This window comes from Pseudomonas sp. NPDC087598 (assembly GCF_044743525.1).
Classification (GTDB): Bacteria; Pseudomonadota; Gammaproteobacteria; order Pseudomonadales; family Pseudomonadaceae; genus Aquipseudomonas.
This window is the reverse complement of record NZ_JBIUWQ010000059.1, coordinates 1-40,679: the sequence shown is the minus strand read 5'-3', so window position 1 is coordinate 40,679 and position 40,679 is coordinate 1. Positions and strand designations below refer to the sequence as shown.

Genomic DNA, 40,679 nt, shown 5'->3' with positions numbered 1-40,679 from the left:
CATCAACTGATCTCCACGATATGGAAGCTGAACAGTACACGTCGGACGCAGGCGAATGGCTTGGCAGGACGCTTTTTCGTCGATGCTGACGCCAATCCACCCGGCACACCCGCCAACGCGATAGTCGGGATTCTGTAGGAGCGGTCTGTAAGACAAACGCTCAATTCATACGCCCGTTTGATTTGGGTACGTCACCTTCACGGAATTTCCGACAATTGTCAATCGCCCAAAATACGGGTTGAAATGCGACTTTGCGGTCATTTCCGTACCACGAAGACCCGCAACACGCGTCTGCAGGTGAGGCCATTCATAGAATCAATAGTTAGAAAATTCGCCCTAATTCGCAACGAGCCCTGTTTAAAAGGCTACGCTGACGGGACAATAGGTAATTGCGCTACCCGTGTGAAGCCGGGTCAGCGGTAAAACAGTTTCCGGCCTGCCTGGCCAACCCCGCCCGATGAACCCTGTCGGGCTTTTTAATTTCGGCTCAAGTCGAATGACCTGCAAACTTCTGGATCAGATGGGTCGGACCGGAAACGATTAGCAGATCGCCCGGCAAGATCAGAGTGCTGGGGGTGGCATGCTGAAAATCCAGACTGGCGCGCTTCAACCCTACAATCGTCACACCAAATTTTTCCCGGATATCACTGTCGGCCAAGGTGTTGTTTTGGCTCGCCAGGGGCGCGTGAATCTTGGCAATGGCAAAGCCGTCATCGAACTCGATGAAGTCGATCATCCGCCCGGTAATGAGGTGAGCAACACGTTCCCCCATATCCTTCTCAGGGTAGACAACATGATGGGCGCCAATCCGCTGGGCTATCTGACCATGCTCGGTAGTCCTGGCCTTGACCCAGATATCCCCGATACCCAACTCCGTCAGCGTCATGATGGTCAGCAAGCTAGCTGACAGATCTGTTCCTATCCCCACAATGGCATGAGCAAAATCGGCTACACCCAGTTGGCGCAAGACCATCAGGTTGGTGGAGTCCGCCTGGACAGCATGAGTCAAGAGATCGGCCCACTCATGGACTGGCGCGGCATCCTGGTCGATGCCCATCACATCGTGACCGAGCCGCATCAACGATTGAGCCACGGAGCCACCGAAACGACCAAGGCCGATCACTACCACGCTATCGCCCTTGGAAAAGGAGAACTGCTCGGTAAAAAGAAATTTAGCCAACAATAGGATGTTCCTCTGGGTAGCGGTAAGGCATCCGGCGTTCGCCCAGAGCCAGTGACGCCGCGAGCGTAATGGTGCCGACCCGCCCGACATACATCAGCAGCGTGAGCATGAGTTGAGCTGACGCGGGGAGATCAGCGGTAATGCCAGTGGACAAGCCGACCGTACCAAACGCGGAGATGACTTCGAATATGACCTGATCTGTGGGCAGGTCTGTTTCACGCATGATAAATAGCGTCGCCAGCACGATCATGGCGCTGCCTAGCACAAGCACTGTAATCACTTGGCGCTGGGCCGGGGCACCGATTCGACGACCAAATGCGTCGCTGTCGCTGTGTCCACGAATTTCCGCGATCACCAGTAAAACCAGAATGGCTACAGTGCCGACTTTTACACCACCTGCGGTGCCCGCACTGCCACCCCCGATGAACATCAGGAGATAGTGAATTGCCCAGCTTTCATGAGTTAACGCGCCGATATCAATAGAGTTGAATCCGGCTGTACGCGCAGAAACGGAAGCAAAAGCCGCCGAGAGAACTTTATCGATCACTGGCATCGGGCCAAGGGTAGCCGGGTTAAACCACTCAAACAGTAGCAGCGTTAAAAAACCGACTAGAAGCAGGATTGCCGTTCCGACCAAGGTGAGCTTGGTATGCAGCGACCAGCGACGCGGTTCACTGAATCTGCTGCGCAAGTCATACAAGACGGGAAAGCCAATGCCCCCGATAATGATCGCAGCCATGATTGGCAACAGGATCCCGGCATCGAATGCGTAACGCGTCAGGCTGTCGGGATGGATGGAGAAACCCGCATTGTTGAATGCTGATACCGCATGAAACAGGCCGCTCCACGCCGCACTAGCCCATGGCAGATCATAGGTCAGGTGCAACCTGAGGGTGAGCCACAGGGTCAGGATGAGTTCCAAGGCGAACGTCACCACCAGGACCAGTTTGGCAACGCTGGCGATGTCGCCCAACCCCAACGAGCGTGACTCCAACTGTGCGACCATTTTTGTGCGTAGACGCAAGCCTCGGTTGACCATCAAGCCGAGCAAGGTCGCCACCGTCATAATGCCGAAGCCGCCGATCTGGAACAGCAGCAGGATCACTGACTGGCCGAAGGTCGACCAGTAAGTACCGGTGTCCACCACTACCAGCCCAGTAACGCAGACAGCCGAAACTGCGGTAAAGAAGGCCGTCACCCAAGTGGAGGAAATACCCTCGGCCTGGGACATCGGCAGCATCAAGATAGCGGTACCGACCAGTATCACAGCCAGGAAAACCAGGGAGACAACCCTGGCAGGATGAAGCAGCAATTTCATTTGGTAGCAGATCTCATGTAGTGACATGGGAATCTAAAGCACCTGAAAAAACGTGAGGGCTTCAAATCTTGACGGTGGCCATGATCAATGCTGCCGTGACCGGTTCGATGAGGTATATCTCGTTCACCACATCAACCCTTCGACTCTCCTATCCTGCAAAGCTGTCCTATTCTCGAAAAAATTGCGATATCTAATTGAGGCCCTCGCCCTTCTCGCATTGGGTCGAGCTGCGAGGATCGACGAAAATTCATCCATCAGCAGACGTCGCGAATGCACCTCCGGCAGTTTTTATTGCTCGTATGCCGGACGCTTCGCACCGTTGCAGCGCGAAACATCCGCAAGTCACGCCAGCGCTTTCAGTGTCGCGTCGATATCTTGCAATACCGTTGCTTCGCCTTTCTCGCCCCAATACAAGGCAATCATCTGTTTATCCGCCTCGACCTTGTAGACGTTACCCGGCAACTTTTCGAAATGATTGAGCAGCGCCTGATCCTCGCAGATTTCCTGCCATTGATTGACCCAAACGCCCGGCGATTTCTGCCAATACGTCCAGCACGCCGGCTGACTGCCACGGCGCGGACGATGGTACTGCGCGCAGGGGTTTGGCGGCTCTTGCGACAGCCAGTGCGGCCACTCCTGAGGAGCCAGCTGCATGGCCAGACCCATGCGCCGCGCCTCCATGCGCAGGCCGATGCGCCCGCTCTGCGCGCGCGATGGGCGCAACCACGCCAGCGGACTCAATACCACCAGCAGGATTGACACCACTATCCAGACCGTCATATCTGTACTCCCGAATCTTTATGAGCCCATTGCGTCACTTTGGAACCAATGCGCTTGAAACCAGCCATACTTAACAATATTGAACCCTTACGAGGAGCGCCTCATGCCCTACCACCACATCCTGGTCGCCGTAGACTTGACCGAAGAGTGCGACCCAGTGATCCACCGCGCCCGAGAGCTGTCGGTGAGCAACGGCGCCAAGCTGTCGCTGGTGCACATTGTCGAACCGATGGCCATGGCGTTCGGCGGCGACGTGCCAATGGACCTGTCACAACTGCAACAACAGCAATTCGACCAGGCCAAAGAACGGCTTGAGCGCTTGAAACTCAAGTATTCCGAACTCGAAGGCGCTAACTGCCACTTGACCTACGGCCAGCCACGCCAGGAAATCCATCATTTCGCCAAGGAACAAGCGTGCGATCTGATCGTGGTCGGCAGTCATGGCCGTCACGGTTTGGCATTGCTGCTCGGCTCGACCGCCAACGACGTGCTGCACGGTGCGCCTTGTGATGTGCTGGCGGTGCACCTGGTCAAACGCTGAAAAGCACTGATCATTGTGGGAGCGAGCCTGCTCGCGAAGGCGACGACACATTCAGCATTAATGCTGCCTGATACACCGCATTCGCGAGCAGGCTCGCTCCCACATTTGACCAGTATCAGCTTGCAGATCGCGTGACATATGAAAAGCCCGGCGCTCATTACTGAACGCCGGGCTTTTTCACATCAGAGGCAATCAGGCATCCAGCTCGGCCCAACGCTCCACCAGAGCATCCAGCTCAGCCTGCAACTGCTCCAGCGAAGCAATCACCTTGGCCGTTTCTGCCGGCGGACGCTGATAGAAACCCGCGTCAGCCATTTCAGCTTCAACGGCAGCGATCTGCTGTTCCTTGGCATCGATATCGCCCGGCAGCGCTTCCAGCTCGCGCTGCAGCTTGTAGCTGAGCTTCTTCTTGGCAGCCGGGATGGCAGCGGCAGGCGCAGCCACCGGAGCCGGCTCGGCAGTGACCACCGCCGAATTCAAGTCAGCCTTGCCCGACTTGCTCTCGGTCACGCCCAACAGGCGCGGCGAGCCGCCCTGACGGATCCAGTCCTGATAGCCGCCGACGTATTCACGCACCTTGCCTTCACCTTCGAAGACCAGCGTACTGGTGACCACGTTGTCGAGGAATGCCCGGTCGTGGCTGACCATCAGCACAGTGCCGTTGAAGGTCAGCAGCACCTCTTCGAGCAGTTCGAGGGTTTCCACGTCGAGGTCGTTGGTCGGTTCGTCGAGGACCAGCAGGTTGGCCGGCTTGCTGAACAGTTTGGCCAGCAACAGACGCGCACGCTCGCCACCCGACAGCGCCTTGACCGGCGTGCGGGCACGCTGCGGGCTGAACAGGAAGTCGCCGAGGTAGCTCAGCACGTGGCGGCTCTGACCGTCGATATCGATGAAGTCGCGACCTTCGGCAACGTTATCGATAACGGTTTTTTCCAGATCCAGTTGATGACGCAACTGGTCAAAGTACGCCACGTCGATGCGCGTGCCCTCTTCCACTTTGCCACTGGTCGGTTGCAGACCGCTGAGCATCAGCTTCAGCAGGGTTGTCTTGCCGGTACCGTTGGCGCCGAGCAGACCGATACGGTCGCCGCGCGTCAGCACCATCGAGAAATCCTTGATCAGGAACGGGCCACCCGGGTGAGCAAAGCTCACATTCTCGAGCACCATCACCTGCTTGCCGGACTTGTCGGCAGTTTCCAGCTGGATATTGGCCTTGCCGGTACGCTCGCGACGTTCGCTGCGCTCAACACGCAGGGCTTTCAGGGCGCGGACGCGGCCTTCGTTACGGGTGCGACGCGCCTTGATGCCCTGGCGGATCCAGACTTCTTCCTGGGCCAGTTTTTTGTCGAACAGCGCGTTGGCGGTCTCTTCAGCGGCCAGCGCGGCTTCTTTGTGCACGAGGAAACTGGCGTAGTCGCCGTTCCAGTCGATCAGGCCGCCGCGATCCAGTTCGAGGATGCGCGTGGCAAGGTTTTGCAGGAAGGAACGGTCGTGCGTGATGAACAGCACAGCGCCCTGGAAATCTTTCAGCGCTTCTTCGAGCCAGGCAATCGCACCGATATCCAGGTGGTTGGTCGGTTCGTCGAGCAGCAACAGATCCGGCTCGGACACCAGCGCCTGCGCCAGCAGCACGCGACGACGCCAGCCGCCGGACAACTGGGCGAGGGTCTTGTCGGCCGGCAGTTGCAGGCGGCTCAGGGTGCTGTCGACCAGGGTCTGCAAGCGCCAGCCATCACGGGCTTCGAGGTCTTGCTGAACGTGCATCAGTTTGTTCAGGTCTTCTTCAGTGACGCAGTTCTGCGCAAGGTGATGGTACTCGGCGAGCAACGCGCCCACGCCATCGAGGCCTTCGGCAACCACGTCGAACACAGTCCGGTCGTCGGCCACTGGCAATTCTTGCGGCAGTTCGCCGATTTTCAGACCGGGGGCACGCCACACGGAGCCGTCGTCAGGCTTTTGATCGCCCTTGACCAGCTTCATCATGCTGGACTTGCCTGTGCCGTTGCGGCCGATGATGCACACCCGCTCACCACGGGCGATCTGCCAGGACACCTTGTCCAACAACGGCATCGCGCCGAATGCAAGGGACACATCGCTGAATTTGAGCAGGGTCATGAGCTTCTCCAAAAACCGGGCGCGCATTCTACCTGACTTAGGGCTTCAGCAGGCCGGCAATTTGTCTGTCGAAGCACTCTGCACAACATTTGTTGCGAACTTGTGCTGCGAGGTCCGCAAAGCTTTCGCCGCTTGCTGGCAAAAGGCTAAGCTACAGACAATTCAGTGCTGACCGAGGTCGGCACTTGTCATGATTTCTCTGCCCGGATGTCTCATGCGCAGTCGCCTTCTCAGTGTTTTGTCCTGTTTGCTACTTACCGCCGCTGCCGCTCAATCCGCCCAGGCGGTGGACCTGTCAACCCAACGCCAGTATTACGATGAAGCCAAGCGCGCCCTCGCCAAGGGCGATACCGGTCCGTATTTCCGCTACAGCCAGGCCTTGGCCGACTATCCGCTGGAGCCGTATCTGGCCTACGACGAGCTGACCGCGCGCCTGAAAAGCGCGAGCAACGCCGAAATCGAGAAATTCCTCGCCGAACACGGCGACCTGCCCCAGGCCAACTGGATGAAGTTGCGCTGGTTGCGCTGGCTCGCTGACCGCGGTGACTGGGCGACCTTCGTCAAATATTACGACCCGAAACTCAACTTCACTGAACTCGACTGCCTGAATGCGCAGTACCAGATCAGCAGCGGTCACAAGGTCGAGGGCTATGCCAACGCAGACAAGCTGTGGCTGACCGGAAAATCGCAACCGGCGGCGTGCGACGCGCTGTTTGGTATCTGGGCCGCCGACGGCCAACTGACCGAACAGAAACGCTGGGAGCGCACCAAACTCGCCGCTCAGGCGCGCAACTATCCGCTCGCCAACAGCCTGACCAACGGCCTGACCACTCTCGCCCCGCGCGGTCGCTTGCTGGTCGATGTGGCGCAGAAACCCGAGTTGCTCAATCAGCCCTCGCGCTTCACGCCGGCTGATGAGCCGATGTCCGATGTGGTCAGCCTCGGCTTGCGTCGTCTGGCCCGTCAGGATCCGGACAAAGCCATGGCCCTGCTCGACGGTTACGCCAGCAGCATGCATTTCTCCCGCGATGAAAAAGTCGCCATCGCCCGGGAAATCGGCCTGACCCTGGCCCGTCGTTTCGACAGCCGCGCGCTGGACGTGATGACCAAATACGACCCGGAGCTGCGTGACAATACCGTTTCCGAATGGCGCCTGCGCCTGCTGCTGCGCCTGGCCCGGTGGGACGATGCTTATCAACTGACTCGCCGTCTGCCGCAGGATCTGGCGACCACCAATCGCTGGCGCTACTGGCAGGCCCGCAGCCTGGAACTGGCGCAACCGCAGAACCCGGAAGCGCAGACGTTGTACAAAAGCCTCGCCCGCGAACGTGATTTCTACGGTTTCCTTGCTGCCGACCGTTCGCAGTCGCCGTACTCGCTGGTCAACAAACCGCTGGTACTCAGCCAGGCGACCATCAACAAAGTGCGCAACACGCCAGGTGTCCGCCGCGCTCTGGAGTTCCATGCCCGCGGGCAGATCGTAGACGGTCGCCGCGAGTGGTATCACGTCAGCCGCCACTTCAACCGCGACGAAATGGTCGCCCAAGCCAAACTCGCCTACGACCTGAAATGGTACTTCCCGGCGATCCGCACGATCAGTCAGGCGCAATACTGGGACGATCTGGACATCCGTTTCCCGATGGCCCACCGCGAAACCCTCGTGCGTGAAGCCAAGGTGCGGGGCCTGCATTCGAGCTGGGTGTTCGCGATCACCCGTCAGGAAAGTGCTTTTATGGACGATGCTCGCTCCGGCGTCGGCGCCAGTGGCCTGATGCAACTGATGCCCGGCACCGCCAAGGAAACCGCACGCAAGTTCAGCATCCCGCTGGCTTCACCGCAGCAAGTGCTCGATCCAGACAAGAACATCCAGCTCGGCGCCGCCTACCTGAGTCAGGTCCACAGCCAGTTCAACGGCAACCGCGTCCTCGCCTCCGCCGCCTACAACGCCGGCCCCGGCCGCGTACGCCAATGGCTGCGCGGCGCCGATCACCTGAGTTTCGATGTATGGGTGGAAAGCATTCCGTTCGACGAAACCCGTCAGTACGTGCAGAACGTGCTGTCTTATTCGGTGATCTACGGCCAGAAGCTCAACTCACCACAGCCGCTGGTGGATTGGCACGAGCGCTACTTCGACGATCAGTGAGTTCGTGACGAACACCGAATAACAAAAAAATGCCTGTATCCGGAGATACGGGCATTTTTTATTCTTGGTGAAATCACTACTTACGCCTAATCCGCGCAACTGCCAACTCGCCAAGCTCAGTCAGGCGATATTTCTGAGTCGGATTCGTCGGGGTCTCAGGATCAGACATTTCAATCACTCCTGAGGCGAGTGCCGGCTTCAGGTAGTTGGCCCTGAAAGACGGTTTGTGTGCCAAGCCCAGCTCTGCCATCAGCTCGCTGACCTTCAAAGCCCTTTGCCCGAGGGTTAGCAAAAGCTTTTCTACTAGGTCGGTTACTGGGTCGATTACTAGGTCGTTCGCCGTTTCACTGCCAATCGCTTCACGCAGTGAAACACTCAGAGCATGCAGCATGTATTCAACAAACGGCGTCGACTCCGCCATTTGGTCCGCAGCCGATAATGCCGAATAATAAGCATCCTGCTCCTCTCGAATGACCGCTTCGACCGGAAGGTAAGCCAGCACAGATCGCCATTGGCTGAGAATCACGGTCTGCCATAGACGGCCCATCCGCCCGTTTCCATCAGCAAAAGGATGGATAAACTCGAACTCGTAATGAAAGACACAGCTGATAATCAAAGGGTGCCAGTCAGAAGTAGCGAGCCACGCCAGCAAATCATCCATCAACGCGGACAGACGACTCGGCGGTGGCGCCATATGGACCAATTGATCAGCGCGATAAATGCCTACGCCAGTTCGGCGAAAGTGCCCGCATTCATCGATCAGTCCATGCATCAACAACTCATGCGCCTGAAGCAAGTCAGCCCTGTTGCCTGGTTGCCACTTCGGCATGGATTCATAGGCCGCAAAGGCATTGCGTACTTCCTGAATTTCCTTGGGCAACCCCAACACACGCTGACCGGCGAGCACGGCCGTCACCTGTTCAACACTCAACGTATTGTTTTCAATTGCCAGAGAAGCCTGAATCGTACGAATCCGGTTACTTCGGCGGAGTCGTGGCGTTTGCCGACTATCATCCATGGCCGATAGTTGGCCGATTTGCTCACTGATTTCGGCGATTAAAGCAATCATTCGATTGGTCAGCGTCAACGGCGGTTGGTAGCGACTCATGTCCTCATCCTGGCATTCCATACAGGTCGCCATAATGCCCGATGCAGGCATCACTCATCAGAGTTGTTTAGAGGTTTGCTTTCCTTCATTGAACTGCAATGACGCCAGCCGCGCATACAGCGGATTGCTGACTATGAGCTCCTGATGGGTGCCAATGGCCACAAGTTTGCCTTGATCCATCACTGCGATCCGGTCAGCGTTTTTCACGGTTGCCAGTCGATGCGCGATCACCAGCGTGGTGCGGTTCTGCATCAGGTTGGGCAGCGCTTCCTGTATCAGGTGCTCGCTTTGCGCATCGAGGGCGCTGGTGGCTTCGTCCAGCAGCAGGATCGGCGCGTCGACCAGCAACGCCCGGGCAATCGCCAGACGTTGCCGCTGGCCACCCGAAAGGCCGAGGCCACCATCGCCGAGATGGGTCTGGTAACCATTGGGCATTTTTTCGATGAAGTCATGGGCATGGGCAATTCTTGCCGCGTCCTTGACTTGCTCCAGTGTCGCCCGCGGATTGCCGTAACGAATGTTCTCTTCAACGCTGCCGAAAAACAGCGCCGGCGACTGTGACACCAAGGCGAAGTGGCGGCGCAGATCCAGCGGGTCGAGACTTGTCAGCGGCACGCCATCGATGAGGATCTGTCCTTCCAGCGGGTCATAAAAGCGCAACAGCAAGTCATACACCGTCGACTTGCCGGCGCCGGACGGCCCCACCAGCGCCAGCGTCTCACCGGCACGAACTGTCAGATTCAAGCCGTTGACGGCGTAGCTTTCAGGGCGCGAAGGGTAGGAAAAACGCACGTCCTGCAATCGCAACTCGCCCCGCACGCGCGCCGGCAAAGTCACCAGCCCGGTGGTTGGCGGCTGAATGATGTTCTGCGAACCGAGCAATTCAGCGATGCGCTCGGCGGCACCTGCCGCGCGCTGCAGTTCGCCAATCACTTCGCTCAAGGTGCCGATCGCACTGCCCACGATCAGGCTGTAAAAAACAAACGCTGCCAGTTCGCCACCAGTGATTCGCCCGGCGATCACGTCCATGCCGCCGACCCACAACATCACCGCCACGGCGCCCAGCACCAGCACGATCACCAGGGTGATCATCCACGAGCGCTGGAAAATGCGTTTGCGCGCCGTGTCGAACGCCTCTTCGACAGTCGCCGAGAAGCGCTGCTCATCCTGGACCTGATGGTTGTAAGCCTGCACGGTTTTGATCTGGCCGAGGGTTTCGGAAACGTAGCTGCCGATGTCGGCAACCCGGTCCTGACTCAACCGCGAAAGATTGCGTACACGCCGACCGAAAATCAGAATCGGCGCTACCACGAACGGCAAGGCAATCACCACAATGCTGGTGAGTTTTGCGTTGGTCACAAATAGCAGTACGACGCCGCCGATGACCATCAACAAGTTGCGCAGGAACATCGACAGCGACGAACCGATCACTGACTGCAATAACGTCGTGTCGGCGGTCAACCGCGATTGAATCTCCGAACTGCGGTTGTTCTCGTAAAAGCCGGGGTGCAGATAAACCAGATGGTTGAACACCTCGCGCCGAATATCGGCGACGACGCGTTCGCCGATCCACGACACCCAGTAAAACCGCGCGAACGTACCGACAGCCAGACCCAGCACCATCAACATGAAAATGCCTATGCTCTGGTTGAGCTGATGCGGCGACTGGGTCATGAAGCCCCGATCGACCAGCAACTTGATGCCTTGCCCCATCGACAAGGTGACGGCGGCGGTGACGATCAACGCCAGCAGCGCACCGATGACTTGCCAGCGGTAAGGAGCCAGAAATCGACTGGTCAGACGCAGCGCGCGACGGTGCCTTGAAGAAAGCTTCGGGGTCATTCAGGTACGCATCCATGTTGATGAAAGGGCTAGCGTAAACCTTCTTTGGGGTGGAACTCTGTAAATCACAATGAGTCAGGTTAAATATGCCCCCAAAGACTAGGCCATAGTTGCTATTGGTCTAACGTCGCAGTTGAGACGAACGGTCATTTCTGTTGGACTGGAATGGCCGCTCATGACGGACCGAAAGGAGTTGTCACAGCCTGGTCATGTGGCGGTTTTAATCTGATAACACAACCTGATGAGGAGACAGGCCATGTCCTTGCAACACAGCAGCGATGACAAGATTGAAGTGATCCGCACCAAGCCCGGCCAGACTCTGGGTTGCTCGATTATCGATAAGGATGGGCGTGAAGTACCGATCACTGAAGACATGATCCAGGATGCGTGCCGCGAACTGGACAAGCGATTGGTCAAGCCTGCCAAACAAAAGTGATATAGCCACCGTCTTCCTGACCCGGCCCCTTTGGCCGGGTTTTTTCTGTCTGAACAGTTGAGCCTTGTATTGAAACAATCGCTGGCAAGCCAGCTCCCACAGATTTTCGTCGTACTCAAAATCAGAGTGCTCCGCGAAACCTGTGGGAGCTGGCTTGCCAGCGATGAAGACACCCCGGTTTTTAAACAGCAATCGCTCCCAGCGCCGCGACTATCTTCGCCAAGGCCGGCGAATCACCATCGATCCGCACTTTCAGCCCTTCGATCTCGCGCCGCACCGGATACTGCTTGCGCAACACATCGAACGCCGCACGCTGCTCGCCGACATTGCCTACAAGGCTGCGGCGGAAATCCGCGTCATCCCGGCGCGGGTCGTACACGCCTCGGCACAACATCGCCAGCGCCCAGGCCGGATCGCTGTCGGCATGCAGGGTAATTTCGGACAGCCACGGTGCTGGCAAAAGGTCGCTGAGCTGGATGCTTGCGGGCTGGCCGATGAATTCGCAATACGCCTGATAAATCTGCGCCGTTCCGCGCTGTTTACCGTCGAGGCTGTAACCGGCAATGTGTGGCGTGGCCAGTACGCACAGTTCGGCCAGCGCCACATCGACTTCCGGCTCGGCTTCCCAGACATCCAGCACCGCTTGCAGGTCTTCGCGCGCCAACAGCACTTTGCGCAGCGCGGCATTATCAACAACCGGGCCACGCGCCGCGTTGATCAACCACGCGCCGGGCTTGAGCTGTTGCAAACGCTGCTGGTCGAACAGATGCCAGGTCGCGCCTGCGCCGCTGCGAGTCAGCGGGGTGTGCAGACTGATCACGTCGCACTGCTCAATGATCTGCTCCAGGCTGACATAATCGCCCCCCTCGGCGGCCTGACGCGGTGGATCGCAAACCTTCACGTTCCAGCCCAAGCCCTTCAGGACCTTGATCAGTCGCCCACCCACCTCACCGGCGCCGACGACACCGTAGGTCCGTTGAGTCAGATCGACACCTTCGATTTCGGCGAGCGTCATCAGGCTGCCCAGCACGTAATCGACCACACCACGGGCATTACAGCCGGGCGCGCTCGACCAAGTGATGCCGGCCTCGGCGAAATACTCAAGATCCAGATGATCAGTACCAATGGTGCAGGTGCCGACAAAGCGAACCTTGCTGCCTTCCAGCAACGCGCGATTGACGTTGGTCACCGAACGCACCAGCAAGACGTCGGCCTGTTCCACCGTTGCACGGTCTATGGAACGGCCAGGGACCCGGCGGATCTCGCCGAAACCGGCAAAAAAGGCATCGAGCAGCGGGATATTTTCGTCGGCAACAATCAGCATGGCGGGCTCCTTTGGCGGATCGGCAGTTTAGGTGCAGATCGGTTGATGAGCCAGCAGGCTTTGATTGCACACGCAAGAACAACACGTCTCCTGTGGCGAGGGAGCTTGCTCCCGCTCGGCTGCGGGCAGTCGCAAAGTCTGTTACCGAGACCTTTCTGATTCGCTGCGCGGTTTGGTTTTGGGGCCGCTGCGCACCCCAGCGGGAGCAAGCTCCCTCGCCACAGGACAATCGCCTTTCGAGCGAAGGTGATTTACAAATCCGTAACAGAGGATTTTTCCTGACCAAGGCGTCAGCGGCGTAGAATGCGGCGCCCTGCGCATCAACATCTGTGGACGCTTTGCCTGTGAATTCTGTAACTGACCAACCTGTCGCCGTCTCCCTGACCCGCCCCGCGCGGATTCGTCTGGAGTTCAAGAACCTGCTCGCCCTGGCGGTGCCGATCATCATCGCGCAACTGGCGACCACGGCCATGGGCTTCGTCGATGCGGTGATGGCCGGGCGCGTCGGGCCAAACGATCTGGCGGCTGTGGCCCTGGGCAACTCGATCTGGGTGCCGGTGTTTCTGCTGATGACCGGCACCCTGCTGGCCACTACGCCGAAAGTCGCCCAGCGCTTTGGTGCTGGCACCCACAGCGAAATCGGTCCGATCGTCCGTCAGGCGTTGTGGCTGGCGCTGGTGGTCGGGTTGATCGCGACGGCGATGCTGGTTGCCGCCGAGCCGGTGTTGCACCTGATGAAGGTCGATCCGGAACTGATCGGCCCATGCATGCAATACCTGCACGGCATCGCCAGCGGCTTGCCGGCGGTGGCGTTCTACCATGTGCTGCGCTGCACCAGTGACGGCATTGGCCGTACCCGCCCCGCGATGGTGTTGGGCCTGTGCGGTCTGGCACTGAACATTCCGCTGAACTACATCTTCATTTATGGCCACTTCGGCGTGCCGGCCATGGGTGGCGTGGGTTGCGGTTGGGCCACGGCGATCGTGATGTGGGTGATGGCGCTGGGTCTGGCGGGTTATGAGCGCTGGGCTCCGGCCTATCGTTCGAGCGAACTGTTCAGCCGTTTCGACTGGCCGCAATGGGCGGTGATCAAACGTCTGCTGGCTATCGGTCTGCCAATCGGCATCGCGGTGTTTGCCGAATCGAGCATTTTTGCGGTGATCGCGCTGCTGATCGGCAGCCTCGGCGCCACCGTAGTGGCCGGGCACCAGATTGCGCTGAACGTCAGCTCGCTGGTGTTCATGATTCCGTATTCGTTGGGGATGGCCGTGACCGTGCGCGTCGGTCAGGCGCTGGGCCGTGAAGAGCCGCGTGAAGCGCGGTTTGCTGCTGGCGTCGGCATGGGCACCGCGCTGGCTTACGCTTGCCTGTCGGCGAGCATGATGTTGCTGTTACGTGAGCCGATTGCGGCGATCTACACCGCTGACCCGACGGTGATTCACATCGCGGCGATGCTGATCGTGTACTCGGCGCTGTTCCAGTTTTCCGATGCGATTCAGGTCACTGCGGCTGGCGCCCTGCGCGGTTATCAGGACACCCGCGTGACGATGATCCTGACCCTGTTCGCCTATTGGGGCATTGGCTTGCCGGTGGGCTATGCCCTCGGTCTGACCGACTGGCTCGGCGAGCCACGCGGTCCGAGCGGTTTGTGGCAGGGTCTGATCGTCGGCTTGAGCTGTGCGGCGCTGATGCTGTCGATCCGCCTGACGCGCAGCGCGCGCAAGCGCATCCGGATTAGTCGCTCGATGGGCTAAACCCCTTACGCGGGACGAAAAAAAGTGGGAGCGAGCCTGCTCGCGAATGCGGTGTGTCAGTCGCCATTGTTAGTGACTGATGTACCGTATTCGCGAGCAGGCTCGCTCCCACATTTGGTTTTGTGTCTGCCTGGGACTCAGGCGTTTTTCTTGCGAATCCAGTACAGGTAAGTACCGGCCTCTTCGTGCTGGCTGACCAGTTCATGGTCGAGAAACACGCAGAACTTGGGAATGTCGCGACGGGTCGAGGGATCGGTGGCGATCACCTTGAGCAGGCCGCCGGGCACCAGGTCACGGATGTGCTGGTGCAACATCATCACCGGCTCAGGGCAATTGAGACCGGTTGCGTCGAGGGTGCCGTCGACCGGCGTATCAATCATTTCACTCATGATTCACTCCTGAAACTGGCCGGCATTGTCGCGCATTGCCGGGTTTGTGGCGAGGGAGCTTGCTCCCGCTCGGCGGCGTAGCCGTCGTAAGATCTGTTTGCCCGGTATGTCTGAAGGAACAACGGCGCCGAATCCGGGGCCGCTTCGCAGCCCAGCGGGAGCAAGCTCCCTCGCCACACAAGCAGTTCACGTCAATCAGCGGGATTTGGCTTTCCTGGTGTCGTGACGGCGCAGGTGGCAGGTCACTTCCTCGCGGTCGTGATACAGCTGTTTGCAGCCGATATCGACCTTTATCCCGCGTGCCTTGAAACCATCGGCGATGCGTTCGAGCAAGCGCTTCACCTCGGCATAACGCTGCTTCATCGGCAGTTTCAGGTTGACCACCGCCTCGCGGCAATGCCCCTCGCCGATCCACTCTTCGAGCATCGCGGCGTTGCGGGCCGGTTTCTCGACGATGTCGCAGACCATCCAGTCCACCGGTTGCTTGGGCTTGAAGGTAAAACCATCAGCCATCAAGTGCTGCACCAGCCCGGTGTCCATCAGGCTTTCAGCCATCGGCCCGTTGTCGATGGCGGTCACCAGCATGCCGCGATTGACCAGTTGCCAGGTCCAGCCGCCCGGCGCTGCACCGAGGTCAACCCCGGTCATGTCGCTGTGCAGGCGATCTTCCCACTGATCACGCGGGATAAAGTGGTGCCAGGCTTCTTCCAGCTTCAGCGTCGAACGGCTCGGCGCTTCACGCGGAAACTTCAGGCGCGGAATGCCCATCGGCCACATCGCCGAGTTACCGGCGTCGGCCATGCCGAGAAACACTTCACGGCCACTTTTGAAGGTTAACAGCAGACGCGGCTTGCCGGCGTCTTCCACCAGTTTGCCGGCAGCGGTCAGGGCCTTGCGCAGCGGGCCTTCGAATTTCTTGCAGAAGTTCGACAGCTCCTTGCCGTCGTTGGTGTCGACGACTTCCAGCCACAGGCTGCCGCACACCGGGAAGTCGGCCATGTGCGCGAGGATCACGCTGATGCGGTCGTTTTCCGGCAGATCGATAAAGACCCCACGCGCCCATTGGCGCGGGAAGATCAGTTCGGCAAAACGCTGACCGCGCATCAGGCGCTCGGCGCCGTCTTCTTCGGTGCAGACAAACTCGGCGTACGCCGTGGCGGCTTTGGCCTTGGCGTAACCGGCCACGTTGAGTTGCGCGGCGAGGTCGGAAATCTCCGAACAGACTTCGCCTTCGAAGCCCGGCCGGCAATGCATGAATAGGGTGTTCATTCTTACTCCTGGGCAGCGGGCGATCATTCGGCCACTGCGCGATGCTCAGGCGTTGCGTTGCAGCAACGCCTGTCACGAAAACCGGCGCATGATAGCCGATGTCGGAACCTTGGACTTGCCCATAGAGTCCAGTTATTAGCCAGCTACCTAAAACAGGGCTAGGTTTAAAGCTCTATTCGTCCCCTCAATCCGTAGCCGTGCGGATTCAAAGGAGTGATCGTAATGCCGTCCCTCGATAGTCTGAAAACGCTCAAAACCCTGCAAATCGACGACAAGACCTACCATTATTTCAGCCTGCCCGATGCCGCCAAGAGCCTTGGCAATATCGACAAGCTGCCGATGTCGCTGAAGGTCCTGCTGGAAAACCTGCTGCGCTGGGAAGATGAAAAAACCGTCACCGGCGCCGACCTCAGGGCCATCGCCGCGTGGCTCAAGGAGCGCCGCTCTGACCGCGAGATTCAATATCGCCCTGCCCGGGTATTGATGCAGGATTTTACCGGCGTACCGGCCGTGGTCGACCTCGCTGCCATGCGCGCCGCCATGGCCAAGGCCGGCGGCGATCCGCAGCGAATCAATCCGTTGTCGCCTGTCGATCTGGTGATCGACCACTCGGTGATGGTCGACAAATTCGCCACCGCCAGCGCCTTCGAGCAAAACGTCGACATCGAAATGCAACGTAACGGCGAGCGTTACGCCTTTCTGCGCTGGGGCCAAAGTGCTTTCGACAACTTCAGCGTGGTGCCGCCGGGCACCGGGATCTGCCACCAGGTCAACCTCGAATACCTCGGTCGCACGGTATGGACCAAGGATGAAGACGGCCGTACTTACGCCTTCCCCGACACGCTGGTCGGCACCGACTCCCACACCACCATGATCAACGGCCTCGGCGTGCTCGGCTGGGGTGTCGGCGGCATCGAAGCGGAAGCGGCGATGCTCGGGCAACCGGTGTCGATGCTGATTCCGGAAGTGATTGGCTTCAAACTCACCGGCAAGCTCAAGGAAGGCATTACCGCCACCGACCTGGTGCTGACCGTCACGCAGATGCTGCGCAAGAAAGGCGTGGTCGGTAAATTTGTCGAGTTCTACGGCGACGGCCTCGCCGAACTACCGCTGGCCGACCGTGCGACCATCGCCAACATGGCCCCGGAATACGGCGCGACGTGCGGCTTCTTTCCGGTTGATGAGGTAACGCTGGACTACCTGCGCCTGTCCGGGCGGCCGGCAGAAGTGGTGAAACTGGTCGAGGCCTACACCAAGGCGCAGGGATTGTGGCGCCTGCCGGGCCAGGAACCGGTGTTCACCGACAGCCTGGCGCTGGACATGGGCAGCGTTGAAGCCAGTCTGGCCGGGCCGAAGCGCCCACAGGATCGGGTTTCACTGCCCAATGTTGCGCAAGCCTTCAGCGACTTCCTCGATTTGCAATTCAAACCCACCAGCAAAGAAGAAGGTCGCCTTGAGAGTGAAGGGGGCGGCGGCGTCGCAGTGGGCAATGCCGATCTGGTCGGCGAAACCGATTACGAATACGAAGGCCACACCTATCGCCTGAAAAACGGCGCCGTGGTCATCGCCGCGATCACCTCTTGCACCAACACGTCCAACCCGAGCGTGATGATGGCTGCTGGCCTCCTGGCGAAAAAAGCCGTGGAAAAAGGCCTGACACGCAAACCGTGGGTGAAGAGTTCACTGGCGCCGGGCTCTAAAGTGGTCACCGATTACTACAAGGCGGCCGGGCTGACGCAATACCTCGACCAGCTCGGATTTTCGTTGGTCGGTTATGGCTGCACCACGTGTATCGGCAACTCCGGACCATTGCCGGAGCCCATTGAAAAGGCCATCCAGAAAGCCGACCTCGCCGTCGCCTCGGTGCTGTCCGGCAACCGTAACTTCGAAGGTCGTGTACATCCGCTAGTGAAAACCAACTGGCTGGCCTCGCCACCACTGGTGGTGGCTTATGCGCTGGCCGGGACTGTTCGTACCGATATCAGCAGCGAACCGCTGGGTAACGATCAACAGGGCAACCCGGTGTACCTGCGCGACATCTGGCCAAGCAGCCAGGAAATCGCCGATGCGGTGAGTCAGGTCAGCACGGCGATGTTCCACAAGGAATACGCCGAAGTGTTTGCCGGTGATGAACAGTGGCAGGCCATTGAAGTGCCGCAAGCAGCGACGTACGTGTGGCAGGACGATTCGACTTACATCCAGCATCCGCCGTTCTTCGATGACATCGGCGGCCCACTGCCAGAGATCAAGGATGTGAAAGGTGCGCGAGTGCTGGCCCTGCTCGGCGACTCGGTGACCACCGACCACATCTCCCCTGCCGGCAATATCAAGGCCGACAGCCCGGCCGGACGTTACCTGCGCGACAAAGGTGTGGAGCCACGCGACTTCAACTCCTACGGCTCGCGTCGTGGCAACCACGAAGTGATGATGCGCGGCACCTTTGCCAATATTCGTATCCGTAACGAAATGCTCGGTGGTGAAGAAGGTGGCAACACGATCTACATTCCGAGTGGCGAGAAACTGCCGATCTACGACGCGGCCATGCGTTATCAAGCCTCGGGCACACCGCTGGTGGTGATTGCCGGGCAGGAATATGGCACCGGTTCCAGTCGTGACTGGGCGGCCAAAGGCACCAACCTGCTGGGCGTCAAAGCGGTGATCGCCGAGAGCTTCGAGCGCATTCACCGTTCCAATCTGGTCGGCATGGGTGTGTTGCCGCTGCAGTTCAAGCTCGATCAGAACCGTAAGAGCCTGAATCTGACCGGCAAGGAAACCTTCGAGATTCAGGGCCTGACCGGTGTCGAACTGACGCCGCGGATGAACCTGCCCCTGGTGATCACCCGTGAGGACGGGCGTCAGGAGAAAATCGAAGTGCTATGCCGCATCGACACCCTGAACGAGGTGGAGTACTTCAAGTCGGGCGGGATTCTGCATTATGTGTTGCGTCAGCTGATCGCTTCATAACGCCTGGATCCCCTGTGGTGAGGGGATTTATCCCCGATGGGCTGCGCAGCGACCCTGTTTTTCCTTCAAAGAACGGGCCTGCTGCGCAGGCCAACGGGGATAAATCCCCTCGCCACAAGTTCTTCCGTGGTTTTCCGGGGACGAAAAAAAACCCGCCGAAGCGGGTTTTTCCCAAGACCATTATCGACTCCCTGTCGGCAGCGATCCTTGCAATGGTCGATCATCCGTGATCCTGAAACACTCCCTGTGCTTCAGTTGATGGGTGTAGATTACGTGCTGGATCCAATCGGCAATAGTCGACAAAGCTACCATCGCGTGTAAGACATTCGCCATAGAAGCCCTTCCGAAAACCCTTAGCCGTGTCAGGCGTTGAGCATGGAAGCCGCGATTTGCGCGACTTTCAGCTGCCCTGCGGCCTGTTCCTGCAGGTCATCCTCCAGAAACCATGCGGCAGACAATCCGGCAAACGCCAGCACCCATTGCAGAAGGCGACTACGATCCAGGCCCGCGGCGGCAACGATCACCTCGACCTGCCGGTGAAATCTCTCGGGGTCGCCAGCAGTCGGCAAATCCGGGTTGCAGATCAGATTGGCGTAGTCAAAACCGCGCTCGCCCCTCACTCGCTTCGGATCAATCGCCAACCAGCCGCGCGCGCCGAAATCGAGGACATTGTCGTGATGCATGTCTCCGTGCAGTACCACGACGTCCTGCGGGTCGGCGAGCAAGGCTTCGGCGGTACGCAGACTCAGGGCATACGGCCCGCCATGTTCTGCGGCAGCGATTCGCAATGAAGCAAACCACGGCCCCAGCTCCACCAGCGGCGGGGGTGGCGTGGTTCGTGGGGCATGCAGACGTGCCAGCGCGGTGCACAAAATGCGGCTGGTTTCATCATCCTGGCCATTGAGCGCCATCTGCATCAGCGAACGCCTGCCCATGGCGCGCTCCATCAGCAAGCCATCCTCGTGGTGCGCCAATACGCGTGCGGCGCCCTCGCCTTCCCACCAGGTCATCAGCAGGTTGCCGTACTTTTCTTCGGCGTCGTCAGCCAGTTTCAGCATCGCCGGGGTGTCACCCAGGCGCACCGGCAACAGCCGGCTGCCGGGGGTGATGATCGCTGCACCGTCCGGCACCAGTGCCCAGCGCTTGAGCCAGGGTTCGAACATTGCGCTGTCAGCCACCGTCACGCTCGCGAGCTTTGGCACTCTCTACAAGAAACTGTTCGAGCCGGCTCAACTGCTCTTCCCAGCCACGGCTGTCCATGTAATACGCCTCTTTCTGGCGGATATCGGGAATGTGCGCGAAGCCTGATTCAGACACCTTGAGCAGCGTGCCACTCTCGAAGTCTTGCAGTTCGAACTTGACCAGCGTGGTCGGCTCCTGGGAATAGTCGATCTTCGGATTGACCGCATACGGATGCCAACGGAACGAGAACAACTGCTGCGGCTCGACCCGCTCGATCAGCACATTCCACAACACATGTTCATAACCCGGATACGTGACCTGCCCTTGCGTCCATTCACCGGCAATAAAACGCCTGCCCTCCAGCGCCACACCAAACCACTGACCAAATGCCTCGGCATCGACCAATGCACGCCAGACATGTGAGCGCGGCGCCTTGAGCGTGATTTTGCGTTCGAAACTATTGGGTACTGGTTTCATACGTCACCTCCTGTTCTGAACACTAGGCCTGTATGACCACATGTCCAACCTGAAGTTGTATCAATAGGCTGCCTGGTAGCGATCATCAATGCCAACCATTGTCTAGACTGATAAGTCATCCAACCAGCATCTGGAGCCAAGCATGCGTGTATTGCAAACTATTTGCCTGTGCATGGCGCCGCTGATTCTGTCTGCCTGCGTTACCTCCGTAGCCCACTGGAGCAAACCTGGCGCATCCCAGACAGACATCGATCACGATAAAGCCGAATGTCAGTATCAGGCCAAATCAGCAACGGCCAGTTATAACAGCACACCGTCAGACAAAAGCATGTCGGCCGCAGTGGGAGCCGGGGTGGGCGACGGAATCGTGATAGCTGAAAAACAGATCGATCTGACCAATGACTGCATGCGATTGCGCGGCTACAGCGGCAGTTGAGGCTGATCGATACAATAACCGCCATTCCTGAAATCGACAGCGAGAATCCCCCATGTCCCCACGCCTGCTCCTGGCCCTGACGCCACTTCTGTTCACCCCCCTCGCCCACGCCGCCCTCGACTGTGCCAACGCCAACGATCAGGCGACGATGAACCAGTGCGCCGGGCAGGATTACAAGGCAGCCGACAACGAGTTGAATGCGGTGTACAAGCAAATCACCGGGCGCTTGAAGGGCAATGCCGAGGGCACAAAACTGCTGGTTGATGCGCAGCGGGCGTGGATCGGGTTTCGTGACGCTGAGTGCACGTTTTCGTCATCGGGGGTTTCGGGCGGGAGTGTTTATCCGTTGGTTTACAGCAGTTGTCTGACAGGGGTGACCAAGGTGCGAGTTAAGGCGCTGAAACAGTATTTGAAGTGTGAGGAAGGTGACATGGGCTGCCCGGTGCCCGGGGCCTGATATCGACGTGGCATTTAGGGCCTCATCGCTGGCAAGCCAGCTCCCACAGGGTTTCGGAGTGTTCTCACAATAAGTTTAATCACTGAAATACCTGTGGGAGCTGGCTTGCCAGCGATGGCGTCAGCGGGGATGCCGCAAATTACCGGACAAAAATTTGCGCCGTAGTAATCGCCATATCCCCTCCAGGCAACTTGATGCTCCCCGTCTGCTTCATCGTTTCGGCATCGAAGATCGCCACATCATTGAACGTCCCCGCCAGATAGATCTTGCTGCCGTCCTTGTTGAAGGAAATGCAGTAGTAGGAATGGTCCAGGGTCGCTGCCTGAATCAGCTTCTTCTGCTTGATGTCGTACTTGGCCAAACGATTGAGCACACCGAACATCAGGTTCGGATCCTTCGGCGAACGCATGCCACTGAAATAGATTTCGGTCAGCGGGCCGAAGTCGGTGGTTTCGGTCTTGCCGGTTTTCAGGTCGATGCTGAACAGACCGTACAGATACTCGGCGGTCGCCGGGTCCTGTTTCTTGTCCTTGAATTTCGCTGCGGTGTAGAGCAGTGAAAAATCATGGCGGTAAGTCTGCTGGTTCCACACGTAGAGCACGTCTGGTGCGCTGTAGTTCGCCCGTTTCCAGTGGCGGCTGGGGATCAGCACATCAAACTTGCCACTCTTCACATCGACCTTGTAGACATCGGCGCCGGCGACGTAAAGCGTACCGTCATCGCCGCTCTGCATGATCGTCAATTGTCGTGGCGCCGGAAAACTGCGCACGGGTTTGGCGTTCATTCCGGCGTCGGTGGCGTAAACGTCAAGGCGCGGCTGTTTGACCTCGTACCGGTCGTTGAGCATCTGTGTCGGGTTGGCAATGGTGTACAGCTCTTTGCCGTCGTGGCTGACGGTAAAGGCAAACATCGACCGCGCCTTTTCCCCCGGTTGCTGGGTGATGCTGGCGTGGAAAACCTGCTTGCAACTATCGAGTTCGACTCCGTAAACGTCGGCGTAATGATTGTTCAGCACATACGCGATCTTGCGATCCGGCGACAATTGCACGGTGCCGGGGCCGAAGGCGTCGGGCATCTTGCAGGTCTTGTACAGGCTGTCGGTGGCCAGATCGAGGACGTGAAGGTTGTTCGGGTAATTGGTGGTCACCATGTACTCGTGACCGTCTTGCAGCGCGGTGTTTTCATCGGCCAGAACCGAGAGCGAACAGGCGCTCAGAACCGCGATTGCGGCCAGGCCGCAGGCTTTGATGCTGTGCATGCTGGAATCCTTTTTCTTGTACGCTGTTTTCTCAAAGGCATCATTTGTCTTTCGGGAAGACCGTGCCCAGGTTGCGCCAGTTGTCATTGGACGCCTGGGCATCCTTGTTCCAGTCCGGGTAGGTGCTCATCATGTCCGGCACCTGCGCCGGCCACCAGCAAGGGTCGGAGCAGCCATAAAGGTCAGCCTCCATCGGCTGGCACAGCGACGACACCCCGCCAAACGCATCGATTTCCCAGCCCGGGTCAGTGGTCGAAGCGCAGCCCGCCACCGAACTCATCGCCACCACTTCTTCGATGCGGTTCTCATCCGCAGCCTGATCGAGCTTCAACGCTTTGTTATTGATTGCCTTGAGATGTTTCATATCAGTGAGCCTTGCGCGGAGTGATGTAGCTGCTGATAAACGCAGGGTTATTGGCCATGATCCGGGTGTAGACCTCGATGCCGAAGTCGACCCAGTCACGCATCAGTTCGCAGTAGTGATACGTCGGGTGGGTCGGGTCGCCGTAGCGCGCGTAACTCTCGTGGTAGCAGCCGCCGGAGCACAGGTTGCGGATCTGACAATCCTCACAACCGGTATTGGTACGATCCAGACGCTGGGACAGAAAGTCGTTCAACTCGACTTGCTTCACGCCGCTGTGGACGTTGCCAAAAGTTGGCAGCTTTGATCCGGTGAAGCGATGGCAGAGGTTGAGTTCGCCCTTGTGATCGACCGCCAGCATCTTCAGCCCGGCGCCACACGGCAGAGCTTTTTTGTGGCCTTCGTGGATGTCGGTGATCAACTGGTGCAGGTTGGAAAAACCGATGTTGCGGTGCTCCAGCGCAGCTTCCAGGTAACGTCGACCGAGGCGCTTCATGCTGGCAAAAACTTCGATCAGCTCCTCGCTGCTGAGGTTGAAGCTGCTGATATCACCCGAGGTCACCGGGGCAAAACCGACCTCGGCAAAACCCAGTTCATTGAACAGGTGATCCCAGATGGTTTCGACGTCGGTGACGCCCGTGGTCAGGGTCACACGCGCACCGACCGGACGGCTGTTGTAGCGCGACAGGAGCATCTCGGCCTTGCGCCGCACCACGTCATACGTGCCCTGCCCGCCCACGGTAATGCGGTTGCGGTCGTGCACGGTTTTCGGCCCGTCGATGCTCACCGACAGCCCGAAACGGTGGGCATTCAGATAGTCGACGGTGTCTTCGGTCAGCAGCGTCGCGTTGGTGGTCATCACGAACTCGACGAACTTGCCTGCCTCGGCAAAACGCTTCTCGCAATAGTCGACCATGTACTCGATCAGCTTGCGGTTACTCAGCGGCTCACCGCCGAAAAACACCACGGTGAAACGCTCTTCGTCCGGCGATTCACGCAGGAGCATTTCCACTGACGCAATCGCGGTTTCGACATCCATCTTCTTGCCAGCGGACGGCTTGTCGAGGTCTTCCTTGTAGCAATACGTGCAGCTCAGGTTGCAGCCGGTGTTGACGTTGAGCACCACGGTGTTGATCGCCGTGCGTTCGACGCGTTTGACCGCGATGTCCGGGGTCAGTGGCGAGCCGTCGCTGACCAGCTCCAGCGAGATCAGCTCGCGCAGGGTCTCGTTGATTTCCTCGCCGTTGAAGCGCGCCGCGAGGCGTTCGATCAGGTCTTCCGAGGAGCAGCCGGGGCCGCGCAACGTATCGATGATGGTGCCGGTCAACTCATCGCTGGCGAACAGCGAGCTGCTCGGGATATGAAACAACATGCGGTCGGCGTCGACGTGCACTTCGTGCAGATTGCGTTCGACCAGATTCAAGATAGCGCCCATTGCAAACCTCCTGTGCAGGCCCCGCTCGGCGGGACTTGCGGTCATTCCGAAAAGTGTCTGAAGCGATGCAGTTCAAGACAACTCAAGGAATGGGTGGATTGTTCCAGCGTTGCACGGTGACGATCAGATGGCCTTCGCCGGTCAGGGCTTGCCCTGCGTCGTCGACGGCGGCGATCACCTTGAGATTGCCGGCATTGTTAGTAGACATCTTGCGCGCCGGATTCGGCCCGGCATCGCCCGGCGTGAACACGCCCGCGTCGGTCTGCATGGTGCCGGCGAACTTGACGTCTTCATCCTCTTTGGCGCGCTCGTCGAAGGCTTCGACCTTCCACTGCGCCGGGAACACGCCGATGCGATAGGGCTTGCCATCGGCACCCTTGCCCCAGGCTTCAGCATCGAAACGGCCCTGGACTTTCGGCGTCGAGCCGCCGCCCTCGCCGATCCGTGCCACCGAGAACTCGGGCACCACTTTGACCGAGGCAATCTTGCTATACACCGACAGGCTCGGGCCTTTCAGCGCGCCCACGCTGACCGCGCGCAGCCCCGGTTGGGCATTGGCCGCCGCTTTGACTTTGACCTTGATGCGCTCGGCGTTCTGCTCGACCACTTCGACAACTTCCACGCCTTTACCGAAGTTCGGTTTGCCGCTGAGGCCACTGCCGATAAGGGTCACTTCGGTCTCGCTGCCGGCCTTCACATAACCCGGCTGCACCGCCAGCAAACGCTGCGAGCCTTGTTTGGCCGCGACAAAATCAAGACCGCGCTCGTCGTGCTCGGCCTCGAACATCCGCCCCTGCATCGCCGTGCCTTGGGCGGCAAACACCTGGCGCATGGTCACGCCATCGACAGTGACATTGCCGCGCCATTCATAGCCGCTGTAGAGGATCGCGCTGCCGTCGCCATTGAACGGGCTGCCATCAGCGTATTGGCCTTTGACGCTGACCTTGAAGGTGTCGTTGCCATCGGCGGTCACGCTCATGATTCCGGCCAGTTCGCCCTTGCCCGGCAAGTGGCCGCTGAAGCTCCAGTCGCCGACCAGCGCTTGCGCTTTCGGTGCGCTTTTCAGCCACTGCTGCCACGCCGGGTTGTCCAGTGGATAACGCTTGGCCAGCAGCGGCACCATGTCCTTGCGGGCAATATCAAACCAATCACGATCGCGCGCCAACGCTTGATACTCCAGCGACGGCCATTGGCCGAGGTGGAAATTCACCAGCCGCTCCCACTCCTGCGCCGGACGTCGTTGCAGTGCAACCCGCGCACCGGAGTGGCAGCGGCCGCACATCTGGCTGGTTTTTTCATCGAACTGCTCGACCGTGTTCAACCGCCGTTCCAGCGCGTAACGCACGCCATCGGTTTCGCTCGGCGCCAGGCCTTGGGTGTCGGCCAGATACTTGACCAGGGTGCGGCGGTCGTCATCGCTGATCTGCAAACCGTGCATGGTTTGCATGCGGGCGATGCTCATCAACCAGCCTTCCGGCGTCTTGCGCTGGTGGCTGATGCGGCTCAGGGCGTTATCGGCCTCGGGGGTGTGACAGCCCTGACAGGTCTCTTTGAGGATGGTCTGGGCATCGCGGGCAGCCAGGCTCTGCGGCGAATGCAGGGCCACGCAAGCGGCCACGGCCAGCAGGCTGGCGCTCATGCCTGATCGGAGTCTTCTCTTCATCAACGTCGAACCTCGCACGGTGCTTTCTTATTGTTGTGGCTTATCGTTTTTATGGTTTCTGCCGTCGGCGGCGGGCCGCGAACGGAGGCAAGAGAAACGTCTGCGATGAGCAATACACGGAGCGTGCCAGCTTGGCGACAGGCTTATCAATCAATCAGTTACGTAATGATCACGGTGCCGAACTACGGTTTGCATTGTTTGCCGGCGTCCAATTTCGCGACAGCTGTTGCAGTGTGAGACAAGCATGGATGCGAGATGAAACGAGTGTTGCCGACGACTGACCGTCCGATATCAAAGTGCCTGCTACGCTTGCTTTCGCACACATGTGCCTCAAGCCTCAAACCACCGAAAACCTGAGGAAAGCATCATGGGATCAAATGGAAATGGTCATAACTGCACGCATTGCGGATGCGAAAATCCGGTCTGGAATGCACTAAAACACAAGCTCGACCTCACAACCCTCGCAGGCAAAGCCAACGCCCTTGCGGAGCCTGACGGCGAATCGCTGATCTTCACCGACGGCAAAATCTACCCTCTGAAAAACGGCAACATGCATGAACAGGTCGAAGCCTTGGGCATCCACCGTGGCGACGTCATCGCTTCGGGCACCCTCGCCGATGTAAAGGCCCGCATGGACACCCAGGGTATCCAGTACAAAACTCGCTCACTGGCGGGCAAAACCCTGTTGCCGGGGTTGATCGAGCCGCACATTCACATCGTGCAGTCCTGCCTCATGGACAGCTGGCTGGATCTGGGTCCGATCGACAAAGAAACGCAGCGGTTGCGCCAATCGTATGACTGGGCCTATTTGCAGGGGATCATCGGCGACTGCAAGCACACCGATCCCGAGAATTGGGTGCTGGGACACATGGTCGATCCAGCACTGATGCCGTTCACGCTCAGTGCAGAGGGGAAAAACCACCTGACGACGTTCCGTTGCGCAGGCGATTCCAGCGAGATCGGCAACCTCGACAGCCTGGTCAAGGATCGCCCACTCTTGATGATGAGCGCCTCCATGCACACGGCTTATCTGAACACTGCGGCTTGCACCATCGTCTACAGGAACGAGAGTGCAGCCAATCAGGAGTTTCTGACGGAGTACCCGACGTTCCAGGTCTTCATGGATAAAACCCAAGGCGTCCTGCAAGAAGAAAAAGGTATTTTGCCGGCCATCCTGTCGATCCCGATCAAACAGATTCTGCACTCGCTGAAACTCTTCGGGCCGATGCAGAACTACTTTCACCAAGCCTCAAAACGCGGTGTAACCCTGTTGTACGACGCCATGGTCGATCCGATTTCCAAGCTCGTGCTGGAGGCTTATGGCCTGACACACCCGCGCAATGTTCGGATTGGCTATGCGGCGACGTATAAAAAAGGCATGCCTTCTTACACCGCAGTCACCAAGGAGGCCGCCCGATATTTCTACCAGGGCGGGGTGAAACTGATCTCCGACGGCTCGAATCAAGGGCTGACCGGCTACCAGAACACGCCTTATTGCTGCGAGACCACGCCAGAGTTGGGCAACTTCAACGTGTGTGACAAGGATGTTCCGCAACCCGAGACAATGCCGGATGCCTATAAAGAACTTCTGGTCGACGCCATGGCGACCGGTTGGCCATTAATGATCCATGCCAACGGCGATCGGGCAATTGATTTCACTCTGGACGCTTATAAGAACGCATTGGATAACCGCAGCGGCCTGGAAAAACGCCATCGCATCGAACACTGCTCACTGCTGACCGAGGAGACCGTCAAACGCCTACAACACCTGGGCATCTCGCCGAGCTTCCTGATTGGCCATGTCGGTTACTGGGGTTATGTTTTCGATAAGGCAATTTTCGAAGACAAGGCCAGCGACATGCTCGACTTGTGCAAATTGGCCCTGGACTATCGCCTGCGTATCTCGCTGCACAGCGACTGCACCGTCACCCCGCTTGGCCCGCTGCGGTCGATGGAACAGGCGGTCACACGCAAAATGGAAGGTATACGCGACACCCTCGGCAACTTCATCGACGATCCGCGCCAGCAACCGGTGCTCAACGAAGGTCAATGTCTGACACGTCAGGAAGCACTGAAAGCCATCACCTATGACGCTGCCTGGCAGTGCCATGCCGATGGATTCACTGGTTCGTTGCAGGACGGCAACTTCGCCGATTTCGTGATTCTGGCGCAGGACCCGCTCGACGAAACTTTCCCGGCCACCGGCATTCGCGGCATTGAAGTCTGCGAAACCTGGAAAGGTGGTTACAAGGTGTACTCCAGTACGGAAGGCTGACCGATATACGCTCAAGCCTGCGGCAAAGAAACCGCAGGCTTGAGTTCAATCATTGAATCGCAGCCGCAGGAATGGGCACATCAACCCGCTGTCCCGTTTCAATATCACGGATCTCGAAATCCCACCGACCGTATCCGGACTTGCCGTCAAGCCCATAGGTACGGCCCGCTGCAAGTTCCACGGTTCTTTCCACCGTCGCGGTATAGCTCTGCTGGTAAAGTTCTCTGCGTACCTCGATGCGATGGACGCCCGGCCCGATGAAGTATTGGGATTGCCGGCTCAGCCAGAACCAGGTGCCTTCACCATCGACACTGACAATGGTTAACGCCGGATTGATCTGATTGATCGTGGCGATATCGGAAGCAGGCTTGCCTTCTGCACTTTCATGGGTGAAGTGGATGCATCCCGACAGCGTCGATCCCGCCAGTAAAAGCGCCGCAGAACGTAAAATGTTGCCAACTTGCATCAATGCCCCCACAGGCTAATCAATAAAGCGGCATTAAATACTCTATCCCTTGGCGAAATACCACTTTGCCATCATTAATTGAAGGCCCGATGCTGCTTTCAGTCAGCGCCTCAAACCGCTGAAAATCAGTATCTTGAGTCTCAGCCGCTGTCGCGAATTGCGACAATCCGAACTCCACCAAGCGCCCTCTTATCCCTCCATCACCTTACACGGTGGGCCTGCGCAGGACGTTCGAGTATCTGGCACAGCCATTGCCAAGACCTGTTCAACGACAACGAACAACAAGAGGCTTCGCCATGTCCCTCCCGTATCTACTTCCTGCCACCTCGGCTTTCATTCAACGCGCACCACGCATGCTGATCGGTGGCGATTGGGTCGAAGCCGCCGACGGCCAGACCATGCCGTTGCACAACCCCGCCACCGGTGAAGTGTTGTGCGTGGTACCCCGCGCCACGCCGGATGACGTCGACCGTGCCGTACTCGCCGCGCGGCAGGCGTTCGACGATTCCGCCTGGAGCCGCACGCGCCCGCGTGAGCGGCAGAATCTGTTGTGGAAACTTGCCGACCTGATGCAGCGCGACGCCGAACAACTGGCGCAGCTGGAGTGCCTGAACAACGGCAAAAGTGCGGCGGTGGCGCAGGTGATGGACGTGCAACTGGCGATCGATTTCTTGCGTTACATGGCTGGCTGGGCGACCAAGATCGAGGGCTCCAGCGTCGAGGTGTCATTGCCGTTGATGCCGGGCGATGAGTTCCACAGTTTCATCCGCCGCGAAGCCGTGGGCGTGGTCGGCGCCATCGTCGCCTGGAACTTCCCGTTGCTGCTGGCCTGCTGGAAACTCGGCCCGGCGCTGGCCACCGGTTGCACGGTCGTCCTCAAACCCGCCGATGAAACCCCACTGACCGCTCTGAGACTCGCGGAGCTGGTGCTGGAGGCAGGTTATCCGGAAGGCGTGTTCAATGTGGTGACCGGCACCGGTATTACCGCAGGCTCGGCACTGACGCATAACCCGCTGGTGGACAAACTGACCTTCACCGGCTCCACGGCGGTGGGCAAGCAGATCGGCAAGATCGCCATGGATTCGATGACCCGCGTCACCCTCGAACTGGGCGGTAAATCACCGACCATCGTCATGGCCGACGCCGACCTGAACACTGCGGCGGCGGGCGCGGCCAGTGCGATTTTCTTCAATCAGGGCCAGGTCTGCTGCGCGGGTTCCAGGCTGTATGTGCAGCGCAAGCATTTCGACAATGTAGTGGCGGACATCAGTGATATCGCCAACGCCATGAAGTTGGGCAACGGTCTCGATCCCAGCGTGGACATGGGCCCGCTGATTTCCGCGCGCCAGCAGGAGCGGGTCTACAACTACATCGAAATGGGTCGGGAAAGCGGCGCGACCATTGCCTGTGGCGGCGAGCAGTTCGGGCCGGGGTTCTTCGTCAAACCGACGGTGATTGTCGACGTTGATCAGAAGCACTCGCTGGTGCAGGAAGAGATCTTCGGGCCGGTACTGGTGGCGATCCCGTTCGATGACGAGGCGGATGCGCTGCGCATGGCCAATGACAGCCCCTATGGACTGGGCGCGAGCATCTGGTCGAACGATCTGGCGGCGGTGCACCGGATGATTCCACGGATCAAGTCGGGGTCGGTGTGGGTCAATTGCCACAGCGCGCTGGACCCGGCGTTGCCGTTTGGCGGGTACAAGATGTCGGGGGTTGGACGCGAAATGGGCTATGCGGCGATTGAGCATTACACGGAGTTGAAGTCGGTGTTGATCAAACTGTAATTGCGCCACGCTTGAGGCCGCTTTCGCGAGCAGGCTCGCTCCCACATTTGACCACATCCAATGTGGGAGCGAGCCTGCTCGCGAAGGCACAGTCAGGGCCGATACCCCTGACTCAACAACCATCCCCTGATCATCCTATCCTGCTCTTCACTCAACCCGGCCAACACTGAATCGACCGGCTCGGAACGCAGCCGCCGCAGCACCGGTGCCACCTCCACACCCTGCACATGCCAGATCCCCAACGGCTGATCCGCCGTAACCACCACCTCGGCCTCATCGACAAACCCGTCACACAACACCGGCATCCGCTCAATCCGCAATGCCGCAAAGTCCGCCTCGGCATGCGCGACTTGAGCATCCGGCCACTGCCGCCGCGCCTGCCAGAACGGCTGATCGCGCCAACGCTGCTCATCGGCATAAAAGTCCCGGCCAATGCGCGCGAAACGCAGAAACAACTGCTCCAGACGCTGTTGATGAAAGCGTTGCGCCAACGCCGTCCGCTCGGGTTTGCGCAGCAACGTGTTGATCACCACCGGGGCCTGTAACGCCGAGGACAGCGATTGAAAAATCCCGTTGCCCGACAACGGGTCCACCGCCATCGCCGCATCGCCGACACGTATCCAGTTATCGCCGCACACTCGGCTTGCCAGAATCGCCGTACTGCTGCGGGCACGCAGTTGCAGATCGTTTTCCCTCGCATCAGCAAAAAACGCCCGGGCAAAATCTGAAGCCTGACGACGTTGGCGACAGTAATCGAGCAACCGTGCCTTGCCCGGAAAATCCGCGCTGGCCACGTCCACCGTCCACTGCCAATAACATTGCCCGTCGACACGCCGTGCCATCCAAGCCCAGCCATCCTCCAGGCTTTCGACAGCACTGGCGGTCGTGCCCGGCGCACCTTGCCAGCGATTGAGCAGGCTGACCGTCTCCGGCCCGCGCACGCCTTTGCCGAGCGCCGGGGCCTGGCGACCCCGTGCCTCCACCAGAAAGTCCGCGTGCACCACCGCGCCGCCCGCCAGCGCGATCCGGTGCCCGCTCGCCGAGGACCGCACGCTCAGCGCCCGCGCTTCAATCAGCTCAACGCCAGCGTCGCGCAGGGCCTCACGCAAACCGCGATCAAAGGTCGGCCGATCCAGTAAAAACTCGATGTTCTGCGCATGCTGCTGACCGTTCCAGTTCACCTGCCGCTGTGACGGCACTGTCGCGTCTGTCAGCGCTTGATGAAGACCCACGCCACGCAAGGCTTCCAGCACCCGCTGTGACACCCCTTCGAGCGCTGCAAAGCGTCGCCATTCGCTGATCAGCGTCACGTCATGGCCGAGCCGGCGCAATCCCAAGGCCACCGCCGCCCCCGCCGGCCCTGCGCCGAGAATCACGATTGCCGTCATGGCCCGAACCGCCGTTCCGGCCCACGATAGCGGGCGCGCTGTTTCAGCCATTCAATGACTTCGCTGTTGCTGGCCTCGGGATGTTCCAGCAAGAATCCGGCGATGTGCCCGCTCAACGCCGCACAGCCCAGGCTGGCCCCCGACTGACCCGGATAGGTGCCATGCACACACGCGGCGAAATCCGCTTGCGCACTGTCGAGCCACGACCATTGTTGTTCGGTGCAACGCGCATCCCCCGTCACCCGCAATACTCGCGGATAACTCGCCGGGAACACCGCCGCGCCCTGCGCCGGGCTCGACGCGCAGAGCAATACGCCACGCGCCACCGCCGCCGCACAGGCCTCGCGCAACAAGCTGCGGTCCTGGCGCAGCCCCAGGCTCAGATTGATCAGCCGCACCTCCTGCGTCACCAGCCAATCGATGGCCGTGGCGATCTGCAACGCACTGGTCACGCCGCGCTGATCGAACACCTGCGCCACGCAAATCTGCGCGGCGGGTGCTCGACGACTGATCGCCTCAATCACCGCGCTGCCATGGCCCAATGGATCGTCACGCAAGTCAGCTTCGGCCAGGCCATCCTCCAGCAGCCAGAACCGCCGCCCGGCAATTACCTGCACGCGTTGCGCCGCTGAGTGCCCACTGTCGACCACGCCGATGCGCAACTCAGGCTTCATGCAACACCGCTTTCGACGTGAGGACGCCGTCGAGCAGCTCGAAGCGCAGGTCGGCGTCGGCCAAGGTCGACGATCGGTGGCTGATGAGGATCCGCGTACGTCCGGCAAACAAGCGGTCGATGGCTTCGATCACTTCGCGTTCGGTGGCTTCGTCGACTGCCGAGGTCGCTTCGTCGAGCACCAGAATCAGCGGATCCTGCAACAGCGCCCGGGCAATCGCGATGCGCTGTTTTTGCCCACCGGACAACTGCTGGCCGCGTTCGCCCAGCGGACTGTCGAGGCCTTCCGGCAATGAGGCGATCAGGCTGTCGAGTTGTGCCAGCCGCGCCACTTCGGCAATCGCCTCGCGACCGGCATCCGGCACCGCGTAAGCCAGGTTGTCGGCGAGGCTGCCGCGAAACAGCACAATGTCCTGACTGACCACGGCAATGCGCCGACGCAGTTCGAACAGGTCCAGTTCACGCAAATCGACCTCACCAAGCAACACCCGCCCGGACTGCGGATCGTGATGGCGTTGCAGCAGATCGATCAGAGTTGATTTGCCAACGCCGGAGCCGCCACTCAAGGCAACTTTCAAACCGTAAGGAATCGTCGCCTCGATACCGCTCAGAGTGCTCGGCCGCCCCGGATGGCTGAAGTGAACGTTGTCGAAGCGCAGCTCACCGGAATGCGGTAATGGCTGTGGCGCGAAGGGTGAACGGACGGTGGGCTCTTCACCACGCAACTCCATGACCCGGCCAAGGCTGACGGTCATGCGCTGGATCGCGACGTAAAGACCCAGCAGACTCTGCACCGGTCCGACCGCCATGCCCAGATAAGTGGAAAACGCGATCAGCGCACCCAACTGCCAAGTGCCCTGCACCACCCAATAACCGCCGATCAAAAAGGCGCAGGCGCGCGACAATGACGTCAGCGTACCGGGCACTGCCTGGGTGAAGAACTCGGTGACTTGCAGGCGCAGCAACTGGTTCATGTAGCCCTGCCCCAAGCTCTCCAGCCGACGCGCTTCACGCTGCTGCTGGCCGGCCGACTGGATGAACTTCATCACCGGCAAGGTCTCGACCATGAACGACGACATGTCCGCCGAGCGCTCGCGCAACTGCCGCACATCGCGCTCGACCTTGCGCCGCATCCAGCGCAGCCACAGCACGTCGAGCGGGATCAGCACCAGTGCCAGCAACGACAGTTGCCATGACAGCGTGAAGAGCATGGCAATCGCCACCACCAACCCGATCACACTGGAAACTGCCGAGAACAACGAGTCGACAGCAAAGCGCTGGATCTCCGCGACATCGCCATCGAGTCGCGACATCAGATCACCGATTCGCCGTTGCCCGTAGAAGCTCGGCGACAAGGTTTGCAGGTGGCGGTAAAGATCATCACGCAGGGCAAACAGAATTCGCCCGGACAGGCGCGTGTGCAGATAGCGGTTGATTCCTGACAGCGCCGTGCCGAGCAGCCCGGCGCCAATCATCAGCACGGCAATCATCACCAGCATCGAAAAATTGCGCGCGAGCAGACCATCGTCGATCAGCAATTTCACCAGCCACGGCTGCACCAGAACCAGCAGCGAGGCGCACACCGACAGCCCAAGCAAACCGGCAATCGCCAAACGCTGCGGACGCACGAAACCGTACAGCCAACGCAGCGCCGCTTGCGTGGCGGCGGGATCACGGCTGTCGATCAGCCGGGTTATCAGGCGCTGCATCAGGAGCGCAACTGTTTGAGTTTGCGATACAGGGTCGCGCGGCTGATGCCGAGGGCGTCGGCGGCGGCCGAGACATTGCCCTGATGGCTGTCGAGGGACTGGCGAATCATCTCCAGTTCATTCTCGCGAATGCTACCGGCCTGGGGCTTCTCGCTGGCGCTCAGTTCGTCGAGCATGCTGTCGGGCAAGTGATCGAGGGTCAGCATGGTTTCGCCCGGTTCGCGCATGGCCAGTGCCGTGCGCAAGACCATCTCCAGTTGGCGGATGTTGCCCGGCCAGTGATAACCCGCGAGCAAGCGATCAAGGTCGTCATGCAGCACCACGTCCGGCGCGTCGAGTTTGCTCAGCAGACGGCTGACCAGCGCGGCGAAATCATCGCGTTCGCGCAGGGCCGGAAGCATCACGCTGATGCCGTTGACACGGTAGAACAGGTCTTCACGGAACTGTTTGTCGGCGACCCGCATTTTCAGGTCGCGGTGGGTCGCGCAGATCAGCGCGACATCGATGTCCTGCTCTTCGCCAGCACCCAGTGGCGCCACTTTGCGATCCTGCAACACCCGCAGCAGCCGCGCCTGCAAGGCCAGTGGCATGTCGCCGATTTCGTCGAGGAACAGTGTGCCGCCGTGGGCCTGTTGCAGACGCCCGATCATGCCGCCGCGCCGCGATCCGGTGAATGCCCCTTCGCGATAGCCGAACAGTTCCGACTCGATCAGGCCCTCGGGAATCGCCGCGCAGTTCACTGCCACAAAGGGTTTGTCGCAGCGGCTGCCGGCCATGTGCAAGGCGCGGGCGATGACTTCTTTACCGGTACCGGTTTCGCCGAGCAGCAACACCGGCAGCTCATTGGCCAGACCTTGCCGGGCCATGCGTAAAGCCCGAGCGTAGCGGACGTTGCTGCCAGCCAGTGCATCGAGATCCGGTGGCGCCTTGGCGGCTTTCGCGATGCTGCGCGGTGGCCCGCCGAGATTGACCGAGCGGGCCGGGGCGCGCAGGGTTTTGTAGAAGAATTCACCCTTGGCGGTTTGCAGACTGCTGACGCCGCCCTGTTGCAGACGGGTCAGCAACTGCACGCCATCGACACCAAGAAACTCCTCGCAACGACGCCCGACCAATGCCGAACGCTCGGCCCGCAGCAACTGACAGGCCTGCGCACTGACCGCCAGAATCTGCCCGCCGAGACTGACCGCCAGCAAGCCTTGCCACGGCGATTCGAGGTACTGCCGACGACTGTGAAACGCCAACACGATCTGCTCGGGGAAACTGTTGTTGAACACCCGGCTTTCAATCTGACTGACCGCCATGCTCAGCAAAGCGGTGCTGTCATGCACACGGCCGAGCGGGCCTTCACGGGTCAAGTCGAGTACGCCGAGAATCTCGCCTTGCGGACAATGGATCGGCACCGAGGTGCAGGAAAAATCAGTGAGGCGATCGAGGTAATGTTCGCCGCAATCGATCAGCGTCGGCCGGGCCTCGACCAGCGCCGTGCCGAGGGCGTTGGTGCCACGCGCCGCTTCGCTCCAGCAGGCGCCGAGGGTGATGTCTTGCAGGCCACTGCCCTTGAGCCGATCGGCACGCCCTTCGACCGCGAGAATGGTCGCGTCGGAATTGGCGAGGATAATCAGGCCTTCCTTGCCCTGCCGTTCGGCAAGGTAATCGATCGCCGGCATCGCCGCGTCGATCAACAGACGATTGCTCGCCAGCAGCACATCAAGGCTGGCGCTCGATTCCAGCGCCAACTCATGCTTGCCATTGAAATGCACGCCGTGGCTGAGGCTACGCCGCCACGAGGCATCGATCTCCGCACGCAACACACCGTCGGGCACCTGGCCTTCGAGATGGAGCTTTTCCCGGGCGAGCCGGGCTTCGTGACGGGACTTGGGATCAGTGGTTTTTATTAGAGTCATCAAGCGCTCCGGAGCGGTCCGCTTTGCGCTTTTATGATTTCAGCGCCCTGGCACCAATCTTTACGTTAACGTCAGGGCGATGGCAAGCACCGTAGGGCAATTGGCTTCCGGCAGGCGGTTCGATGCCTGATTATGGTTCAGTCGCGTAGTGAAAAGATCGGTGACGTAGCTTTATCATAATAAATTATTGCAATTCGATAATTAAACATCGAAAATCAGTCATCAAAATTGACACGGCAAGGAATTTTCATGAGTACTCGCATCGATGGCGTGGCGTTGCAACGCATGCACTGGGTTGGACTGCTGGCAGCGATTCTTGTCTGGGTTCTGGGCGTCACTGAGGTCGGCGGCAGCGCGACGCTGTGGATGTTCAAAATGGATGAAATGCTCGCGGCCCTGCTCTACGCCTTCGCTGAAGGCTCGCCACAATTGCTTGATCCGTTTGTCGAAGGTGCGCTGCTCGATCCTGCCACTTGGCTATCGCCACTGGCCACTGCACTGATCGTCGTTTTGGACTTCCTGCCCGTTCTGCTATCGGTCTACGCGTTATGGCTCACGGGCTTGTTTTTCCTGCGCCTGTCGCGTGGCGAAACCTGGACCGATCGCAATATCAAAGTCCTGTGGCGCGTGGGTGTGCTGTGCATCGTTTCCCCTGCAACCTATCCGCTGGTAGAAACCTTGCAAGGCTTGGCGCTGTCCATAGACCTGCCTGCTGGAGAACGCATTTTCAAATTCTCGATCGGCCTGTCTTCCACGTCCGCCTACGAGATTATCAAAGGCGTTTTGCTCTGTTTGTTTTCAATTATCATGCGTGATGCAAAAGTCCTCAGCGATGAGCAAAGCCAATACATATAGAACAATATAATGACCATTATCGTCCGCCTTGACGTTGTCATGGCCACGCAAAAAATTCGCTCCAAAGAGTTAGCCGCTCTACTGGGTATCACCGAGGCTAATCTGTCATTACTGAAGAATGGCAAGGTCAAGGGAGTGAAGATGGCAACTCTGGACAAGCTCTGTGCTGCGCTCGATTGCCAGCCAGGCGATCTGCTGGAATATCAAAAAGACTGACCCTTCTTTTATGCCCGTGATTAGTTTATTGCGGGGGCCAACCGTTTAACTCTTATTCAATCCTTAGTTGCAAGGCGGCTTTTGCATGACCCGTTATTTCCTCTGCGCGCTGTTGTTGCTGACAGCGTTACTCAGCGGCTGCGCCACACAAATAGACGTGGCACTCAACGCAACACCCGATCCGGACTATCAATTCGACCGCAAGGCCACTGTACTGGTGACCTCTGCAGGCGGCAGCGATGAAAACGCACTTAACGCCCGTTACTATCTTCGCGACATGGTCAACGCGCTGAAAGACAGGGGGTTCCAGGAGGTCTATACCGACGCCAGCCTGCCGAAAAACCATGCACCGATCAAAATGACACTCAGCCTCGATGTTGGCAGTCGACAGGTGACTTACCGCTACACCGCCACCGATTATGGGCAGGTACCGACCAGTACCTCGACCGTGTGCAAGAACACTAAGAAAAAAGACGATCGGCTGATCTGTACGAGCAAGCCAAACACTACTTATGGCCCAGTAGGGACTTCGGAGCGAACCGGTTACACCACCCTCAGCACCTTCACCGCCACTGCCCGGGATGAAGTGAGCAAGCGTGCGGTCTACCTGCTTCGGGCTTCGTCCTACAACGATGACTGCCAGGCGGCCAAGGTCGAAGCTTTTCTGGTGGAGCAAGGCCTGCAGAACCTAGACTTCCACGACCGTGTGCAACGCAACTACACAGTGACGATGCCTGAAGGTTATAGCTGCAAGTAGTTCGATGGCAGCTTCCCGGCACAGGCGCGGCCTGTGCCGGGAAGCGATTACCGGCTAAACGTGCGGATCACCCGGCGCTTTGCTCGGCGCCGCGTATTGCGGCTTGAGATGGCCATCCTGATCGAGCAACCAGGCATCCATGATCTGCCGCACGACGGGACCGGCCACACGACCGCCGGCCTCACCGTTCTCGATCATCACCGAAATCGCGATCTTCGGATGTTCAGCCGGTGCGAAGCCGACGAACAAGGCGTTGTCGCGATGGCGCTCAAGCGTCTTTTCGCGGTTGTAGCGTTCGCCCTGCTTGATCGCGACGACCTGCGCTGTGCCGCTCTTGCCGGCGATACGATACTGCGCCCCTGCCGCTGCCGCACGAGCAATGCCGCGGGCATCGTGCATCACCATCTGCATACCATGGTTGACCTGTTCCCAGTCGCGCGGATCCTTGAGCAGGATATTCGGCATCGGGTGCTCGTCGACCGGTGCGATGCCATCGACGGTTTTGGCCAAGTGCGGACGGTTCCACACGCCTTTGTTGGCGATCAACGCAGTGGCCTGAGCCAGTTGCAGCGGCGTCACCTGCATATAGCCCTGACCGATGCCGAGAATTACCGTCTCGCCCGGGAACCACGCCTGTCGCCGCGTTGCGCGCTTCCAGGCCTGGGATGGCATCAGCCCGGGAGATTCTTCGAACATGTCCAGCGACACTTTTTCGCCAAGGCCGAACATGGCCATGTAATCGTGCAGTCGATCGATACCCAGCTTGTGCGCAAGGTCGTAGAAGTAGGTATCGTTGGAACGCATGATCGCCGCGTCCATGTCTACCCAGCCGTCGCCACTGTGGTTCCAGTTGCGGTACTTGTGATCGAAGTCCGGGAGTTGGTAGTAGCCCGGATCGAACACTCGAGTCTGCGGCGTGACGACCCCGGCATCGAGCCCGGCGATGGCCACTTCCGGCTTGATCGTCGAGCCTGGTGCGTACAAGCCGCGCAGCACACGGTTGAAGAGCGGCCGGTCGATGGAGTCGCGCAGCGCCGAATATTCCTTGGAGCTGATTCCGGTGACAAACAGGTTCGGGTCAAAGCTCGGGTTACTGACCATCGCCAGCACTTCCCCGGTGGACGGATCGAGCGCCACGACTGAACCACGACGATCACCCAGAGCGGCTTCGGCCGCCTCCTGCAGTTTGACGTCGAGGCTCAGGACAATGTTTTTACCCGGCACCGGGTCGGTGTGCTTGAGCACTCGCAAGACACGGCCTTGGGCATTGGTTTCCACCTCTTCGTAACCGACGTGACCGTGCAGCTGTTCTTCGTAAAAGCGTTCGATGCCGGTTTTGCCGATGGACTGGGTGCCGCGATATTCAACCGAATCGAGCGTCTTCGACTCTTTCTCGTTGATCCGACCGACATAACCGATCGAATGCGCGAAATGCATGCCGAGCGGGTAATGCCGGACAAACTGCGGTTCGACATCAAGCCCCGGCAAGCGGAACTCATTGACCGCCAGCACGGCGATCTGCTCCTCCGTCAGCTCGTAGAACAGTGTCACGGGCGTAAAGGGATGCCGGGACTGCTTCATCGCCTTGTCGAACACCGTGCGGTCTTCGGCGGGAAGGTGCAGGAGGTTGATAACTTCGTCTAGCTCCTGGTTGACGTCAGTTGCACGTTCGCGAGTGAAGATCAGGTTGTAACTGGGGCGGTTATCGGCCAATAGAACGCCGTTGCGATCGTAGATCAGTCCGCGTGTCGGCGGAATCGGCAGGACATGTACGCGATTGTTTTCAGAGATGGTCGAGTGGTAGTCGAACTCCACCACTTGCAGGATATACAACCGCACCACCAGGGCACAGCTGATGGCGAAGACGAACAAGGCGCAAGCAATCAATCGCTTGTTGACCAGGCGCGTCTCTTTTTCGTGATCCTTGATCGGGATTGGCTCAGGCATTTCTACAGCAACTCTTTGACATAAATGAGTGCCGATCCATAGGCATGACATCAGTCCGTGAAAAAACGAGCTGCACCATACCAAAAACTGCCCGGTCACTTCAGAACGTTTTTCCCCAATGGCAGCTCTGGCGACGGTTGGACCCTCCGGGAATGGAGGAAAAACTTTTCTGCGGGCAAAACAAAACCCCAACTGCTTTCGCAATTGGGGTTTCGGAATTTAATCTTGACGATGACCTACTCTCACATGGGGAAACCCCACACTACC

Annotated in this window: 34 protein-coding genes; 13 read left to right on the top strand and 21 right to left on the bottom strand. The window is 59.2% G+C overall.

The features are described from left to right. Positions 1-487: 487 nt before the first annotated feature. From ACIOWE_RS24760 to ACIOWE_RS24750, 3 genes are all read right to left on the bottom strand, one after another. On the bottom strand, positions 488-1,183 hold the full coding sequence (locus ACIOWE_RS24760) for a potassium channel family protein (protein ID WP_401396971.1): 696 nt from the start codon (positions 1,181-1,183) through the stop codon (positions 488-490). Continuing rightward, on the bottom strand, positions 1,173-2,501 hold the full coding sequence (locus ACIOWE_RS24755) for a TrkH family potassium uptake protein (protein WP_401396968.1): 1,329 nt from the start codon (positions 2,499-2,501) through the stop codon (positions 1,173-1,175). The genes ACIOWE_RS24760 and ACIOWE_RS24755 overlap by 11 nt, the downstream gene beginning before the upstream one ends. A 342-nt stretch (positions 2,502-2,843) precedes the next feature. After that, the gene (locus ACIOWE_RS24750; RefSeq protein ID WP_201237452.1) at positions 2,844-3,281 is read right to left on the bottom strand and encodes a hypothetical protein; all 438 of its coding nucleotides are present in this window, start codon (positions 3,279-3,281) and stop codon (positions 2,844-2,846) included. Positions 3,282-3,384: 103 nt separating this feature from the next. Here ACIOWE_RS24750 and ACIOWE_RS24745 point away from each other — a divergent pair, with 103 nt between their 5' ends. Then, positions 3,385-3,822, top strand: a complete 438-nt coding sequence (locus ACIOWE_RS24745; RefSeq protein WP_007910454.1) for a universal stress protein — start codon at positions 3,385-3,387, stop codon at positions 3,820-3,822. Positions 3,823-4,014: 192 nt separating this feature from the next. Here ACIOWE_RS24745 and ACIOWE_RS24740 read toward each other — a convergent pair whose 3' ends face one another. Further along, positions 4,015-5,937, bottom strand: a complete 1,923-nt coding sequence (locus ACIOWE_RS24740) for an ATP-binding cassette domain-containing protein (RefSeq protein WP_401396964.1) — start codon at positions 5,935-5,937, stop codon at positions 4,015-4,017. A gap of 214 nt (positions 5,938-6,151) precedes the next feature. On the opposite strand from ACIOWE_RS24740, the gene ACIOWE_RS24735 reads away from it, so the two are divergent. Then, positions 6,152-8,080, top strand: a complete 1,929-nt coding sequence (locus tag ACIOWE_RS24735; RefSeq protein ID WP_401396961.1) for a transglycosylase SLT domain-containing protein — start codon at positions 6,152-6,154, stop codon at positions 8,078-8,080. Positions 8,081-8,156: 76 nt separating this feature from the next. On the opposite strand, the gene ACIOWE_RS24730 is transcribed toward ACIOWE_RS24735, so the two are convergent. Next, on the bottom strand, positions 8,157-9,188 hold the full coding sequence (locus tag ACIOWE_RS24730; RefSeq protein ID WP_401396958.1) for a Fic family protein: 1,032 nt from the start codon (positions 9,186-9,188) through the stop codon (positions 8,157-8,159). Positions 9,189-9,245: 57 nt separating this feature from the next. Then, a complete protein-coding gene (locus ACIOWE_RS24725; RefSeq protein ID WP_401396955.1) occupies positions 9,246-11,030 on the bottom strand; it encodes an ABC transporter transmembrane domain-containing protein in 1,785 nt (594 codons plus the stop codon). Positions 11,031-11,286: 256 nt separating this feature from the next. Between ACIOWE_RS24725 and ACIOWE_RS24720 the strand changes: the two genes are divergently transcribed. Further along, entirely contained in the window at positions 11,287-11,466 is a 180-nt protein-coding gene (locus ACIOWE_RS24720; protein ID WP_201237448.1) for a PA1571 family protein, read from the top strand. A 181-nt stretch (positions 11,467-11,647) separates the two neighbouring features. Here ACIOWE_RS24720 and pdxB read toward each other — a convergent pair whose 3' ends face one another. Then, a complete protein-coding gene (gene pdxB / locus ACIOWE_RS24715) occupies positions 11,648-12,790 on the bottom strand; it encodes a 4-phosphoerythronate dehydrogenase PdxB (protein ID WP_401396952.1) in 1,143 nt (380 codons plus the stop codon). 344 nt (positions 12,791-13,134) lie between these two features. Between pdxB and ACIOWE_RS24710 the strand changes: the two genes are divergently transcribed. Then, the gene (locus ACIOWE_RS24710) at positions 13,135-14,544 is read left to right on the top strand and encodes an MATE family efflux transporter (RefSeq protein WP_401396949.1); all 1,410 of its coding nucleotides are present in this window, start codon (positions 13,135-13,137) and stop codon (positions 14,542-14,544) included. A 137-nt stretch (positions 14,545-14,681) separates the two neighbouring features. Here the strand turns inward: ACIOWE_RS24710 and tusA are convergent, their stop codons facing one another. Continuing rightward, positions 14,682-14,933, bottom strand: coding sequence for a sulfurtransferase TusA (tusA, locus tag ACIOWE_RS24705; RefSeq protein ID WP_401396946.1), 252 nt, complete (start codon positions 14,931-14,933; stop codon positions 14,682-14,684). Positions 14,934-15,128: 195 nt separating this feature from the next. After that, positions 15,129-16,202, bottom strand: coding sequence for a 23S rRNA (cytidine(2498)-2'-O)-methyltransferase RlmM (gene rlmM / locus ACIOWE_RS24700; protein ID WP_401396943.1), 1,074 nt, complete (start codon positions 16,200-16,202; stop codon positions 15,129-15,131). Positions 16,203-16,424: 222 nt separating this feature from the next. On the opposite strand from rlmM, the gene acnA reads away from it, so the two are divergent. Both acnA and ACIOWE_RS24690 read left to right on the top strand, forming a co-directional pair. Next, positions 16,425-19,166, top strand: coding sequence for an aconitate hydratase AcnA (acnA, locus tag ACIOWE_RS24695; protein ID WP_401396940.1), 2,742 nt, complete (start codon positions 16,425-16,427; stop codon positions 19,164-19,166). Positions 19,167-19,183: 17 nt separating this feature from the next. Then, a complete protein-coding gene (locus tag ACIOWE_RS24690; protein ID WP_401396937.1) occupies positions 19,184-19,396 on the top strand; it encodes a hypothetical protein in 213 nt (70 codons plus the stop codon). A gap of 132 nt (positions 19,397-19,528) precedes the next feature. Here ACIOWE_RS24690 and ACIOWE_RS24685 read toward each other — a convergent pair whose 3' ends face one another. Together ACIOWE_RS24685 and ACIOWE_RS24680 are read right to left on the bottom strand one after the other, a co-directional pair. After that, on the bottom strand, positions 19,529-20,329 hold the full coding sequence (locus ACIOWE_RS24685; RefSeq protein ID WP_401396934.1) for an aminoglycoside phosphotransferase family protein: 801 nt from the start codon (positions 20,327-20,329) through the stop codon (positions 19,529-19,531). Positions 20,330-20,336: 7 nt separating this feature from the next. After that, complete coding sequence (locus ACIOWE_RS24680) at positions 20,337-20,825, bottom strand: SRPBCC family protein (protein WP_401396931.1); 489 nt, start codon at positions 20,823-20,825, stop codon at positions 20,337-20,339. A gap of 142 nt (positions 20,826-20,967) precedes the next feature. On the opposite strand from ACIOWE_RS24680, the gene ACIOWE_RS24675 reads away from it, so the two are divergent. After that, on the top strand, positions 20,968-21,261 hold the full coding sequence (locus ACIOWE_RS24675) for a hypothetical protein (RefSeq protein WP_401396928.1): 294 nt from the start codon (positions 20,968-20,970) through the stop codon (positions 21,259-21,261). 52 nt (positions 21,262-21,313) lie between these two features. After that, positions 21,314-21,718: a lysozyme inhibitor LprI family protein gene (locus tag ACIOWE_RS24670; protein ID WP_401396925.1), complete on the top strand. Its 405-nt coding sequence runs from the start codon at positions 21,314-21,316 to the stop codon at positions 21,716-21,718. 139 nt (positions 21,719-21,857) lie between these two features. Here the strand turns inward: ACIOWE_RS24670 and peaD are convergent, their stop codons facing one another. The 4 genes from peaD to peaA form a co-directional block, all read right to left on the bottom strand. Beyond that, positions 21,858-22,976, bottom strand: coding sequence for a quinohemoprotein amine dehydrogenase subunit beta (gene peaD, locus ACIOWE_RS24665; protein ID WP_401396922.1), 1,119 nt, complete (start codon positions 22,974-22,976; stop codon positions 21,858-21,860). A gap of 40 nt (positions 22,977-23,016) precedes the next feature. Next, entirely contained in the window at positions 23,017-23,340 is a 324-nt protein-coding gene (gene qhpC / locus ACIOWE_RS24660) for a quinohemoprotein amine dehydrogenase subunit gamma (protein WP_008016081.1), read from the bottom strand. 1 nt (position 23,341) lies between these two features. Then, a complete protein-coding gene (peaB, locus tag ACIOWE_RS24655) occupies positions 23,342-24,772 on the bottom strand; it encodes a quinohemoprotein amine dehydrogenase maturation protein (RefSeq protein ID WP_401396919.1) in 1,431 nt (476 codons plus the stop codon). 82 nt (positions 24,773-24,854) lie between these two features. Then, a complete protein-coding gene (gene peaA / locus ACIOWE_RS24650) occupies positions 24,855-26,435 on the bottom strand; it encodes a quinohemoprotein amine dehydrogenase subunit alpha (protein WP_401396916.1) in 1,581 nt (526 codons plus the stop codon). A gap of 367 nt (positions 26,436-26,802) precedes the next feature. Between peaA and ACIOWE_RS24645 the strand changes: the two genes are divergently transcribed. Further along, positions 26,803-28,710: an amidohydrolase gene (locus tag ACIOWE_RS24645; protein WP_401396913.1), complete on the top strand. Its 1,908-nt coding sequence runs from the start codon at positions 26,803-26,805 to the stop codon at positions 28,708-28,710. Between the two features lie 49 nt (positions 28,711-28,759). On the opposite strand, the gene ACIOWE_RS24640 is transcribed toward ACIOWE_RS24645, so the two are convergent. Continuing rightward, a complete protein-coding gene (locus tag ACIOWE_RS24640) occupies positions 28,760-29,176 on the bottom strand; it encodes a hypothetical protein (RefSeq protein WP_401396910.1) in 417 nt (138 codons plus the stop codon). A gap of 296 nt (positions 29,177-29,472) precedes the next feature. Here ACIOWE_RS24640 and ACIOWE_RS24635 point away from each other — a divergent pair, with 296 nt between their 5' ends. Continuing rightward, positions 29,473-30,963, top strand: a complete 1,491-nt coding sequence (locus ACIOWE_RS24635) for an aldehyde dehydrogenase family protein (protein WP_401396907.1) — start codon at positions 29,473-29,475, stop codon at positions 30,961-30,963. Between the two features lie 92 nt (positions 30,964-31,055). On the opposite strand, the gene ACIOWE_RS24630 is transcribed toward ACIOWE_RS24635, so the two are convergent. The 4 genes from ACIOWE_RS24630 to ACIOWE_RS24615 are packed head-to-tail and all read right to left on the bottom strand — an operon-like array spanning position 31,056 to position 36,637. After that, the gene (locus tag ACIOWE_RS24630) at positions 31,056-32,351 is read right to left on the bottom strand and encodes an FAD-dependent monooxygenase (protein WP_401396904.1); all 1,296 of its coding nucleotides are present in this window, start codon (positions 32,349-32,351) and stop codon (positions 31,056-31,058) included. Then, the gene (locus ACIOWE_RS24625) at positions 32,348-33,025 is read right to left on the bottom strand and encodes a S8 family serine peptidase (protein ID WP_401396901.1); all 678 of its coding nucleotides are present in this window, start codon (positions 33,023-33,025) and stop codon (positions 32,348-32,350) included. The genes ACIOWE_RS24630 and ACIOWE_RS24625 overlap by 4 nt, the downstream gene beginning before the upstream one ends. Then, positions 33,015-34,733, bottom strand: coding sequence for an ABC transporter ATP-binding protein (locus tag ACIOWE_RS24620; RefSeq protein ID WP_401396898.1), 1,719 nt, complete (start codon positions 34,731-34,733; stop codon positions 33,015-33,017). Before ACIOWE_RS24620 ends, ACIOWE_RS24625 begins: the two co-directional genes overlap by 11 nt. Next, a complete protein-coding gene (locus ACIOWE_RS24615) occupies positions 34,733-36,637 on the bottom strand; it encodes a sigma-54-dependent Fis family transcriptional regulator (protein ID WP_401396895.1) in 1,905 nt (634 codons plus the stop codon). The genes ACIOWE_RS24620 and ACIOWE_RS24615 overlap by 1 nt, the downstream gene beginning before the upstream one ends. A 249-nt stretch (positions 36,638-36,886) precedes the next feature. Here ACIOWE_RS24615 and ACIOWE_RS24610 point away from each other — a divergent pair, with 249 nt between their 5' ends. The 3 genes from ACIOWE_RS24610 (at position 36,887) to ACIOWE_RS24600 (ending at position 38,465) form a co-directional block, all read left to right on the top strand. Further along, positions 36,887-37,492 carry a hypothetical protein gene (locus ACIOWE_RS24610; protein WP_401396892.1) on the top strand — a complete coding sequence of 202 codons (606 nt, stop codon included), beginning with the start codon at positions 36,887-36,889 and terminating at the stop codon, positions 37,490-37,492. 9 nt (positions 37,493-37,501) lie between these two features. Further along, positions 37,502-37,708, top strand: a complete 207-nt coding sequence (locus ACIOWE_RS24605; protein ID WP_003226632.1) for a helix-turn-helix transcriptional regulator — start codon at positions 37,502-37,504, stop codon at positions 37,706-37,708. An 85-nt stretch (positions 37,709-37,793) separates the two neighbouring features. Next, positions 37,794-38,465: a hypothetical protein gene (locus tag ACIOWE_RS24600; RefSeq protein ID WP_401396889.1), complete on the top strand. Its 672-nt coding sequence runs from the start codon at positions 37,794-37,796 to the stop codon at positions 38,463-38,465. A gap of 54 nt (positions 38,466-38,519) precedes the next feature. Here the strand turns inward: ACIOWE_RS24600 and mrdA are convergent, their stop codons facing one another. Further along, positions 38,520-40,412: a penicillin-binding protein 2 gene (mrdA, locus tag ACIOWE_RS24595; RefSeq protein ID WP_401396886.1), complete on the bottom strand. Its 1,893-nt coding sequence runs from the start codon at positions 40,410-40,412 to the stop codon at positions 38,520-38,522. Positions 40,413-40,679: the final 267 nt, after the last annotated feature.

Excerpts from the sequence above, each read along its gene's own strand:
- peaB (WP_401396919.1), bottom strand. The coding sequence starts at position 24,772 with ATGGGCGCTATCTTGAATCTGGTCGAACGCAATCTGCACGAAGTGCAC.
- ACIOWE_RS24740 (WP_401396964.1), bottom strand. The coding sequence starts at position 5,937 with ATGACCCTGCTCAAATTCAGCGATGTGTCCCTTGCATTCGGCGCGATG.
- ACIOWE_RS24615 (WP_401396895.1), bottom strand. The coding sequence starts at position 36,637 with ATGACTCTAATAAAAACCACTGATCCCAAGTCCCGTCACGAAGCCCGG.
- ACIOWE_RS24625 (WP_401396901.1), bottom strand. The coding sequence starts at position 33,025 with ATGAAGCCTGAGTTGCGCATCGGCGTGGTCGACAGTGGGCACTCAGCG.
- ACIOWE_RS24670 (WP_401396925.1), top strand. The coding sequence starts at position 21,314 with ATGTCCCCACGCCTGCTCCTGGCCCTGACGCCACTTCTGTTCACCCCC.
- rlmM (WP_401396943.1), bottom strand. The coding sequence starts at position 16,202 with ATGAACACCCTATTCATGCATTGCCGGCCGGGCTTCGAAGGCGAAGTC.
- ACIOWE_RS24735 (WP_401396961.1), top strand. The coding sequence starts at position 6,152 with ATGCGCAGTCGCCTTCTCAGTGTTTTGTCCTGTTTGCTACTTACCGCC.
- ACIOWE_RS24645 (WP_401396913.1), top strand. The coding sequence starts at position 26,803 with ATGGGATCAAATGGAAATGGTCATAACTGCACGCATTGCGGATGCGAA.
- ACIOWE_RS24720 (WP_201237448.1), top strand. The coding sequence starts at position 11,287 with ATGTCCTTGCAACACAGCAGCGATGACAAGATTGAAGTGATCCGCACC.
- ACIOWE_RS24745 (WP_007910454.1), top strand. The coding sequence starts at position 3,385 with ATGCCCTACCACCACATCCTGGTCGCCGTAGACTTGACCGAAGAGTGC.
- ACIOWE_RS24640 (WP_401396910.1), bottom strand. The coding sequence starts at position 29,176 with ATGCAAGTTGGCAACATTTTACGTTCTGCGGCGCTTTTACTGGCGGGA.
- pdxB (WP_401396952.1), bottom strand. The coding sequence starts at position 12,790 with ATGCTGATTGTTGCCGACGAAAATATCCCGCTGCTCGATGCCTTTTTT.
- ACIOWE_RS24750 (WP_201237452.1), bottom strand. The coding sequence starts at position 3,281 with ATGACGGTCTGGATAGTGGTGTCAATCCTGCTGGTGGTATTGAGTCCG.
- ACIOWE_RS24605 (WP_003226632.1), top strand. The coding sequence starts at position 37,502 with ATGACCATTATCGTCCGCCTTGACGTTGTCATGGCCACGCAAAAAATT.
- peaD (WP_401396922.1), bottom strand. The coding sequence starts at position 22,976 with ATGCACAGCATCAAAGCCTGCGGCCTGGCCGCAATCGCGGTTCTGAGC.
- peaA (WP_401396916.1), bottom strand. The coding sequence starts at position 26,435 with ATGAAGAGAAGACTCCGATCAGGCATGAGCGCCAGCCTGCTGGCCGTG.
- ACIOWE_RS24620 (WP_401396898.1), bottom strand. The coding sequence starts at position 34,733 with ATGCAGCGCCTGATAACCCGGCTGATCGACAGCCGTGATCCCGCCGCC.
- ACIOWE_RS24610 (WP_401396892.1), top strand. The coding sequence starts at position 36,887 with ATGAGTACTCGCATCGATGGCGTGGCGTTGCAACGCATGCACTGGGTT.
- acnA (WP_401396940.1), top strand. The coding sequence starts at position 16,425 with ATGCCGTCCCTCGATAGTCTGAAAACGCTCAAAACCCTGCAAATCGAC.
- ACIOWE_RS24685 (WP_401396934.1), bottom strand. The coding sequence starts at position 20,329 with ATGTTCGAACCCTGGCTCAAGCGCTGGGCACTGGTGCCGGACGGTGCA.
- tusA (WP_401396946.1), bottom strand. The coding sequence starts at position 14,933 with ATGAGTGAAATGATTGATACGCCGGTCGACGGCACCCTCGACGCAACC.
- ACIOWE_RS24630 (WP_401396904.1), bottom strand. The coding sequence starts at position 32,351 with ATGACGGCAATCGTGATTCTCGGCGCAGGGCCGGCGGGGGCGGCGGTG.
- mrdA (WP_401396886.1), bottom strand. The coding sequence starts at position 40,412 with ATGCCTGAGCCAATCCCGATCAAGGATCACGAAAAAGAGACGCGCCTG.
- ACIOWE_RS24680 (WP_401396931.1), bottom strand. The coding sequence starts at position 20,825 with ATGAAACCAGTACCCAATAGTTTCGAACGCAAAATCACGCTCAAGGCG.
- ACIOWE_RS24675 (WP_401396928.1), top strand. The coding sequence starts at position 20,968 with ATGCGTGTATTGCAAACTATTTGCCTGTGCATGGCGCCGCTGATTCTG.
- ACIOWE_RS24730 (WP_401396958.1), bottom strand. The coding sequence starts at position 9,188 with ATGAGTCGCTACCAACCGCCGTTGACGCTGACCAATCGAATGATTGCT.
- qhpC (WP_008016081.1), bottom strand. The coding sequence starts at position 23,340 with ATGAAACATCTCAAGGCAATCAATAACAAAGCGTTGAAGCTCGATCAG.
- ACIOWE_RS24635 (WP_401396907.1), top strand. The coding sequence starts at position 29,473 with ATGTCCCTCCCGTATCTACTTCCTGCCACCTCGGCTTTCATTCAACGC.
- ACIOWE_RS24755 (WP_401396968.1), bottom strand. The coding sequence starts at position 2,501 with ATGAAATTGCTGCTTCATCCTGCCAGGGTTGTCTCCCTGGTTTTCCTG.
- ACIOWE_RS24725 (WP_401396955.1), bottom strand. The coding sequence starts at position 11,030 with ATGACCCCGAAGCTTTCTTCAAGGCACCGTCGCGCGCTGCGTCTGACC.
- ACIOWE_RS24600 (WP_401396889.1), top strand. The coding sequence starts at position 37,794 with ATGACCCGTTATTTCCTCTGCGCGCTGTTGTTGCTGACAGCGTTACTC.